General features: G+C 73.3%; 50 protein-coding genes and 2 pseudogenes (2 of these 52 cut by a window edge). 23 read left to right on the top strand and 29 right to left on the bottom strand.

The genetic code is table 11. The annotated features are described in order from the left end of the window. On the bottom strand, positions 1-2492 hold the 5' portion of the coding sequence (locus tag AB0M16_RS28640) for a tetratricopeptide repeat protein (RefSeq protein ID WP_365347910.1). The gene continues 679 nt to the left of window position 1, outside the view; the window shows 2492 of its 3171 coding nt (coding positions 1-2492); its start codon is at positions 2490-2492; the stop codon falls past the left edge of the window. Between the two features lie 329 nt (positions 2493-2821). Between AB0M16_RS28640 and AB0M16_RS28635 the strand changes: the two genes are divergently transcribed. Continuing rightward, the gene (locus AB0M16_RS28635; protein ID WP_365347908.1) at positions 2822-3217 is read left to right on the top strand and encodes a rodlin; all 396 of its coding nucleotides are present in this window, start codon (positions 2822-2824) and stop codon (positions 3215-3217) included. A gap of 239 nt (positions 3218-3456) precedes the next feature. Here the strand turns inward: AB0M16_RS28635 and AB0M16_RS28630 are convergent. Next, a pseudogene (locus AB0M16_RS28630) lies at positions 3457-3615 on the bottom strand (Uma2 family endonuclease); the annotation flags it as partial. Positions 3616-3805: 190 nt separating this feature from the next. On the opposite strand from AB0M16_RS28630, the gene AB0M16_RS28625 reads away from it, so the two are divergent. Continuing rightward, entirely contained in the window at positions 3806-5830 is a 2025-nt protein-coding gene (locus AB0M16_RS28625) for a thioredoxin domain-containing protein (protein WP_365347906.1), read from the top strand. Positions 5831-5852: 22 nt separating this feature from the next. Here the strand turns inward: AB0M16_RS28625 and AB0M16_RS28620 are convergent, their stop codons facing one another. Continuing rightward, the gene (locus AB0M16_RS28620; protein ID WP_365347904.1) at positions 5853-6893 is read right to left on the bottom strand and encodes an LCP family protein; all 1041 of its coding nucleotides are present in this window, start codon (positions 6891-6893) and stop codon (positions 5853-5855) included. A 490-nt stretch (positions 6894-7383) separates the two neighbouring features. On the opposite strand from AB0M16_RS28620, the gene AB0M16_RS28615 reads away from it, so the two are divergent. Then, positions 7384-7617 (top strand): chaplin, encoded by a 234-nt coding sequence (locus AB0M16_RS28615; protein ID WP_365347902.1) that lies wholly within the window; start codon positions 7384-7386, stop codon positions 7615-7617. A gap of 81 nt (positions 7618-7698) precedes the next feature. Here the strand turns inward: AB0M16_RS28615 and AB0M16_RS28610 are convergent, their stop codons facing one another. Together AB0M16_RS28610 and AB0M16_RS28605 are read right to left on the bottom strand one after the other, a co-directional pair. Beyond that, positions 7699-8964, bottom strand: a complete 1266-nt coding sequence (locus AB0M16_RS28610; protein WP_365347900.1) for an FAD-dependent oxidoreductase — start codon at positions 8962-8964, stop codon at positions 7699-7701. 61 nt (positions 8965-9025) lie between these two features. Further along, complete coding sequence (locus AB0M16_RS28605; protein ID WP_365347898.1) at positions 9026-10237, bottom strand: ATP-grasp domain-containing protein; 1212 nt, start codon at positions 10235-10237, stop codon at positions 9026-9028. 413 nt (positions 10238-10650) lie between these two features. On the opposite strand from AB0M16_RS28605, the pseudogene AB0M16_RS28600 reads away from it, so the two are divergent. Further along, positions 10651-11493 (top strand): annotated as a pseudogene (locus tag AB0M16_RS28600) (glycosyl hydrolase); the annotation flags it as partial. Positions 11494-12219: 726 nt separating this feature from the next. Here the strand turns inward: AB0M16_RS28600 and AB0M16_RS28595 are convergent. The 9 genes from AB0M16_RS28595 to AB0M16_RS28555 form a co-directional block, all read right to left on the bottom strand. Continuing rightward, complete coding sequence (locus tag AB0M16_RS28595; RefSeq protein WP_365348000.1) at positions 12220-13359, bottom strand: GNAT family N-acetyltransferase; 1140 nt, start codon at positions 13357-13359, stop codon at positions 12220-12222. Between the two features lie 47 nt (positions 13360-13406). After that, the gene (locus tag AB0M16_RS28590; protein WP_365347897.1) at positions 13407-14051 is read right to left on the bottom strand and encodes a lipopolysaccharide biosynthesis protein; all 645 of its coding nucleotides are present in this window, start codon (positions 14049-14051) and stop codon (positions 13407-13409) included. A gap of 10 nt (positions 14052-14061) precedes the next feature. Then, positions 14062-15264, bottom strand: a complete 1203-nt coding sequence (locus AB0M16_RS28585; protein WP_365347895.1) for a glycosyltransferase — start codon at positions 15262-15264, stop codon at positions 14062-14064. Continuing rightward, the gene (locus tag AB0M16_RS28580; RefSeq protein ID WP_365347893.1) at positions 15261-16046 is read right to left on the bottom strand and encodes a polysaccharide deacetylase family protein; all 786 of its coding nucleotides are present in this window, start codon (positions 16044-16046) and stop codon (positions 15261-15263) included. The genes AB0M16_RS28585 and AB0M16_RS28580 overlap by 4 nt, the downstream gene beginning before the upstream one ends. Next, the gene (locus tag AB0M16_RS28575) at positions 15958-17688 is read right to left on the bottom strand and encodes a lipid II flippase MurJ (protein ID WP_365347998.1); all 1731 of its coding nucleotides are present in this window, start codon (positions 17686-17688) and stop codon (positions 15958-15960) included. Before AB0M16_RS28575 ends, AB0M16_RS28580 begins: the two co-directional genes overlap by 89 nt. Positions 17689-18790: 1102 nt before the next feature. Beyond that, positions 18791-20116 carry an O-antigen ligase family protein gene (locus tag AB0M16_RS28570; RefSeq protein ID WP_365347891.1) on the bottom strand — a complete coding sequence of 442 codons (1326 nt, stop codon included), beginning with the start codon at positions 20114-20116 and terminating at the stop codon, positions 18791-18793. Between the two features lie 2 nt (positions 20117-20118). Beyond that, positions 20119-21552, bottom strand: coding sequence for a sugar transferase (locus AB0M16_RS28565; protein WP_365347889.1), 1434 nt, complete (start codon positions 21550-21552; stop codon positions 20119-20121). Then, complete coding sequence (locus AB0M16_RS28560) at positions 21549-22688, bottom strand: glycosyltransferase (RefSeq protein ID WP_365347887.1); 1140 nt, start codon at positions 22686-22688, stop codon at positions 21549-21551. The genes AB0M16_RS28565 and AB0M16_RS28560 overlap by 4 nt, the downstream gene beginning before the upstream one ends. 13 nt (positions 22689-22701) lie before the next feature. Next, positions 22702-23802 carry a DUF3344 domain-containing protein gene (locus AB0M16_RS28555; RefSeq protein ID WP_365347885.1) on the bottom strand — a complete coding sequence of 367 codons (1101 nt, stop codon included), beginning with the start codon at positions 23800-23802 and terminating at the stop codon, positions 22702-22704. A 379-nt stretch (positions 23803-24181) separates the two neighbouring features. Between AB0M16_RS28555 and AB0M16_RS28550 the strand changes: the two genes are divergently transcribed. The 6 genes from AB0M16_RS28550 (at position 24182) to AB0M16_RS28525 (ending at position 28373) form a co-directional block, all read left to right on the top strand. Beyond that, on the top strand, positions 24182-24421 hold the full coding sequence (locus AB0M16_RS28550) for a chaplin (RefSeq protein ID WP_365347883.1): 240 nt from the start codon (positions 24182-24184) through the stop codon (positions 24419-24421). 277 nt (positions 24422-24698) lie between these two features. Beyond that, positions 24699-25421, top strand: coding sequence for a hypothetical protein (locus AB0M16_RS28545; RefSeq protein ID WP_365347881.1), 723 nt, complete (start codon positions 24699-24701; stop codon positions 25419-25421). Between the two features lie 282 nt (positions 25422-25703). Next, positions 25704-25982 (top strand): hypothetical protein, encoded by a 279-nt coding sequence (locus tag AB0M16_RS28540; protein WP_365347879.1) that lies wholly within the window; start codon positions 25704-25706, stop codon positions 25980-25982. Positions 25983-26233: 251 nt separating this feature from the next. After that, the gene (locus tag AB0M16_RS28535; protein WP_365347877.1) at positions 26234-27166 is read left to right on the top strand and encodes a chaplin family protein; all 933 of its coding nucleotides are present in this window, start codon (positions 26234-26236) and stop codon (positions 27164-27166) included. 139 nt (positions 27167-27305) lie between these two features. Continuing rightward, complete coding sequence (locus AB0M16_RS28530; protein ID WP_365347875.1) at positions 27306-27803, top strand: hypothetical protein; 498 nt, start codon at positions 27306-27308, stop codon at positions 27801-27803. Positions 27804-28103: 300 nt separating this feature from the next. Further along, a complete protein-coding gene (locus tag AB0M16_RS28525; protein WP_365347873.1) occupies positions 28104-28373 on the top strand; it encodes a chaplin in 270 nt (89 codons plus the stop codon). A 59-nt stretch (positions 28374-28432) separates the two neighbouring features. Here AB0M16_RS28525 and AB0M16_RS28520 read toward each other — a convergent pair whose 3' ends face one another. Beyond that, positions 28433-29299, bottom strand: coding sequence for a tyrosinase family protein (locus AB0M16_RS28520; RefSeq protein ID WP_365347871.1), 867 nt, complete (start codon positions 29297-29299; stop codon positions 28433-28435). Next, positions 29283-29669, bottom strand: coding sequence for a tyrosinase family oxidase copper chaperone (locus AB0M16_RS28515; RefSeq protein WP_365347869.1), 387 nt, complete (start codon positions 29667-29669; stop codon positions 29283-29285). The genes AB0M16_RS28520 and AB0M16_RS28515 overlap by 17 nt, the downstream gene beginning before the upstream one ends. A gap of 149 nt (positions 29670-29818) precedes the next feature. Between AB0M16_RS28515 and AB0M16_RS28510 the strand changes: the two genes are divergently transcribed. Genes AB0M16_RS28510 through AB0M16_RS28500 form a run of 3 tightly spaced genes read left to right on the top strand, consistent with a single transcriptional unit; the run spans position 29819 to position 32029 of the window. Continuing rightward, positions 29819-30322: a DUF5949 family protein gene (locus tag AB0M16_RS28510; RefSeq protein WP_365347867.1), complete on the top strand. Its 504-nt coding sequence runs from the start codon at positions 29819-29821 to the stop codon at positions 30320-30322. A gap of 17 nt (positions 30323-30339) precedes the next feature. Beyond that, on the top strand, positions 30340-30987 hold the full coding sequence (locus AB0M16_RS28505) for a vitamin K epoxide reductase family protein (protein ID WP_365347865.1): 648 nt from the start codon (positions 30340-30342) through the stop codon (positions 30985-30987). A gap of 1 nt (position 30988) precedes the next feature. Next, a complete protein-coding gene (locus AB0M16_RS28500; protein WP_365347863.1) occupies positions 30989-32029 on the top strand; it encodes a glycosyl hydrolase in 1041 nt (346 codons plus the stop codon). Here the strand turns inward: AB0M16_RS28500 and AB0M16_RS28495 are convergent. Both AB0M16_RS28495 and AB0M16_RS28490 read right to left on the bottom strand, forming a co-directional pair. Then, positions 31983-32618, bottom strand: coding sequence for a TetR family transcriptional regulator (locus AB0M16_RS28495; protein WP_365347861.1), 636 nt, complete (start codon positions 32616-32618; stop codon positions 31983-31985). The genes AB0M16_RS28500 and AB0M16_RS28495 overlap by 47 nt on opposite strands. Before the next feature lie 18 nt (positions 32619-32636). Beyond that, a complete protein-coding gene (locus AB0M16_RS28490; RefSeq protein WP_365347859.1) occupies positions 32637-33329 on the bottom strand; it encodes a hemolysin III family protein in 693 nt (230 codons plus the stop codon). 197 nt (positions 33330-33526) lie between these two features. Here AB0M16_RS28490 and AB0M16_RS28485 point away from each other — a divergent pair, with 197 nt between their 5' ends. After that, positions 33527-35350: a phosphoenolpyruvate carboxykinase (GTP) gene (locus tag AB0M16_RS28485; protein WP_365347857.1), complete on the top strand. Its 1824-nt coding sequence runs from the start codon at positions 33527-33529 to the stop codon at positions 35348-35350. A gap of 143 nt (positions 35351-35493) precedes the next feature. Here the strand turns inward: AB0M16_RS28485 and AB0M16_RS28480 are convergent, their stop codons facing one another. The 7 genes from AB0M16_RS28480 to AB0M16_RS28450 form a co-directional block, all read right to left on the bottom strand. Beyond that, a complete protein-coding gene (locus AB0M16_RS28480) occupies positions 35494-36417 on the bottom strand; it encodes a poly-gamma-glutamate hydrolase family protein (protein ID WP_365347855.1) in 924 nt (307 codons plus the stop codon). Between the two features lie 62 nt (positions 36418-36479). Beyond that, positions 36480-37070 (bottom strand): hypothetical protein, encoded by a 591-nt coding sequence (locus AB0M16_RS28475; protein ID WP_365347853.1) that lies wholly within the window; start codon positions 37068-37070, stop codon positions 36480-36482. After that, positions 37057-38676 (bottom strand): VWA domain-containing protein, encoded by a 1620-nt coding sequence (locus tag AB0M16_RS28470; protein ID WP_365347851.1) that lies wholly within the window; start codon positions 38674-38676, stop codon positions 37057-37059. The genes AB0M16_RS28475 and AB0M16_RS28470 overlap by 14 nt, the downstream gene beginning before the upstream one ends. After that, positions 38673-39902: a toxic anion resistance protein gene (locus AB0M16_RS28465; RefSeq protein ID WP_365347849.1), complete on the bottom strand. Its 1230-nt coding sequence runs from the start codon at positions 39900-39902 to the stop codon at positions 38673-38675. Before AB0M16_RS28465 ends, AB0M16_RS28470 begins: the two co-directional genes overlap by 4 nt. Then, positions 39899-41020: a hypothetical protein gene (locus AB0M16_RS28460; RefSeq protein ID WP_365347847.1), complete on the bottom strand. Its 1122-nt coding sequence runs from the start codon at positions 41018-41020 to the stop codon at positions 39899-39901. The genes AB0M16_RS28465 and AB0M16_RS28460 overlap by 4 nt, the downstream gene beginning before the upstream one ends. A gap of 186 nt (positions 41021-41206) precedes the next feature. After that, the gene (locus AB0M16_RS28455; RefSeq protein ID WP_365347845.1) at positions 41207-41599 is read right to left on the bottom strand and encodes a hypothetical protein; all 393 of its coding nucleotides are present in this window, start codon (positions 41597-41599) and stop codon (positions 41207-41209) included. Between the two features lie 161 nt (positions 41600-41760). Beyond that, the gene (locus AB0M16_RS28450; RefSeq protein WP_365347843.1) at positions 41761-42972 is read right to left on the bottom strand and encodes a pyridoxal phosphate-dependent aminotransferase; all 1212 of its coding nucleotides are present in this window, start codon (positions 42970-42972) and stop codon (positions 41761-41763) included. Positions 42973-43089: 117 nt separating this feature from the next. Here AB0M16_RS28450 and AB0M16_RS28445 point away from each other — a divergent pair, with 117 nt between their 5' ends. Together AB0M16_RS28445 and mptB are read left to right on the top strand one after the other, a co-directional pair. After that, positions 43090-43536, top strand: a complete 447-nt coding sequence (locus tag AB0M16_RS28445) for a hypothetical protein (protein ID WP_365347841.1) — start codon at positions 43090-43092, stop codon at positions 43534-43536. A 44-nt stretch (positions 43537-43580) separates the two neighbouring features. After that, a complete protein-coding gene (gene mptB / locus AB0M16_RS28440) occupies positions 43581-45023 on the top strand; it encodes a polyprenol phosphomannose-dependent alpha 1,6 mannosyltransferase MptB (protein WP_365347839.1) in 1443 nt (480 codons plus the stop codon). Between the two features lie 96 nt (positions 45024-45119). On the opposite strand, the gene AB0M16_RS28435 is transcribed toward mptB, so the two are convergent. Both AB0M16_RS28435 and AB0M16_RS28430 read right to left on the bottom strand, forming a co-directional pair. After that, on the bottom strand, positions 45120-46727 hold the full coding sequence (locus AB0M16_RS28435; RefSeq protein ID WP_365347837.1) for a D-aminoacylase: 1608 nt from the start codon (positions 46725-46727) through the stop codon (positions 45120-45122). 16 nt (positions 46728-46743) lie between these two features. Continuing rightward, entirely contained in the window at positions 46744-48030 is a 1287-nt protein-coding gene (locus tag AB0M16_RS28430) for an amino acid deaminase (protein ID WP_365347835.1), read from the bottom strand. Between the two features lie 156 nt (positions 48031-48186). Here AB0M16_RS28430 and AB0M16_RS28425 point away from each other — a divergent pair, with 156 nt between their 5' ends. From AB0M16_RS28425 to AB0M16_RS28410, 4 genes are all read left to right on the top strand, one after another. Beyond that, on the top strand, positions 48187-49302 hold the full coding sequence (locus tag AB0M16_RS28425; RefSeq protein WP_365347833.1) for a sugar kinase: 1116 nt from the start codon (positions 48187-48189) through the stop codon (positions 49300-49302). Beyond that, positions 49299-50078 carry an IclR family transcriptional regulator gene (locus AB0M16_RS28420; protein WP_365347831.1) on the top strand — a complete coding sequence of 260 codons (780 nt, stop codon included), beginning with the start codon at positions 49299-49301 and terminating at the stop codon, positions 50076-50078. The genes AB0M16_RS28425 and AB0M16_RS28420 overlap by 4 nt, the downstream gene beginning before the upstream one ends. Further along, complete coding sequence (locus tag AB0M16_RS28415; RefSeq protein ID WP_365347829.1) at positions 50075-50485, top strand: RidA family protein; 411 nt, start codon at positions 50075-50077, stop codon at positions 50483-50485. Before AB0M16_RS28420 ends, AB0M16_RS28415 begins: the two co-directional genes overlap by 4 nt. Positions 50486-50577: 92 nt before the next feature. Further along, positions 50578-51108 (top strand): hypothetical protein, encoded by a 531-nt coding sequence (locus tag AB0M16_RS28410; protein ID WP_365347827.1) that lies wholly within the window; start codon positions 50578-50580, stop codon positions 51106-51108. A 4-nt stretch (positions 51109-51112) separates the two neighbouring features. Here the strand turns inward: AB0M16_RS28410 and AB0M16_RS28405 are convergent, their stop codons facing one another. Together AB0M16_RS28405 and AB0M16_RS28400 are read right to left on the bottom strand one after the other, a co-directional pair. Next, complete coding sequence (locus tag AB0M16_RS28405; protein ID WP_365347825.1) at positions 51113-52498, bottom strand: M14 family metallopeptidase; 1386 nt, start codon at positions 52496-52498, stop codon at positions 51113-51115. A gap of 206 nt (positions 52499-52704) precedes the next feature. Next, positions 52705-54597, bottom strand: a complete 1893-nt coding sequence (locus AB0M16_RS28400; RefSeq protein WP_365347823.1) for a glycoside hydrolase family 18 protein — start codon at positions 54595-54597, stop codon at positions 52705-52707. 117 nt (positions 54598-54714) lie between these two features. On the opposite strand from AB0M16_RS28400, the gene AB0M16_RS28395 reads away from it, so the two are divergent. From AB0M16_RS28395 to AB0M16_RS28385, 3 genes are all read left to right on the top strand, one after another. Further along, on the top strand, positions 54715-55581 hold the full coding sequence (locus tag AB0M16_RS28395; RefSeq protein ID WP_365347821.1) for a hypothetical protein: 867 nt from the start codon (positions 54715-54717) through the stop codon (positions 55579-55581). Between the two features lie 140 nt (positions 55582-55721). Further along, the gene (gene cpaB, locus AB0M16_RS28390; RefSeq protein ID WP_365347819.1) at positions 55722-56426 is read left to right on the top strand and encodes a Flp pilus assembly protein CpaB; all 705 of its coding nucleotides are present in this window, start codon (positions 55722-55724) and stop codon (positions 56424-56426) included. 6 nt (positions 56427-56432) lie between these two features. Beyond that, positions 56433-56813: the 5' portion of a P-loop NTPase gene (locus AB0M16_RS28385; protein WP_365347817.1), read on the top strand. 873 nt of this gene lie beyond the right edge of the window; only the first 381 of its 1254 coding nucleotides appear in the window; it begins with the start codon at positions 56433-56435; its stop codon lies beyond the right edge, outside the window.

The raw sequence follows: 56813 nt of genomic DNA, 5'->3' as shown, positions 1-56813 counted from the left end.
AGCCCGTCCACCGCGGCCACCGCGTCCCCGTCGACCAGCCGCGCCCGGGCCAGCTGGGTCAGCGCCCACGCCTCGCCGCGGCCGTCGTGCGTGCGCCCGTACTGCTCGAGCGCCTGCCGCAGGTCCTCCTCCGCCCGCGCCACCTCGCCCGTCCGCAGCGACACCTGGCCGCGCTGGAAGTGCGCCCAGGCCTCGCCGTGCAGCGACTCGTGCTCCCGGTGCAGCGCCAGCGCCCGGTCGAGCAGCGCCAGCGCCTCCGCCAGATGCGACCGGTCCCGCTCGACCGCCGCCAGCGCGTGCAGGGTCCAGCCGCGGTCGGCCGCGAGCGACTCCGGCTCCTGCAGCGCCAGCGCCTCCCGCAGCCGGGCCGCCGCCTCCGCCAGATTGCCCTGGTGGTGCAGGGTGATCCCGAGCGAACAGAGCGCGAGCGCCGCGCCCGCGTCCTGGTGGGCCTCCTGGTAGAGCGAGACCACCGAGGTCAGCGTCGTCCGCGCCTTGTCCAGCTCGCCCAGTTGCCGGGCCGCGATACCCGTCCGCCACTGCACGGACCGGGACAGCAGGCCCTGCCCCACCGCGTCCGTCAGCTCGTTGATCTCGCCCAGCCGGTACAGGTCGCCGCGCAGCAGGCAGTAGTCGCAGAGCGCGCCGAGCAGATCGAGCACCGTCTGCTGGTCCACGCCCTCCGCGTGCCGCAGCGCCGCCGTGATGAAGCTGGACTCCTCGTCGAGCCAGCGCAGCGCCGCCTCCAGCGAACCGAAGCCGTGCCCGTCGAAGCGGGCGGCGCGGTTGACGCGGGTCGACATCTTGCCGTCCACCATCCGGATCACCGCGTCGGCGAGCTCCGCGTAGTTACGGATCAGGCGCTCCTGCGCCGCCGCCACCTCCGCGGTGTCCTCCTCCGCCAGCCGCGCCGCCGCGAAGCCCCGCACCGCGTCGTGCAGCCGGTACCGCTTCCCGCGCACGTGGTCGAGCAGCCCCGCCCGGGCCAGCTCCTCCAGCAGCCGCGCACCTTCGGCGCCCGGGCCGCCGAGCAGCGCCGCCGCCGCGGCCGCGCCCAGCGAGGCCCGCCCCGCGAGCGCGAGCCGGCGCAGCAGCCGCCGCTCGTCCTCGCCGAGCACCTGCGCGTAGCCGACCGCGAGCGCCCGCTCGACCGGACCGGCCTGCGCCCCGGCCGCCTCCAGGGACGCGCCGACCTCGGCCACGGTCCGCCCGCCGAGCAGCGCGCCCGCCGCGCGCAGCGCCAGCGGCAGACCCCCGCACAGCTCGCGCACCCGGTCGAGGCCCGCGCCGCCGGACACCCCCTCGACGCCCCTCACCGCGCCGAGCAGTTCCTCCGCCCCCGCGGCGTCCAACGCCGTCACCGGCAGCACGTGCACCGAGGCCGGCACGTCCGCGCCCAGGTCGAGCGGCTCCCGGCAGGTCACCAGGACCAGGCTGTCGGAACGTTCCGGCAGCAGCGTCCGCACCTGCTCCGCGTCCACCGCGTCGTCCAGGACCAGCGTCACCGCGAGCCCCGTCACATGCCGGTGGTACAGCTCGGAGAGACGCCGCACCTGCTGCTCCGCCGAGGCGCGCTCCCGGAACAGCAGCTGGTCGCGCGGCGCGCCCAGCCGGTTCAGCAGGTGCAGCAGCGCCTCCCGCGTCGTCAGCGGCTTCTCGCCCCGCGTGGCGCCGCCCCGCAGGTCCACCACGCACGCCCCGCGGAACTGGTCCCGCAGCGCGTGCGCCGCCCGTACCGCGAGCGTCGTGCGCCCCGAGCCGGCCGCTCCGGGCAGGAAGACCACCGTCGGCCGGGTCGTCGTCGCCGCCCGGCCCGCCTGCACCCACTGCGTGATCTGCGCCAGCTCCGCCCGCCGCCCCGCGAACGGGCCGTCCGGCTCCGGCAGATGCCCGAAGGACTGCTCCAGGACCGTACGCCGCCGGGCCGCCGCACTGCGGTCCATGCCCCGCAGCCGCTCCACCACCTTCTGCGGCGACTGCCCCGCCGTGCCGAGCAGCACCCGCTGCTGCTCCAGGAACGGGCGCACGCCCCGCACCTCCAGGGCCGTCAGCCAGCCCAGCCGCAACTGCTCGACCCCGCCGGGCCGGCCCGCCGCCCCGGCCCTGCGGTGCGCGGCCACCCGGCGTCCCGCCCCGGCCTTCAGTGCGGCCGCCGCGGCGCCGGCCACCGCGACGACGGCGCCCGCGCCGAACGCCGTGCCCGCCGCCGTACCGAGGGCCAGGTCGCCGCCGACCGCCGCGGCGGCCGCGACGGCGGTCACCACGGCGGGCGTCGTCAGATCGGCCGGCGCGTCCGGGCCGGCCTCCGCCGCCTCCACCGCCCGCAGGTAGGCCGCGTACTCCTCCGCCGCCGATTCCGCGATCGTGTCGAGCGCGGCCCGGCCGCGCGACAGGAGCGCCGCCGCGTCGAGGCGGCCCTCCGAGCGCCGTCCCTCTTCCTCGACGGCCCGTGCCAACAGCCGCTCGGCCTCAGCCCGGTGGCTGTCCCGCATCCGCGTTCCCCCTCCGCTCGCCGGCCGCTCCCCGGGACGCGCCTGGGGCGCGCTCCGGCTCGCTCCCGGCTCGAACAGTCCGGCCCCAAGTGTGCTGCGGGACGCGCGCCGACGCGAGGGATCGGCACCACGGGCCGGTGATCCCAAGGGATCCCGCCCGACCGGGCAACGCACCGAACGGCTGCCCGTCGACCGCCCGTCCGATGGCGTTCATGTGCCGAATACCGCGTCCGGGTGACGCCCCGGAACCAATCCTTCCCCGGGCAGTTGATCAGGACGCTTCGGTCAACGGAGCAGTTCCGGGCCATCGAGCTCAAGAAGGAAGACTCGTGATCAAGAAGGTTCTTGCTACCGCTGCTGTTGCGGCCACCGTCGCCGGCATGTCCGCGACCACGGCGATGGCGGCCGGTAACGACGGCGGCAGCGCCAACATCATCGGCAACCAGTCGAAGCAGTCCATCGGCAGCAACTCCACCGGTGGCTACATGAGCCCGAACTTCGGTCTCGTCAACGGTGGCGTCCTGCACTGCTTCGACGTCCAGAAGGTCGAGGCCCAGGTTCCGATCGGCGCCCTCATCGGTGTCCCGATCGCCGTCCAGGACGTCCTCGGCAACCCGATGTCGAACCAGACCTGCACCCAGAACTCCGTGCAGCAGAAGGGCGACGACGCGCTGTCGCACATCCTGGGCGAGGTCCTCTCCCAGAACGGCAACGTCGGCGGCTGATCTCCCCAGCCCCTCGGGCGGCCCCGTTCCTCGCAGAGCCAGTGCGAGGAACGGGGCCTTCCCCGTATCCGTGCCCCGTTCCCGCCCGGTCCACCCGTGGCGTACGGGCGGTGTTTCCCCCGACGCGACGATCCCGCGTGCGCGAGGGTGGAAGCATGCCGAACAGTCGTTCCGTAGTGCGGGCCGGTGCGTGGGGGCGGGGCATGCCCCGCCGACTCGCGCATGCCAGGCCCCCGCACCTCCGACCCCGGGGACACGACCTCGACGACCAGGAGCACGTGCTCGGGGCGGGTGGGCATGAGGTCGATGGTCTCTGCCCGGTGGACGATGACGTCCGGACGGCGGTTGGTGAGCGGAACGTCTTGCAAGCGGACGTCGAAGTCCGTGTCCGCGTTCCACCTCCTTAGAGGAGCCAAGGCAGGTCCCGTTCTGCTGCGCCCAGCCCACTGTTCCGAGATGCCGGGTCGCCCGACACTCAAGCAGGAGGAGTCGCCCACCACGTGATGGCTCACACGTGCAATTCGGCCACGTGAGGCGGGCGGGTCAGGGTTTCGCCGGTCGCGCGAGGCGCTGTGAGAGGGTGGGCGTATGAACCGGTTGGCTGGTACGACCTCGCCTTATCTGCTTCAGCACGCCGACAATCCGGTCGACTGGTGGCCGTGGGGACCCGACGCGTTCGAGGAAGCGAAACGGCGCGATGTACCCGTTCTGTTGTCGGTCGGATACTCCGCGTGTCATTGGTGCCACGTGATGGCCCACGAGTCCTTCGAGGACGAGACCACCGCGGCCCTGGTCAACGAGCACTTCGTGGCCGTCAAGGTCGACCGCGAGGAGCGCCCCGACGTCGACGCCGTCTACATGGAGGCCGTGCAGGCGGCCACCGGTCAGGGCGGCTGGCCGATGACCGTGTTCCTCACCCCGGACGCCGAGCCCTTCTACTTCGGCACGTACTTCCCGCCCGAGGCGAAGCACGGCATGCCGTCCTTCTCCGACGTCCTCGACGGCGTCTCCCGCGCCTGGACCGAGCGCCGCGACGAGGTCGGCGAGGTCGCCGGGAAGATCGTCAAGGATCTGTCGGCCCGCTCCCTCGCCTTCGGCGGCGACGGCGTCCCCGGCGAGGCCGAGCTCGCCCAGGCCCTGCTCGGCCTCACCCGCGAGTACGACGCCACCAGCGGCGGCTTCGGCGGCGCGCCCAAGTTCCCGCCGTCGATGGCACTGGAGTTCCTGCTGCGCCACCACGCCCGTACGGGGGCCGAGGGCGCGCTGCAGATGGCTGCCGACACCTGCGAGGCGATGGCCCGCGGCGGCATCTACGACCAGCTCGGCGGCGGCTTCGCCCGCTACGCGGTGGACCGCGCGTGGGTCGTGCCGCACTTCGAGAAGATGCTGTACGACAACGCCCTGCTGTGCCGGGTGTACGCGCACCTGTGGCGGGCCACCGGCAGCGACCTGGCCCGCCGGGTCGCCCTGGAGACCGCCGACTTCATGGTCCGCGAACTGCGCACCCCCGAGGGCGGGTTCGCCTCCGCGCTCGACGCCGACAGCGACGACGGAAGTGGCCGGCACGCCGAGGGCGCCTACTACGTGTGGACCCCCGCGCAGCTGGCCGCGGTCCTCGGCGAGGACGAGGCCCGCTACGCCGCCCGGTACTTCGGCGTCACCGAGGACGGCACCTTCGAGCACGGCTCCTCCGTGCTCCAGCTCCCGCAGGACGCCGGCGTCGCCGACGCCGAGAGGATCGCCTCGATCAAGCGGCGCCTGCTGGCCGCCCGGGACGAGCGCGAGCGCCCCGGCCGCGACGACAAGATCGTCGCCGCCTGGAACGGCCTCGCGATCGCCGCCCTCGCCGAGACCGGCGCCCTCCTCGACCGTCCCGACCTCGTCGACCGCGCCACCGAGGCGGCCGACCTGCTGGTCCGGCTCCACCTCGACGACTCCGCCCGGCTCACCCGTACCTCCAAGGACGGCCACGCGGGCGCCAACGCCGGGGTCCTGGAGGACTACGCCGACGTCGCCGAAGGCTTCCTCGCCCTCGCGTCCGTCACCGGCGAGGGCGTGTGGCTGGAGTTCGCCGGCTTCCTCCTCGACATCGTCCTCGACCAGTTCACCGCCGAGGGCGGCGCCCTCTACGACACCGCCCACGACGCCGAGCCGCTGATCCGCCGCCCCCAGGACCCCACCGACAACGCCACTCCCTCCGGCTGGACCGCCGCCGCCGGAGCGCTCCTCTCCTACGCGGCGCACACCGGTTCCGCACCGCACCGCAACGCCGCCGAGGCGGCCCTCGGCGTGGTCAAGGCGCTCGGGCCGCGCGCGCCCCGGTTCATCGGCTGGGGCCTCGCCGTCGCCGAGGCCCTGCTCGACGGGCCGCGCGAGGTCGCCGTGGTCGGCGCCCCCGACGACGAGGGCTTCCGCACCCTGCGCCGTACCGCCCTGCGGGCCGGCAGCCCGGGCGCGGTCCTCGCCGCCGGGCTGCCCGGCGGCGAGGAGTTCCCACTGCTCCGGGACCGTCCGCTGGTCGACGGCATGGCCACCGCCTACGTCTGCCGGCACTTCGTCTGCGACGCGCCGACGACGGACCCGGAACTGCTCGCCCGCAAGCTCGGCCGCTGACCGGCGGCGGGCGGGGAGGGGACTACGGGCACAGGGCCGAGTCCCCTCCGTAGGGTGCGTACTCGCCCAGCGGGGTGTGGCTCTGCGGGACGGGGCGGGCCTTCGGCAGGCCCTTGTCCTCCCGCAGGTGTGCGAAGACCTCGTCGGCGTACTCCTCGTCCCACGAGATCGTCGCGCCGACGCCGGGGATGAGCGGGTTGATGGTCTTGATCGGCACGGTGGCGAACTCCGTCTGCTCGGGCGTGAGGTTCCGCAGCCGTGCCGCGAGCTCCAGCAGCTCCGTCGTGCTGATGCCCCGCTCGACGTCCGCCGTCCCGCGCAGGGTCTCGATGAACCCGCCGAGCCGGTCCGTGCCCTCGAACAGGTCGGTGCGGATCGTGCGCATGGTGTTGACGATGAACCGTTGCTGCTTCTTGATCCGCCCGAAGTCCGCCTGTCCGTCCGCCTTCCGCGAGCGGACGTACTGGAGTGCCTCGCCGCCCGCGACCGTGCGGGTGCCCGGCGCGAGGTCGAGGCCGGTGCTGGGGTCCTTGAGGTGCCTCGTCGTGCAGATCGGCACGCCGTCGACGACGTTCACCGTGTCCATGAACCGGCGGAAGTCGATCTCGAGATAGCGGTCGACGGGAACCTTGGTCATCGCTTCCACCATCTCGATGGCGAAGGACGGCCCGCCCTCCTTCCAGGCCGCGTTGAGCTTCGCCTGGTGCGGGGGGAGCGTCTCGCCGGTGTGCCGGTCGAGGTGCTCGGGGAAGTCGCTGAGCGAGTCCCGGGGCAGGCTCACCACGCTCACCCGGTCGTTCCCGGCGGAGACGTGAACGAGCATCATCACGTCGGTGCAGCCGCAGTCCTTGTGGCCGAGGTGGTACTTCGTCCGTTCTTCCGGGGTGACCCCGGCCCGGGAGTCGATGCCGACGAGCAGGATGTTGAGGCCGCTCTGGGGCGAGGGCAGCGGATCCGGCGCCGCGGCGACCGCACCCGAGCCGAGGGCCACGAGCGCGGTGGTCAGAAGCAGCAGGCGACCTCTGCGGGAGCGGGGTCGGGGGACCGGTCGGGAGGAATTCATGCCGGAACGTTAATTCGGCCCATCTCGCACACAGGTACGCGACGCGACATGGACAGGCCGAATCACTCTCCTGCTGGCGCTGTGCCATGATGCCGGAACCCAGAGGAAGGAGCGAATATGGCGCCCGATCCCGGGAAATGGGAGCGGATGGCCTTCATTCCGAAGAGCCGATATGTGCCCGACCCGCCGCCCGCCGACAGGGAACCGTTTCCGGTCTATTCCCTGCTGGCCCATCAGTGGTTGCAGGCGGGACGGGCCGTTCCCGGCGTGCCGGACCGCGAGTGGGAGCGGCTCATGAGAACACCTATCTGGCCCCGTTGACCGGTGCGGGGCAATCCAATGGAGTGAAGAACGCCGTTGGCCAGATCGACCGGTTTCCTTTTCGTGGCAGGGTCGTTGTGAACTGTGCAGCGGAAGGCGGGGGCCCTGGCGCACCCGTGCATCACGAAAGCCGTGAATTCTCCTCCGCCGCAGAAAGGATCCAGACGAAATGAAGTGCAAGAAGGCTGCGGTCGCCGTCGCCGGTCTGTTCATGGCCCTGGGTGCCGCCGCCCCCGCGATGGCCGACTCGTACGCCGACGGTTTCGCCATCGGCTCGCCCGGCGTGCTCTCCGGCAACGTGGTCCAGGTTCCGATCCACGCCCCGATCAACGTCTGCGGCAACTCCGTGAACATCATCGGCATTCTGAACCCGACCGCGTTCAACACCTGCGTCAACGCCTGACGCTCCGGTGCTCCGACATCCGTCGGAAGGGGCCGGCCCCGGGAAGTGACCACCACGCTCCCGGGGCCGGCCTCCGCCGTGTCAGGGGGCCGCGGCGGTCACCCGCTCCTCGCCCGACCGCGGACGGACGGGCGCCGCCCCGCGCCCGGGGGCCCGCAGCCGTTGCCGCACCCCCTTCACCAGCCTCCCGGCCGTGTAGCCCGCGCCGAACACGAAGCGCATCGAGGGCCCGTACGAGGGCGCCGTGAGCAGTCCGGCGAGGAAGAGCCCCGGCCACGAGGACTCGAACAGGGCCCCGACCTCCGGCGCCCCGCCCGCACCCACCCGGCGCAGCCCGTCCCGCAACACGGGCGCGAGCACGTCCGCCCGGTCCAGGCTCGGTACGAAGCCGGTGGCCGCGACTACATGGTCGGTCTCCACGACGCCCGTCGTCCCGTCCGTCCCCGCCACCGCCAGCCTCAGCCGCTCGTCGGCGGTCACCGTGGCCGCCGCCACCCGCTGCCCCAGGCGCACGTCGTCGACCGCGGCGAACCGCTCGCGCAGCCACCAGGCGCCGGCCGGGCCGAGCGCCGAGTCGAAGAGCCGCTCCCGGGTCGCGGCCGGCAGCCTCCGGAAGATCCCCGGAGTGTCCGCGTACAGCCGGTTCTGCCAGCCGCAGCCGAGGCCCGTGTGCGGGGCGCGCAGCGACTGCCAGGGGCCCCGGTCGAGCGCCGGCGGCACGGTGTTCCAGTTCAACCGGTCGGCCCGGGCCAGGATCCGCACCGTCGCACCCTTCTCGGCGAGGATGGCGGCGGTCTCCAGGGCCGCCTGGCCCGCGCCGATCACCGTGACGTCGCGGCCGGCGAAGCCGTCGAGCTCGCCGTGGTGGCTGGAGTGGGTGACGTGACGGCGGGGCAGTCCGCGCAGCGGCCCGGGGATCTCCATGAACGGCAGCACCCCCACGGCGAGCGCGACGGTGCGGCAGCGGACGGTCTCGCCGTCCTCCGCGGTGACCGTGAAACCGCCGCCGTCGGCGGGCGCGACGGTGCTGACGAGCCGCTCGTCGAGCGGGGGCACCGCCTGGCGGGCGAACCAGTCGCCGTACCCGGCGAAGAAGCCGACGGGCAGCGGTACGCCGTGCTCGGCGCGGACGCCCTGCGTGGCCGCGTAGGAGTCGAGCCCGTACGCCCCCTCCGGGTCCGAGAGGTGCGAGGCCCACGGCTCCGACTTGAGGAACATCGCCGACGGCATGGCGTGCCAGGACTCCATGGGCCGGCCGAAGGTGCGCAGGGAGAGGCCCTGCGCCGCCGCGTGGGCGGCGACGGACAGGCCGTAGGGGCCCGCTCCCACAATCACCAGGTCGTACATCGTGCGTTCCGCCTTCTCAGGTCTCGGAGGCCCGGACGGGGGTCCGGGGGGACTCGGGGTCTCACCGTCGGGTCATGCGGTCGTGGGGGCTGCGGGCCGGCGGCGGCGCCGTGGGGGCGGGCCGGCGTGCCGGGCGCCCGGCACGGAGCAGCCGGCGGAGCGCCGACAGGCCCTTGCGCAGGGCGTGCGCGCACCAGGAGCGCAGCATCGCGAGTGCCGGGCCGAGGTCGTCGGCGGCGAACCAAGCCGCCTCGCCGCCGCCCCGCGCTGCCGCGTACCGACGGCGCGGCGAGGACAGGAACGACAGGGCCGCGTAGTTCTCCACGACGAAGCGACGCCCGTACGCGGGGCGATGTGTGGGCACCGGGCGGCCGGTGAGGTCCAGGTGCATGGCCCGGACCACGTCGAGCCCGGCCCGGTCGGCGAAGAGCCGGAACTGGGCGCCGGGCCGCGGATTGAAGTCGAGCAGGTGGTAGGCGCCGGTCGCCCGGTCGAGCCGGAAGTCCAGGTCGCACACGCCCCGGTAGCCGAGCGCCGAGAGCAGCTCCCGGGCCAGGGCGTCCACCACCGGGTTGGCGGTCCAGCGGCCCACCGCGGTGAGCCCGGCCCCGTCGGGCCAGGAGCGCTCCTTGCGGCCGGTGGCCCCCGTCGAGCAGCGTCCGCCGGAGTCCACGTAGCCGTGGAAGAACCAGTCGAGCCCGCGCCCGGCGGGCAGCAGCTCCTGGAGCAGCAGCCGGCTGCCGGCCTGCGGGGTGCGCCGGTACAGCTCGCGGACCTCGGTGAGCGAGCCGACGATCGCGGTGCTGCGCAGCCCGCCACCGGTCGGCAGCAGCCAGGGTCGGCTCCACTTGGCGATCACCGGGAGGCCGAGCGCCCAGGCCATCGAGGCGGCCTCGTCGGCGCTGGTGGGGAGTTCGGTACGGGGGTGGGGCAGGCCCAGCGCCCGGCAGGTCGCGGCGAGCTGGGCCTTGTCGGCGACCCGCGCGAGCTGCTCCGGGGACTGGTCGGTCAGCAGGAAGCGCCCGGTGAGCTCGGGTCGGCACTCGGCCAGGGACAGGGCCGTGATGTCGTCGAGGGGGACGAGCAGCGCGGGATGTGACGTGGTGTCGGACAGCTCGTCGGCGACGCGCAGCAGCAGCCGGGTGAGCTCGGCGGGCGAGGGCACGGCGGGACGTGGGTGGGCGCCGCGGAGGTAGCGGGAGCGGACGACCGGACTGGAGAGCGATTCGACCACCGCGTGCACCGCGATGCCCGCCCGCCCGAGGGATCGCACGGCGCCGAGCGTGCCGTGGTGGAAAGGGTTGTGGTCGAGCCGCACAAGGACCGCTGGGACGCGGGTGTCAAAACTCGGCACGGCATGTCCTTCGTCTCGGGTGCCCCAACTGGGCGATGAAGAATCCTCTAATGGACGATTGATCAGATCCAAGCCGAGTTCTCGGTCGGCTCATTAGGAATACTTTCGGAACATCGGATTGACGGACCATCACGCGGCACGAGAGAGAAGGAGCTGCCATGGTCAACCGAAAGAAGAGAACTTCGAGAAGATGGCTGGGGGTGATCACCGCCGGTCTCCTCGCCTCAGGTTCTGTCGTGCTGTCGTCTCCCGCTCACGCGCAGACTCGGCCTCACGTCGCCGAATCCGAATCCGTAACGACCAAGGACCCCCAACCGACTCTGTCCAGTGCGATGGGGGCCTTCCTGGAATCCGGACCGCTCGGGGTGGCCCGGATCAGTCAGCTGGAGCGGTGGCTCGGCGGCCGTGAGCTGCGGGTCGGTCACACGTACCTGCCGGGCGACCTCTGGTCGAACATCGAGAGTCCGCCCGGCTTCCTGGACGCCTGGGCGGCCTGGCGGAACGAGCGGACCGACCGCCTGTTCGTCCTGAACGTGCCGATGCTGGAGCGGAACGAGGCCGGGGTCTCCGACTACGAGGTCCGCCGCCAGCTCCAGCTGGGCGCCGCCGGCTACTACGACCACCACTTCCAGCGGCTCGCCCGGCGCCTGGTCGACCTCGACGCCACCGACACCGTGATCGTCCTCGGCTGGGAGATGAACGGCACGACGTACACGCACCGGTGTGCGCCCGATCCGACGGCGTGGAAGAAGTACTGGACGCGCATCGTGACCGCGATGCGTTCCGTGCCGGGGCAGAAGTTCCGTTTCGACTTCAATCCGAGCCGGGGCCGGGACGCCGTTCCGTGGACGGAGTGCTATCCCGGCGACGACGTCGTCGACATCATCGGCATGGATTCCTACGACCAGCCGCCGGGATCCAGTTTCGACGAACACGTGCGCGAGCCGTACGGGCTGCAGGCGCAGGTCGATTTCGCGGCCGAGCACAAGAAGCAGATCTCCTATCCGGAATGGGGCCTGTTCCGGAACGGAGACAACCCCGTCTACATGCGGCGCATGATCGAATGGATGCAGCAGCACAAACCGCTGTACCACACGATCACCGACTACTGCCCGCACGGCGTCTGGCAGTGCGACGACAACCCGAAGTCGTCGGAAGTCTTCCGCCAGATGCTGTACGGCGCGGAGCCGCAGGTCCCGACCGACCCTGTCGACCCGGTGGACCCGACGGACCCGGTGGACCCGACCGAGCCGACGGACCCGACCGACCCCGTCGACCCGACCGACCCCGTCGACCCGACGGACCCGGTGGACCCGGTGGACCCGACGGATCCGACCGACCCGGTGGACCCGACGGACCCGGTGGACCCGACCGACCCGACAGTCCCGGTGCCGAAGCCTGAGCCGAAGCCTGAGCCCAAGCCGGAACCGAAGCCTGAGCCCAAGCCCGAGCCGAAGCCTGAGCCGAAGCCCGAGCCCAAGCCCGAGCCGAAGCCGGAACCGAAGCCGGAACCGAAGCCGGAACCGAAGCCCGAGCCGAAGCCGGAACCGAAGCCCGAGCCGAAGCCGGAACCGAAGCCCGAGCCGAAGCCGGAACCCAAGCCGGAACCCAAGCCGGAACCCAAGCCTGAGCCCAAGCCCGAGCCCGTCTGCTGGACCCTGAACCTCGGTTCATGGGTCGAGAGCTGGATCGGCGGTCCGGTCTGCGTCCCCAAGGACGACTCCTGGAACGACTCCTGGAAGGACTCGGTGAAGGAGTCCGTGGAGCAGTCCGTCAAGGAACCCGCCAAGGAGACCGGCAGCAGCTGGAAGGAGAGCCTGGACCTCGACTGGAAGGGTGCGCTGAAGGGAGTCTGGCCGTTCTGACCGGCCCCTGACGGCCCCCCACGGCGGCGGAGGAGCTCATCCTCCGCCGCCGTTCGGCGTCCCTTGCGTCCCTTGCCTCCCCTGCGTCCCCCGCCTCCGGCCGAGCGCCCGGCCCAGCCACTCCCGTTCCCGCACCTGCCGGGCCGCCCAGCGCCGCCCGTCCGCCGCGCCCGCCCTCAGCCACAGCAGCGGGGCCGTGGCCGGTCCCGCGAGCATCAGGCGCTGGTTGGGCACGGTCTCGGGCCGCCAGTGGTGCTTGTACGGCTCGGTGCCGCGCAGCATGCTCAGCGTCGCCCGACCGCTCGCGCTGGTCTCCCGCGCCCCGTGGCGCAGCAGCATCGCCGCCACGTCCACCTTGCGGGCCCGCAGCGCCGGATCGGCGCCGTACAGATAGCCGCCCGCGAGCCGCGGGGACATCAGGGTGAGGTCCGCGCACACCACGTCCCCGTCGAGGCGGAACTCGGTGACCATCGCGTCGCCGCGCTCCACCATCGGCCGTACCGCCCGCGCCAGGTGCTGGGCGAACCGCTCGCTGGTGTGCTCGACGGTCACCCCCCGCCCCCGCCACTGCAGTTGATGGAGGGCGAGCAGGCGCTCCAGGGCGGCCGGCACCTCGGGTCCGGTGACGACGCGCTCGTCGATGCCGAGCGCGTCGAGCTTGCGCAGCTTCGCCCGGACCCGCTGGGCCTTGCCCGACGGGATGCGTTGGAGCAGGGCCTCCATCGGTACGGCGGGCAGCTCCAGGCACAGCGAGTCCGCGAGCCGTCGCCGCGGACCCCGCCAGGCCTCGTAGACCCGCTCGACGGCCGCCCCGGGCCGTACCTCGCGCAGATCGACCACCGCGCCGTGCGCCGCCCGGGCCATGGCCGCGGCCAGCGCGGGCGCCGCCTCGGGGCAGCCGTCGTCGAGCAGCACGTCGGTGAAGTCGGTGATGGCACCGCCGAGCTGGGTGAGCACCGGCAGCGGGCCGGACGCCCGCAGCAGCGGCGCCGCCGCGACGAGCGTGCCGTCCGCCCGCCGCACGAGCACCACCCGCAGGGCGCCAGGCCGCCCGTACGACAGCCACCACGAGTGCAGCCACGCGTGGGACTGGAACGGCGTGGCCGAGGAGCAACGGGCGTACAGCCGCGTCCACTCGGCGCCGAGCCGCCCGAACTCCGCGCCGTCCCGGCACACCTCGGCGCGCAGCGCGGCGGCCGGCCCGGTGAGCGGCGGTCTGCCGGTCACACCGCCTCCGGTTCCGGCTGCGCCGCCGTCGACGGAGCCGGCACCGCCGCCTGCCGGGAGTGCCGGGCCTCGGTCCGCACGGCGCGCTTCGGCCGGACGAGCAGTGCGAGACCGCCGAGCAGCCCGCCGCCGCACGCGCCGACCAGGGCCGACAGGGTCGCCGACGGCGAGACCGGGGCGACCGGCTTGGTCGCCCGCGAGAACTGGACGACCTTCACACCCGTGTTCCCGGCGACGTGCGAGCTGTTGGTGACCAGGGCGCGGGCCACCCCGTCGGCCATCGACACCGCGGTCGACGGCTTCGCCGACCGCGCGGTGATCGAGATCATCGGTGCGTCCGGCGAGGTCGCGGCCTGCACGCTGGAGCGCAGCGTGGCGGCCGAGACCCCGGCCCACACCTGGGCGTCGCCGGTCACCGCGATGTCCGTGGCGACCCGGCCGTACGCCTGGGCGAAGCCGAGCGCGGCGGCCGGGTCGGACTTCTCGGCGGGCACGACGATGACGTAGCTGGTCGCCGCGTACTGCGGGGTCTTCACGGCGCCGTAGCCGCCGCCGAGGGCCGCGCCGGCCAGCACGGCGGCCGGCAGCACCATCCAGCGGGCGGGGGTGGGGAGGAAATGACGTGGCGGTGTCGTGGTCATGGTGCAGCTCTCACTTCACGGAAAGGTGGGGGCCGTGGACGGCCTGGTGGTAGAGGGTCAGCAACTGCCGGGCGCTGTGCGCGATGTCGTAGCGGCGGACGGCCTCGGGCGGCGGCAGCCGGTCCGGCCGGGCGGGGTTCCCGGCGTCCCACGTGCCTCCCGCGTTCCCGGAGCCCCGGGCGCCCCGGGTGTCACGCTCCGCGAGGAGCTCGCGCAGGGCGCCGATCAGCTCGGGCACGGACGGGCCGATCCGGCGCGCGCCGGGCGCCGCGCCGGCCGGCAGGTCGTCGATCGCTGGGCAGGCCACGTACAGCGCCGGCAGACCCGCGGCCAGCGCCTCGACGACCGCCAGACCGAAGGTCTCGTCGGGGGAGGTGGACACGAAGACGTCCATCGCGGCGAGCAGCGACGGCAGGTCGGGCCGGCCGCCCGCCGGGCCCGTCGGCGGATCCGGCACGGCGCCCGCGAGCAGCACCCGGTCGGCCGCGCCGCACTCCCCGGCCAACCGCAGCAGCTCCGCCCGCCGGTCGCCCTCGCCGACGAGCAGCAGCCGTGCCTCCGGTACCGACGCCACCGCCCGGACCAGCCGGTCGAACCGCTTCCCGGCGGCGAGCCGCCCCACCCCGCCGACCACGAACGCGTCCGCGGGCAGCCCGAGCGCCGCCCGGGTCGTCGCGCGAGCCAGCGGGTCGAAGGCGAAGCGATCCGTCTCGATGCCGTTCGGCACCACCCGGATACGGGCCGGGGCAACGCCCCAGGCCGCCAGCCGGCGTGCCACGCTCGGTGACACGGCCACGGTGGAGGTGCCGAGGCGCTCGGTCGCCAGATACAGCGCCCGGGTGCCCGCCGACAGCGGCCGGCCCTCGATCTGGACGTCCCCGAGGGAGTGCTCGGTCGCGATGACGGACCGCACCCCGGCGAGCCGGGCGGCGGGCCTGCCGTACACGCAGGCCCGGTACAGGTGGGTGTGGACCAGGTCGTAACCGCCCTGCCGGATCAGCCGGGTGAGCCGGGGCAGCGCACCCACGTCCCGGTTCCCGGTCATGCCGAGGTGGGCGACCGGGACGCCGTCCGCCTCGATGCCGTCGGCGACCGCGCCCGGGTTGGTCAGGGTCACCACCCGGCTCTGCACCGGGAGGTGCCGGAGCAGCAGCCGCAGCTGCTGCTCGGCGCCGCCGATCCCGAGGCCCGTGATGACATGCAGCACCTTCACGACAGCACCGACCGGGCCGGGCCGCTCCGCGCGGGAACCAGATCGGCGGGGCGGCGGCGCCGCAGCGGATGGAGCACCCGCTTCGCGGTGAGCCGCCAGGAGGTGTCCTCCTCGCCGACGTGGATGCGGGGCAGCGCGTAAGCGCCGGACAGCGGGCCCGGGTCGATCGCGCAGGCGTACGCGTAACCGGCCTTGCGCACGGCCCGTACGGCCCGCGCGTCGACCGCACCGTACGGGTAGCAGAAGCCGTCCACCGGGCCGCCGGTGATCTCCTCGATCATCTCCCGGCTCTGCCGGGTCTCGGCAGTGAGCGTGGTGTCGTCGGCGCCCACGAGGGAGACGTGGTCCAGGCCGTGCGAGCCGATCTCCATGCCCGCGGCGGCCGCCCGCCGGATGCCGTCCTCGTCGAGGAGCGGCTTGCGCGGGCCTTCCACGTCCCAGGCGTTGGCGCCGCCGAGCCGCCCCGGCAGCACGTACACCGTCGCCGTGAAGCCGTGCCGGCGCAGCAGCGGCATCGCCGACTCCAGGAAGTCGGCGTAGCCGTCGTCGAAGGTCAGCCCGACCAGGCCGCGTTCCCGCCCCTCGGCGGCCGCCGCGAGCAGCTCCCGTACGGACACCCCGCGCAGCCCGCGGTCGCCCAGCCAGTGCAGCTGCCGGGCGAAGCGCACGGGGGAGACGGTCACCTTGTACGGGTCATCGGAGGCGTCCGCGATCGAGTGGTACATCGCGACCCACAGGGGTGGCTTCGGCAGCAGACGACGCAGCGCGGCTGGGGCGGGCATGGGGGGTCCTTCGGCGGGAGGAGCGGGGCAGGGGCGGGATCTCGGGCGCCTTGGCGGCGCACGCGACGAACAGCAGGAAGACGCCCATCACCACCACGGCGGCGACGGCGAGGGCGAGCACGGGCGGCCCGACCAGGACCGAGCACAGCCAGCCCGCGCCGGTGGCCCAGGCGCCGGCGGTGGCCAGCCGCAGCAGGCCCTCGCCGAGCCTGCGGACGTCGACCGGGACGGACTGGCGGTGCGCGCCGAGCAGCAGCATCACCGCGGTCAGGGTGATGCCCAGCGCGTTGGCGCCCGCGATGCCGGCGGCGCCCCACAGACGGGCGCCGACCGCCCCCGTGACGGCGGTCACGGCGAGCCCGGCGCCCATCGCGGCGGCCGGGTACCAGAGCGGGCGGGCGGCGGAGAAGTAGCAGCGGACCAGGGCGCCCACCATCGTCTGGCCGAGCAGCCCCAGCGCGTACACCCGCATGACGGCGGCCGTGGCGGCCGTGTCGGAGCGGTCGAACGCGCCGCGCTGGAAGAGGATCTCGACGATCTGCGGCGCGGCGGCGATCACCGTCGACGCGCCGACCAGGACCACGACCGCCGCCAGCAGCAGGTCCCGTTCCACCCGGCGGCGGGCCGCCTCCGCCTCGCCGGCCGCGAGGGCGCGGGCGACGACGGGGAAGCTGACCGTGCACAGCATCAGGGAGAGGATCATCGGCATCTGCGCGACCTTCTGCGCGTAGTTCAGATGCGAGATGGCGCCGGCCGGCAGCGGCGAGGCGAGGAACCGCTCGACGAGGATCTGCGACTGCCGGGACAGCGCGAACACGACGACCGGCGCGATCATCCCGAGCACGAGCAGCCGCCCGTCGCTCGGCGGCGCGGGCCGCGGCTCCTCCTTCGGCACGGGCCGGGTCCGCAGCTCCCGCAGCAGCGACGGCGCCTGGACGAGCACCATCAGGATCCCGCCGACCGCGACGCCGGCGGCGGCGGACCGCACCCCGAGCGGCTCGCGCAGCACCAGGGTCGTTCCGATGATGCCGACGTTGTACGCCACGTAGATCGCGGCCGGCGGCAGGAACGAGCCGTGCGCGCGCAGCGCCGCCGAGCAGTACCCGGCGAGCGCGAACGACAGCACGCAGGTGGCCGTGAGCCGCGTGCAGTCCACCGCGAGCTGCGGATCGGGCAGGCCGGGCGCGAGCGCCGACACGAGGAGCGGCGCGAGGGCGACGAGGAGCGCGGCGACGGCCGCGACGGTCAGCACCAGCCGGGGCAGCGTCGTCCGGACGAGTGCACGGACCGGGTCCCCGAACAGCGTCCCGGCCCGCCGCGCGAGGGCCCGTGAGAACGCCGGTACGAGGATCAGCGCCATCGCGTCCTCGATGAGCAGCGTCGACGCGAACTCCGGCACCGTCCACGCCACGAGGAAGGCGTCGGTCTCGGCCCCCGCCCCGAAGTACCCGGCGAGGATCTGGTCCCGGACCAGCCCCAGCACCGCACCGACAGCGGTCAGTACCGCCGTCACCACGGCCGCCCGCAGCAGGAACCGCCCCGACGGCGACCGGCCCCCCTTGGGGCGTGCGTGCCGCGCCCGCCCGACCGCGGCGCCGCCGGCCGGCGGCGACGGCGGGTACGGCCGTGGCGGCGCACCCAGGGTGCCGAGCAAGGGCGCCCGGGTGTCGGCACCCGCGACGGGCCGCGCCCCGAGCCCGAGCGGCCGCCCGCCGAGCAGCGGGGGCCGTGGTCCGGTCGTCGCGTCGAGCAGCGCGTGCCTCTCGGGCTCGTCGAGGCGCGGCGCCCGCTCGTGCGCGACCCGCCGCACGGCCCGCGCCCCGGCCGGTGGCCGGCCCGCCCGCGCCGCGCGCCGCACGGCGGGACCGCTCCCGTCGCACCGCGTGTCCGTCGGCACGCCGCCCGCCCACGGATCGGCGACGAGCAGGTCCACGGGCACGTCCGCGGGCCCGGACCCGCCCTCCCGCCGCCTGTCCGCGGCGGAGGCGCGCGCGGCGGCGGGACCCTCCGCCCGCGGGCCCGCCCCGGCGGGCGGCAGCCCGCAGAGGGCGTCCGCCGCGGCGAGGGAGGACCACGGGTCGGCGGCTCCGGCGGAGGCGTGCGCGCCGACGCCCCCTCCCGGCCTCCCGCCCGCCGCCGTCGGCGGGGGACCGCCCAGGGCGTCCGCCGGAGGAACGTCGGACCACGGGTCGGCCGGGGACGCGGGCGGGTGCGGTGCGTGAGGGTGAAGGGACCGTTCGGTCGCCTCGGGGGACGGGGCGGGGCGGGCGTCAGGGTGCGGAGGGAGGCCGCAGAGGGCGTCCGCCGGTGCGAGGGGCGACCAGGGGGTGCCGTGGCCGGCGGGGGTGGCCGCCCGCGAGGGGCCGGTGAAGCGGAGGTCGCCGTCGGCCCCGGGGTCCGGTGCGTCCGTCGCCCGGGGGGCGGGCCGGTGGGACGCCGGGGGTTCGCCGGGTACGAAGGGCGCGGCACCGTCCCACCCGCCCGGGCGCGCGGCGGGCGGGACGGCGCTCTCGGTGGGTGCCGGCGCCCGGGCGACGCCGGCCGCCGGGACGTCGAACGGCACGGAACCCCGTGACGCCCCGTCGCCCGGCGGGGCGTCACGGACGTACTGCCCGTGGCCGGCCCGCCCGTGCGGGGGTGCGGCGGCCCCACCGTCGCGCCTCCCGCCCTGCGCCGCGACGCGCTCGGCCGACGCCCCCGGCGGGCCGGGGGCGTCCGTCGGGGGCTGGAGGGGGGACCAGGGGTCACGCACGCCGCACCTCCGCCAGCGACCACCAGGCCGCCAGGCCGAGGACGACGGACATCAGGACCGTCGAGGGGCCCCCGATGTCCGCGTAGAAGAAGTCGATGAGCTGCCAGGACAGCAGGCCGATCGCGACGAGCGCGCAGTCTCCGCCGAGCCGGCGCCGGCGCACGGCGGCGACCAGCAGGGCGGCCCAGCTGCCGGCCAGGGCCAGGAGGCCGACGAGGCCCTGCTCGCTGAGGACGAGGAGGTACATGTTGTGCGGGGACAGCAGTGGCTGCCGAGCGAAGGCCGCTCCCGCGCCGGCCGTGTCGCTGCCCGAGGAGAGCGCCAGCGAGGCGTTGGAGTCGCGGTACGCGGGAAAGCCCTTCAGGCCCACACCGGTGAGCGGCTCGCCGCTCCACATCCGGCCCGCCGCCGCCCACATCGTGTACCGGTCCGTGACGGACTGGTCCGGCGCGGCCGTGACCTGCGTGATGCTGGTGACGCGTTCCTTCACCATCTCCGAGCCGATGCCGAGACCACCGACCAGGACGACGCCGAGCGCCGCCGTGGCGAGCACCACCCGGCCGGCCCGGCGCAGACCGGACAGGAGCAGCTGGAGCCCGCAGGTCAGGGCCGTGGCGATCCACGCGCCGCGGCTGAAGGACAGCACCAGCGGGACGAACAGCGCGCACGCGCAGGCCAGCGCCGCCGTCCTGGCGCGGCCCGCGGTGCCGCCGAGTGCCAGACCGGCCGCGATGACGAGGCCGTACGCGACGACCGTCGCCATGCCCATCACGTCGGTCGCCCCGAAGGTGCCGACCGCCCGGATGTCCTCGCCCTGGTACGAGGCGCCCGTCCCGGTCAGGAACTGCACCACGCCCACCGCGCCCTGCAGCAGCGCGAGGCCGACGAGGGCCCAGGCCACCACGGCGAAGTCCCGCCGGTCCCGGACCGACAGCAGCACCGCCGCCGGGACCAGCACGAAGATCTGCAGGTAGCGGGCGACACCCGGCAGGCTCGCGCCCGGGTCGTTGGAGGTGATCGCGGCCAGGCACACGCCGAGCACGGGCAGGCCGAGCACGACGGCCGCCGCGCGGCTCAGCGGGCGCGCCCCGCTCCACACCAGCCGCACGAGGCAGATGACGACCAGCAGACCCGAGGCGGCGTCAGCGAGGGTGCCGGTACCGCCCGTTCCGCCCTGCGCGCCGCCCCCGCCACCCGGTACGAGCAGCAGCGCGACCACGGCGAGGACCGGCGAGAGCGCCGCCACCCTGCGCGCCCACTCCCGCACCTCCGGGCCGGAGCCCGGTACGGCCACCGCCGCTGTCGGCATCGTCGCCATCGTCAGCTTCCCGTCGGTCGCACGAGGCCGGCCGCCGTGCGCAGCAGGATGCAGACGTCCTGCCAGAGCGACCAGTGGTCGATGTAGTGGTTGTCGAAGCGGCAGCGGTCCTCGATCGAGGTGTCGCCGCGCAGGCCGTGCACCTGGGCGAGCCCGGTGAGCCCCACCGGCATCCGGTGCCGGGCCGCGTACCCGGCGTGCACCCGGCTGAACTGGGCGACGAAGTACGGGCGTTCGGGCCGCGGGCCGACCAGGCTCATGTCCCCGCGCAGCACGTTCCACAGCTGCGGCAGCTCGTCCAGCGAGGTCTTCCGCAGGAAGTGCCCGGCGGCGCTCATCCGGTGGTCGTCGGCGACGCTCCACCGGGTCGCCGACTCCGTCTCGTCGACCGGCTTGAGCGTACGGAACTTCAGCAGCGTGAACAGGCGCCCGTTCTGCCCCACCCGCTCCTGCCGGAACAGCACCCCGGGCCCGTCCGAGAGCCGAACGGCCAGCCCGCACAGCAGCAGCACCGGCAGCGCGCACGCCAGCGCGGGCGCGGCGAGCGCCACGTCCAGGACCCGCTTCGCGGTCAGACCGCGCCGCTCACCGAGCGGTACCAGGCGCCGGCAGTGGTAGCCCCACAGGTGCTCGCCCATCGGCCCGTCGGCGGGCTCGCCGCCGATCCGCCACGTCGTGCAGCCGTAGTGCTGGAAGAGCGTCACGAGCCCGTCGTCCTCGGTCAGGAAGATCGCGTCGCGGACCGTGTTCTGGATGACGGCCCGGTGGATCTCCTCGGTCGTCGTCAGCACCGGGAGGCCCGGCTCGCGGTCCGGGCGCGGGCCGACGAGGCCGACCGGCCGGATGCCGTACTCCGGACGCTGCCCCAGCGCGGCCGCGAAGCGGCGGGCCGGGCCCGGCGCGCCGATCACCAGCGCCGACCGGGGGTGCGCCCGCGCCGCGCGCCGGCGGCGCCCGTGCACGAGACCGCGCAGGACGGTCACCACCACCACGTGGGTCGCGTACGCGCCGCACAGCCGCAGCGGTCCGATCGCGAGCGCCGGGGCGTACGCGGCGGCCGCGGCGGCCGTCACGCACCAGGCGACCCCGGCGCGGGCGGCGAGCGCGGGCAGTTCGTCGAGGACGCCCGCGGGCACCCCGGCCGGACGGTACAGACCGGCCCGGCCGTCGAGCAGCACGACGAGACCGGCCACGAGCAGCACCGGCTCCCAGCGCCGGTGCTGCTCGGACAGCAGGAGGACCGCGACCAGTACGGCGAGCGCGTCGGCCGTGACCAGCGGCAGCGCGGCGAGCCGCTGCCGGCCCGGCCTGCGCGGCGGCAGCGCGAGGCGGTCGGAACCGCGTCGCGGCGACGCGAGGGAGGCGAGGCCCTGAAGAGGTCCCGCGGCGGGCCAGGGGCCCTGTGTGGGAGGGACGCTGGTGCTTTCCGTAGTCACTGTGCGATCGGCTCTCTGTGCTCCGTGCACCGCACTCCGGCCAGTTCGCGGTAGAGCTCCGCGACGGCCGCGCCGGTGCGCCGCACATCGAATCTGCTGAGTACGTGCTCGCGGGCCTCCCGGCCCAGCGAGTGCCGCAGCTCGGGCCGGGCCAGAAGGCGGCCGAGCGCTGCGGCGAGGGCGGCCGGGTCCCCGGGCGGGACCAGGCACAGCTCCTCGTGGCCGGGCGGCAGGCTCTCGCGCGCCCCGTCCACGTCGCCGACCACCACCGGCCGGCCGCTCGCCATCGCCTCCAGCGGGGCGAGCGCCATGCCCTCCCAGCGGGAGGGGAGGACGACGACATCGGCGGCCCGGTACCAGGGCGCGGTGTCGGGCACCGCCCCGGCGAACGTCACCGCGTCCCCGGCGGCGGCCCGCAACCGCTCGGCGTCGGGTCCGTCCCCGACCAGAACGAGCCGCGCCCCGGGCACCCGCGCGACCACCTCGGGCCACGCGGCGAGCAACACGTCCTGCCCCTTCTGCCGGCAGAGCCGCCCGACGCAGACGACGACGGGGCCGTGGGACCCGGCCGGCCCGGCCGGCTCGCCGGCTGGTGCGGGGAAGGGGACCGTCCCCGGTGCCGGGGTGAAGCGGGCCGTGTCCACACCGTTGTGGATCACCGACCACGGCGCCCGGACCCCGGCCGCCTCGCCGGTGCGCCGTTCCGCCTCGCTGACGCAGACGACACGGGCCGTCCAGCGGGCGGCCGCGCGCTCCCAGCGGCGGGCGAGGGCGGCCGTCGTGCCCTCGACCGCCTCGAAGGACCAGGCGTGCGGCTGGTACACCGTCGGGATACGGCCGCGCAGCGCGAGTCGGGCGCACAGCCCGGCCTTGGCGCTGTGGGCGTGTACCAGGGCGGGGCGCACCGCGCGGATCAGCCGGGCGAGGTCACGGGTCTCGTGGAACAGGCCCGGGCCGGGCTCGCGGCCGGCCCGCCAGTCGTACGCGTCGGCGCCCTCGTCCCGTACCGCCGCGGCGAGTTCCGTGCCGGGCGGGCAGGCCACGGCCACCCGCAGGCCCGTCGCGAGCTGCGCGCGGACCAGGTCGGTGACGACCCGGGCGACCCCGCCGTCACCCGGCTGGACCGCGTGCAGCACGTCCGGGCGCTCGTCACCGCCGGGCGGCCGCCGGGCGGGCGACGTCGGCCTGGAGGAAGAGCGCGCCGAGCCAGACGGCGTCCTTCCGGCTCCCGAGGCGGATGTGGAAACGATCGGCCCCATGGCGCAGCGCCCCCCGCAGATCGAAGACGTCGGAGTCGTACCCCAGGGTGTTCTGATGAACGGGCAGTCGTTCCATCCGACTTGCTCCCGAATCCGTGATGCTGGAGTTCATCACGTCGTCCGCGGAATTCGCGGAATCGGAGATCACGCTGCGCGTGACGCGCTCCGCCAGGCCGGTTTCCACGGCGAGGTAATCCCCGGAAGTCCCCCGGTCGCCGTCGTAGGCGACGAGCCCGAGCCGGCCGGCCGCGTCCCGCGGAATGCGGTCGGTGCCGAGCGCGAGCGGGATTCCGAGCTCCTCGTTCTTCGGGCCGAGGGTCTCGAAACCGTCCCAGACGGCCAGTCGGCGCAGCGGCTCGTCCGCCTTCTCGTACGCGGCGACCAGCGTCCAGCCGCCCCAGCCGCCGACCGCCGAACGGCCCATCGCCACGTTCACCTGGGCGACGGTCCACAGTCCCGGCCGGGCCGAACGGACCAGCTCCGTGACGTCGGCGGAGGCCTGGAAGGCGTCCGCGCCGTCCGCGGTGCGGTGGCCGATCGTGGTGTCGGCGAGCAGGGCCTTGTACTGGCCGCCGGGCTCGGCGATCAGCACCCGCCCGTTGTCCTTGGGCGGCTTCTGCTCGCCGACGCGCAGGTTGCCGCCCCAGTACAGGCGGGCCCAGCTGACCCGGGCCCCGGCGGGCACCCGCAGTTCGGCCCGGCTGGAGTTGTACGTGTTGGGGTCGCTGTCGACGTCGACGTACGCGATCGTGGCGCCGTCGTTGACCGTCTCGGTGCCCTTGGCACCGGTCGCCGAGGTGTTGGCGGCCCGCGCGATCCCCCCGTGCAGGACCGCCTCGTACCGCGGCGCGAAGGGGACTCGGGCGGCCTCCTCGGCCCGGGGCGCGACGGCCGAGGCGGCCGGGAGCGCGGCGGACAGCGCCGCGCACGACAAGGCACACACCAGGCCCCGACGCACGGCATGAACGGCATCAACCGCTGAATTCCGCATACAGGTTCTCCGCTTTGATGAGAGAAGGAGAGGAAGACCCGTGGAGACCGGGGGCGAGGAAGGAGTCGTCCGCGCGAAATGGATGAACGCGCGACGGGACCGGAAGCAACGTTCGGGAACGTTATAACCCCCACGGCGGGCGATAGTAAGCATTAGATGCTCACAAACGCTAACTTCCGTACCCGACGGGCAGGTTCCTCGTTGAGCGTGTTGCGCCTTTCTGGGCCCAGTCACTCGAATGACGCTCTTATGGCCCAAAGATCGGTTGAACGTCACCCGTTCGGGAGAGCAACCGATGAAATCCCCAGGCGTTGTTGAAGCAGCGGGACGAAATCGTCCGCGCCGTCCGAGTAGTAAATCGATCGAGGAGACGTTCTCCATGTCCCGTATCGCCAAGGCTGTCGCTCTGTCCGTCGGTGCCGCCGCCACCGTCGCCGGTGCCGCCGGTGTCGCCGCCGCCGACGCCGGCGCCGAGGGTGCGGCCGTGCACTCCCCGGGCGTCCTGTCCGGCAACGTGGTCCAGGTTCCGGTGCACATCCCGGTCAACGTCTGCGGCAACACCGTCAGCGTCATCGGCGCGCTGAACCCGGCCTTCGGCAACACCTGCGTCAACGCCTGATCTCGCACGCCGGATCGTGGTCCTTCCGAGGCCGGCGCGTCGCCCCGTAGGGGGCGACGCGCCGGCCTTCGCCGTCTGTTCGCTGTGTGGTGACTCGTTCGGGCGCACCCCTGCGCGCCGTCCGGTGCAACGGCGTACGCCCCTGGGAGAAGCAGGCCAGAGGGGTGGATTCACTCGAACGGAGACGTGGCGCTCAGTAGTTCTGCGGTTGCGGAGCGCTATACCCGCAGGCACGGTGGCGGAGAAGTTGTCCGACGCATAAGGAAAAGGAACACATATGCGTCCCCTGGGATCACGCCGCCTCACTGCCCTGGCGATATCCGCCGCCATCACCCTCGGTACGGCGGGACCCGCCTTCGCCGACGAACACCGATCGTCCCGTCCGGCCGCTCTGGCCGGCCCCCTCGCCCCGGCGGCCGATCCGCTCTCCGCACCCCCCGAGGCCGACGACGGGCAGCTGCCCGCGGCCGACGCGGACGCGCTGAGGGCACGGCTCGAAGCCGCCGTCGACGCGGCGAAGGGCGCGACCCCCGCGCCCCCGAAGGCCGCGCCCGCACCCACCGATGTCGTCGACGACGTGCTCGCCACCGTGCAGAAGGCGGTCGCCGACCTGCTCGCCGCCGTCACCTCGGGCGGTCTGACCGGTGTCGTCCCCCAGGTCGCCTCGACCGTGACCTCGCTCGTCGGGCAAGTCGTGTCGACCGTGCTCGGCGGTGGACTGCCGGTCCCGGCCCTTCCGGGCCTTCCGGACCTGACCTCCCTGCCCGGCGTCCCGGCCGTGCCGGACCTCCAGGTCACCCCGCCGTCGACGGACGACCTCCCGGTCGCGCCGCCCTCCACGGACGGCCTGCCGGTCGCGCCGCCTTCGACGGACGGCCTGCCGATCGCGCCGCCCTCCACGGACGACCTGCCGATCGCGCCGCCCTCCACGGACGACCTGCCGATCGCGCCGCCGTCGACGGGCGGCCTGCCGGTCACTCTGCCGCTGCCGGCTCGCTGACCGGCCGCCCCCTCGGGCCGTGCCCGTCCAGGACTCCTGGGCGGGCACGGCCCTGTTCCGCGCCCTTTCCCGCGCTCTTTCCGCGCCCCTCACGCGCCGTTGCCGGGCATTCGATCGGGAAATAGCACCGGCCCTCATCGTTCGGGTGCAGTGTCGAGAAAACCCCGCTCCCGGAGTTTCCGGGGGCCGCACCTCTCGTTACAGAAAGTGGAACGGCGTACGGGGAATCCTCAACATCCCTGTGCAGCAAGAGAGTTGTTCACCGATGGAAGGAACCTCTTCATGAAGCCCACCAAGGTTGCCGCGGCCCTCGCCGGTTCTGTGATGGCCCTGGGCGTCGCCGCGCCCGCGATGGCCGCGGGATCGATGGTGCCCACCAGCCTGGACGGTGGACTCGGCGCGCTCACCAGCGGCGGGCTGACGACGGAAGCGCTCAGCAGCACCACGGACGGCTCGCCCGTCAAGACCGTCACCGACACCGCGACCCAGCTGAACAAGACCGGCGGGGAGGGCTCGCTCCTCGGCGGCCTCCCGCTCGGCGCCGGACCGCTGGGCGGCTGACGGCCAATCACACCACCGTGCTGTGACAGGCCCTGGCGGACACCCTTTGCCAGGGCCACACTTTTACCCCTCACCAACGTCCGATTGAATGATTTTCGGATTGTCTGCCGTGTTGCCTCGATCCTCCGGCCTTTCCCTCTCCCTACGCTCACGCCATCCTCACGCACTTGGACGGCGTGAGGGGAAACGGCCGGTCGTCGGAGCGAGGGGGGATCCTCGCCGGTCTCTCCCTGTCCCAGAGGAAGAGCGGTATGCGATCCATCATCAGCAGGAAAGTGCTCACCACCGCTGCGGCGACCGGCATCCTGTCGCTCACCGGCGGCATCGCCCTGACCGTGAACTCCGTGGCCGCCACGGAGGATTCGCCCGGACCCGACAGCGGGCAGCACCTGCAGGTGCCCGTACCGGCCAACGTGTGCGGGGACCACGGCCAGCTGGGGGACCTCGTCGCCGCCGCGGTCGCCGACATCTGTCACCAGGCGGCGCAGTCCGCCGGCGGCGAGGACGACGGGCCCGACGGCTACGGCGACGACCAGCCCGGCGGCCACCCGACCCACCCGGGCTGCGAGGAGGGCGGCTACGGCGAGGACTGCGAGACGACGCCCCCCACGACGCAGCCCCCCACCACGCAGCCTCCGACGACGCAGCCGCCGACGACGCAGCCTCCGACGACGCAGCCCCCCACCACGCAGCCTCCGACGACGCAGCCTCCGACGACGCAGCCCCCCACCACGCAGCCGCCGACGACGCAGCCTCCGACGACGCAGCCTCCGACGACGCAGCCTCCGACGACGCAGCCTCCGACGACGCAGCCCCCCACCACCCACCCGCCGACGACGCAGCCGCCGACCACGCAGCCTCCGACCACCCACCCGCCCACCACGCAGCCCCCCACCACCCACCCGCCGACGACGCAGCCTCCGACCACGCAGCCCCCGACCACCCACCCGCCCACCACCCAGCCGCCCTGCGACGAGGAGGAGTCCGGTTACGGGTGTGAGGGGCATGGGCCCGGCGGACATCCCAGCCACCCCGGTCACCCCAGCGACCACCCGCACCTCCCCGACACCGGTAGTGACTCGGCCGCTCTGATGGGGGCCGCCGCGATCAGCGCCGCGCTCCTCATCGGCGGTTCCGTGATGTACCTGCGCGGCGGGCGACTGGTCCGCAACCGCAACCACTGACGCCCCGCACCGACGCCCCACGGACGTTCCGCACTGACGTCCCGTCAACCGAGGCCCCCGCCCTCACCGGTGGGGGCCTCGCGTTGCTGCACTCAGGGGAAACCCGTCACGAAACCGGGCCGCAACTCGTTTGCAGGACATGAATCTGCGATCTCACGCCGGCCTGGGACTCCTCGCCGCCGCCCTCGCCTCCGCGGCCCTGGCGCCCTCCGCCGCCGCGGACGCCCCGGTGGTCGTTCCGCTGCAGGGTCTCGAGCCGGTCCTCCCGATGGACGCCCCGTCGGTCGCGACCGGCGTCCCCACGCCGATCCCCGGCGCGCCCACCGGCTTCCACGAGGGCGTCGGCGCGCTGCCCGACCTCACCCTGCCCCGGGTGCCGCTCGACAGCACCCTGTCGGAGACCGACATCGCGGCCCCGCTGCCCGAGCTCCTGAAGGGCAGCGAGCCCGGCACCGCCGAGGTCACCAGCCCCCGCTCCGAGATGAAGGCCCTCACCCCGGGCGCCACCGTGGGCAACGCGCTGCTCGCGCCGCAGGGCGACGGGCTCGGCCTCCCCGGGCTCGGTGTGCCGGAGGTCGGCGTCCTCACCCCGGCGGTGACCGGCGCGCTGGACCCCCAGTTGGGCCTGGCCCCGTAACGCACGCCCTTTTGTACGACCAATGATCCGGCGGGTGAAGACACGATTCTTCCCGCCACTCACGGGGTCGATGCTCGTTGCAGGAGAAGGCTTGTCGCATGGCCGCGGCCCGCGGATCCCCGGACCGCTCCGTCGTATCCGACGGCGGAGGGAACGGGCGGTCCGCGGGCCATCTCCTCCGATTTCTCATTTCCTCCGTCCCGTTCGGCGCAATGCCCGTGACCCCTGGGGCGTCACGCCGTTGAAGGACACATGTGGCCGTGATTCTCGCGGTCGCTTTCCACGTTCAAGGAGTTCCTGATGTCTCGCATCGCGAAGGCTGCCGCTGTCATCGCCGGCACCGGTGCCGTTGCCCTCAGCGGAGCCGGCCTGGCCGTCGCCGACTCGGGCGCCGAGGCCGTCGCCGCCCACTCGCCCGGCGTCGGTTCCGGCAACGTCGTGCAGGTCCCGGTCCACGTTCCGGTCAACCTCTGCGGCAACACCGTCAACGTCATCGGCCTGATCAACCCGGCCTTCGGCAACCAGTGCGCGAACGTCGACGGCCACGACGACGGCGGCTACGGCGGCTGATCCTCGGCCCCCCGCTGTACGGAGCGTCCCCCCGGCCCACGCGGGCCGGGGGGACGCTGTCATGCGTAGCGGTAGATGCCGCTGTGGTCGAGCAGCTCCGCCGGGGTCATGTTCCACGGGCCCATCCGCTCGTGCAGCGCGGCGACCTTGCGGTACTGCGGATCGCCGAGCGGCGGCGGATCCTTGGGGAGGTAGCCGGCGCCCGGGTTGCGGGCCTGCCAGCGGGACCACAGCAGGTCGACGTAGGCGTGGTGGAGCCAGAAGACGGGGTCGTTGACCGAACCGCCGCCGAGCATCAGTCCGCCCACCCAGCGGTGCACCCGGTTGTGCAGCTGGAAGCGGTCGTTGCCCTGGCCCTGGGCCCAGCCCTCCAGGCGGTTGCGGAATCCGGAGCGACTGGTGGAGTTCCAGGGCGCCGTGTCGTACGCGCGCTCCTGCAGCGCCGCGTCGACCTGGGCGGCCGTGGGCAGTCCGAGCGGATCGCGCGGACGCCCGAAGTCCCTGCTCAGGAAACGCTGTTCGGTCATGCCGTAGCGCACGGTCCAGCGGCCGCCGGCATACGCGAAGGGGCCGGTCATGACCTGGGAGTCGCCGCTGCGGCCGTTGCCGCCCATGAAGTCCTCGCCCCACAGCGAGGCGGCCGGGGTGCTGTCCCGGGTCCAGTCCCAGTACGGCACGGTCACCGACGGGTCGATCCGGCGCAGCGCCCGCTCGAACTCCAGCAGGAACTTGCGGTGCCAGGGCAGGAAGCTGGGGCACATGTGGGCCACCCGCAGCTTCCCCTCGCCGTCGGCGACGTAGTAGTCGATGTGGGTGCGGACGAACTCGTCGTACTTCCCGGTCCGTTTGAGTTCGAGGACGGCGGAGACGAAGCGCTTCTTCTCCGCGCTGGTCAGATCGCGCTGGTTCTTACGCGTGTACGCCACGCGGACTCCCTCCCGGGTGGACGCCGTGGGCGGCGGCGAAGCGGCTCAGCGGGGCGGGCCCCATCTCGTCCACGGCCGCGCGGGTGGCCGCCAGCGGCGTCGGAGAGGACCCGTAGTGGTCGATCGGGCTGACCCAGCCGCCGTCGGCGCAGCGCATGAGGTGCAGCGGCCGGCCGTCGACGAGGGCCACGGGCTCGCCGGACGGTCCACGCAGGCCCCGGACGTGTCGCCCGCCGTACATCTCGTCGAAGACCAGCGGGTCGTCGGGCGACGGCGGCGTGGCCGCGATGCGCGTCAGCGCGCCGCCCGTCAACGCGGTGACGGCGGCGGCGAAAAGGGACCGCAAGGCCACGCGGCGTGGGACGATCATGAGTGATCTCCTGGGGTCGACTGATGCCCTCCGGGCACAACGATGTAAACCGCGCTTCGTTGCGGGGGAAATGCCGACGGATGGAATGTCGGCCGAATGAGTGAATTCGGCGGAGGGTGCCGGGTGTTCGTCCCCTAGCATCCGGATCCATGACCACTTCCAACGTCGTTTCCGCGGCGCACAGTGCCCATTCGATGGGAACGCTCACCGTCATCTCGTGGACCCTCGGGCCCACCGACGACATGCCCGCCACCCCCTTTCTGATGGTGTATTCCCTCGGGGACGGCCTGCACGGCCCCGAGGCCGGCGAGGCGGAGCTGCGGCAGACCCTGGAGGGCATGGGCGTGCCGATCGGCGGCATCGTCGTCGACGCCGGCCAGGACCGCGGGATCGGCGCGCACCTGCTCGTCGAGGCGCAGCGGGCCGTGCTGACCCTGCCGTTCATGAACGCGCAGTGCCAGGTGCCGGTGGAGTGGCAGGAGGCCGCGTACGAGACCGGTCACGTCATCGTGAAGATCCCGGTCGTCCCGTGGCCGGACGCGGCGCCGGGCGTGCCGGTCGACGAGGACCGCCTCAAGGCGTTCATCAGTGCCGACGACGTCGTGCGGAACTCGGGCCACATCGCGGTGCCGGTGAGCCGGATCCAGGGCTGACGGACGGGGGCGGCCTCATGGCGACGGTGAACGTACGGGGCGGGGTGCCGGGTCAGCGGCAGCAGGAGGACGAGCGTGCGGGCGGAGCGGGGATCGGCGCGAGCCGGGCCTTCGCCTGGATGCTGGTCGTGACGGGCGCGGCCGGTGTGCTGGCCGGCTGGGTCATCACGATCGACAAGTTCAAGCTCCTGGAGGATCCGGGCTTCCAGCCGGGGTGCAGCCTCAACCCGGTGGTCTCCTGCGGCAACATCATGAAGAGCGAGCAGGCCGCGGTGTTCGGCTTCCCGAACCCGATGCTCGGTCTCGTGACGTACGCCGTCGTCGTCGCCGTGGGCGCCGGGATCCTGGCGGGTGCCCGCTACCGGGGCTGGTTCTGGCTCGGGCTCAACGCCGGAATGCTGTTCGGCGTGGGCTTCTGCACCTGGCTGATGCAGCAGTCGCTGTACGAGATCAACGCGCTGTGCCTGTGGTGCTGCCTGGCCTGGTGCGCCACGATCACCATGTTCTGGTACGTCACCGCGCACAACGTGCGGCACGGGCTGCTGCCCGCGCCGACCGGCGTGCGGAACTTCCTCGGCGACTTCACGTTCGCCCTGCCGGTGCTGCACATCGGGATCATCGGGATGCTCGTCCTGACCCGCTGGTGGGAGTTCTGGACCAGTTGACGTGCGCTCCTTCCTGACCTGGCCGCGGGTGGCACTGGCCGTGCTGCTCGCGGCCGTTCTCGCGTTGCTGCTGTGGTACGAGCGGCCGGCGCCGGGCGGCGGGTCGGCCGGGCAGCGCGCGGTGCCCCAGCCGCCGCTCCGGCCCGTACCGCTGCAGGGGGTCCCGTCGGGGTTCTTCACCGGTTCCGACGAGGCCGGGGTGCGGCGGATCGCCGAGGTGGAGACATGGCTGGGCGGGGAGCCGCTGACCGTCGGGCACACCTATCTGCCGGGCGACCGCTGGTCCAACATCGAGGGGCATCCCGCGCTGTTCGAGCCGTGGGCGCGGTGGAAGGAGGAGCGGCCGGGCCGCCTCTTCGTGCTCAACGTGCCGCTGCTCGACCGCAACGAGGAGGGCCTGGACGACGCCCGGGTGCGGGCGGGGCTGCGGCGCGGGGCGGCCGGGGGCCACGACCGGCATTTCCGGACGCTGGGTGAGCGGCTGGTGGAGCACCGGCTCGCGGACGCGGTCCTGGTGCTCGGCTGGGAGATGAACGGCACCACGTACAGCCATCGGTGCGGGCCGGACCCGGAGAGCTGGAAGGCGTACTGGCGGCGGGTGGTGTCGGTGCTGCGGGCGGTGCCGGGGCAGCGCTTCCGCTTCGACTTCACGCCGAGCCGCGGTCCCGACGCCGTCGCCTGGCCGCGCTGCTACCCGGGCGACGACGTGGTGGACATCATCGGCCTGGACGCCTACGACCAGCCCGCGGGCGTCTCGTTCGAGGAGCAGGTGACGGAGGAGTACGGGCTCGCCTTCCACGCCCGGTTCGCGGCGGCACACGGCAAGCCGCTGTCGTTCCCCGAGTGGGGGCTGTTCCGCAACGGGGACAACCCGGCGTACGTCCGGGGGATGCTGGACTGGTTCGCGCGGCACCGGCCGGTGTACCAGACCTTCACCGACTACTGCCCGCACGGGGTGTGGGGGTGCGCGGACAACCCGCGGTCGGGCGAGGTGGTCAGGGGCGCGCTGGGCCGGGGGAGCGGAGCGTCAGGCCGGTCTTGAGGGCGTCGACGGTCCGGTCGAGCAGCGGGACCAGGTCGGCGTCGTCGCCACCGTGCTCGGCCCAGTACACGGTGGCCTCGCGCAGCGCGCCGAGGACCGCGGCGGTGAAGACCCGTACCTCCAGGTCGTCGGGGGAGCGGCCGGTGCGTTCGGCGACGGCGGCGGAGAGCAGCCGGCCGGTCTCGGCCGTGGTCTCGGTGAGCCGGGCCCGGACGGCGGGGGTCTCCACGACGAGCCGGGCGCGCAGCCGGGTCTCCTCCGGTTCGCGGGCGAGGGCGGCGGTGACCGCGTCGAGGACGACGGTCCGCAGCGATTCGAGCGGCTCCTCGCCGGCGGGGCGGGCGCGCAGCCGCGCGAGCATGAGTTCGTCCTGGTCGTCGGTGAGGAGGATGTCCTCCTTGGCCGGGAAGTAGCGCACGACGGTGGACGGGGAGACCTCGGCCGCGGCGGCGATCTGCTCGATCGTGGTCGCCTCGTAGCCCTGCTCGGCCACGAGCCGGTAGGTGGCCTTCCGGATCGCGGCGCGGGTCTTGAGCTTCTTGCGCTCGCGCAGGCCTGGACGCTCGGGTGTGACGGGCATGGCCGTCATTGTGCCTGGTCAGACCCCTCAGGCGTGCTGGTACGCGACGAGCGAGATGCCGACGTAGTGGACGATGAACGCGGCCAGGGTGAAGGAGTGGAAGACCTCGTGGAAGCCGAACCAGTGCGGTGAGGGGTTGGGGCGCTTGATCCCGTAGATGACCCCGCCCGCGCTGTAGAGCAGTCCGCCGACGATCACGAGGACGAGGACCGCGATGCCGCCGGCCCGCATGAAGTCGGGCAGGAAGAAGACGGCGGCCCAGCCCATCGCGATGTAGCAGGGCGTGTACAGCCAGCGAGGGGCGCCGACCCAGAAGACCCGGAAGGCGATGCCGGCGACGGCCGCCGCCCACACCGCCCACATGAGCGGCCGGCCGGTGGAGTCGGGGAGGAGCAGCAGGGTCAGCGGCGTGTACGTGCCCGCGATGATCAGGAAGATGTTGGCGTGGTCGAGGCGCCGCAGCACCGCCTCGCCGCGGGGTCCCCAGTTGCCGCGGTGGTACAGGGCGCTGATGCCGAAGAGCAGGCAGGCGGTGAGGGCGTAGACCCCGCAGGCGATCCGGGCCCGGGGCGAGTCCGAGAGGGCGACCAGAACGAACCCCGCGACGATCACCGCGGGGAACATTCCGGCGTGCAGCCATCCTCTGAGTCTCGGCTTCCCGGGGAGCGGCAGCGCCGGGCGCTGTTCCGTGGCGGTGAGGTCCGGCGTGGCTGCAGTCATGGACCCGCATGCTACCTACGCGATCGTAAGTACCGGATATGAGTGGCGATGCTCACGTGTGAGGCCCTCTGGACATATGGGCGGTAGCATCGGATGATCAAATGAGTGCGGTCGGCACCGGATGAGCGCCTACGACGCATCCGGGTCGCAGCCCCCAAGGGGCATACATCTAAAAAACCCCTCTTCAAGGAGCAATCGTGGCGCGCGACAACGCGGCTCCCTCCACCGTCCCCACCCAGCACCAGGAACTCGTGTCCTGGGTCAACGAGATCGCCGAGATCACCCAGCCCGACCGCATCGTCTGGTGCGACGGGTCCGAGGCCGAGTACGAGCGCCTCTGCGAGGAGCTCGTCGCCAAGGGGACCTTCAAGAAGCTCGACCCGGTCAAGCGCCCGAACTCCTACTACGCCGCCTCCGACCCGACCGACGTCGCGCGCGTCGAGGACCGGACCTTCATCTGCTCCGAGAAGGAGGAGGACGCGGGCCCGACCAACCACTGGAAGGCCCCCGCGGAGATGAAGGAGATCTTCGCCGGCGAGAAGGGCATCTTCCGCGGCTCCATGAAGGGCCGCACGATGTACGTCGTGCCCTTCTGCATGGGCCCGGTCGGCTCCCCGCTCTCCGCCATCGGCGTCGAGATCACCGACTCCGCGTACGTCGCCGTCTCCATGCGCACCATGACCCGCATGGGACAGGCCGTCCTCGACGAGCTGGGCACCGACGGCTTCTTCGTCAAGGCCGTCCACACCCTCGGCGCCCCCCTGGAGGAGGGCCAGGAGGACGTGCCGTGGCCGTGCAACTCCACCAAGTACATCTCGCACTTCCCCGAGACGCGTGAGATCTGGTCCTTCGGCTCGGGCTACGGCGGCAACGCCCTGCTCGGCAAGAAGTGCTACGCGCTGCGCATCGCCTCCGTCATGGCGCGTGACGAGGGCTGGCTCGCCGAGCACATGCTCATCCTCAAGCTCACCCCGCCGCAGGGCGAGGCGAAGTACGTCGCCGCCGCCTTCCCGTCCGCCTGCGGCAAGACGAACCTCGCCATGCTGGAGCCCACGATCCCCGGCTGGACGGTCGAGACCATCGGCGACGACATCGCCTGGATGCGCTTCGGCGAGGACGGCCGCCTCTACGCGATCAACCCCGAGGCCGGCTTCTTCGGCGTCGCGCCCGGCACCGGCGAGCACACCAACGCCAACGCCATGAAGACCCTCTGGGGCAACTCGGTCTTCACCAACGTCGCGCTCACCGACGACGGCGACGTGTGGTGGGAGGGCATGACCGAGGAGGAGCCCGAGCACCTCGTCGACTGGAAGGGCAACGACTGGACGCCGGCGTCCGAGACCCCGGCCGCCCACCCCAACGCCCGCTTCACCGTGCCGGCCGCGCAGTGCCCGACGATCGCCCCGGAGTGGGAGGACACCAAGGGCGTCCCGATCTCCGCGATCCTCTTCGGCGGCCGCCGCGCCTCCGCCGTTCCGCTGGTCACCGAGTCCTTCGACTGGAACCACGGCGTCTTCCTCGGCGCCAACGTGGCCTCCGAGAAGACCGCCGCGGCCGAGGGCAAGGTCGGCGAGCTGCGCCGCGACCCGTTCGCGATGCTGCCGTTCTGCGGCTACAACATGGGCGACTACATGGCCCACTGGGTCAAGGTCGGCGCCTCCGCGGACGCCGCGAAGCTCCCGAAGATCTACTACGTGAACTGGTTCCGCAAGAACGACGCCGGCAAGTTCGTCTGGCCCGGCTTCGGCGAGAACAGCCGCGTCCTGAAGTGGATCGTCGAGCGCCTCGACGGCAAGGCCGAGGGTGTCGAGACCCCCATCGGCATCCTGCCGACGCGGGAGGCCCTGGACACCGACGGCCTGGAGCTGGCCGAGGCGGACCTGGACTTCCTGCTCACCGTCGACAAGGACGTCTGGCGCGAGGAGGCCGCCCTGGTCCCCGCGCACCTGGAGACCTTCGGCGAGCACACCCCGAAGGAGCTGTGGGACGAGTACCGCGCGCTGGTCGAGCGCCTGGGCTGATCCCCTGACAGCACCACGAACTCGTGGCGGGTTGCCCCGATTTCCGCCCTGACCAGCTGGGGTCACGACGGCCCGCCACGACGCATCCGGCCCCCGGAGCCCCCTCACGGCTCCGGGGGCCGGCGCACGTCAGGCGGCAAGGGTCAGAGGATGACCTGGCCGGTCTCCACCGTCGCGATCGCGCGGCGGCAGGCGTCCCGGAACCCGAGGAAGCGGGGGTTGTTCCAGGTGGCGAGCCGACCGCTCTTCCAGTCGAAGTCCGTCGGCTCGGGGCCGAAGAGGGACCTGCGCATGTCCTCGGTGATCTCCAGCTGGGCGCCCGCGCCGGTCGCCGTCCGGTTGCAGATGTTCTTCGTGAGGCCCCCGGCGTAGTCCTTGAGGTTCTGCGCGTACTCGGGCGCGAAGGCGTCGACCGCGGGGAAGCCGGCCGTGTTCAGCTCCTTCACCAGCGCCTCGCGGAAGACCTGGTTGAGGCCGCCGACGACGACCAGCTTCGGGTCGGCGACCGACGGCCAGATCGCCGGCTCCGGCATGCCGAGCTGGCCGTACTGGCAGCCGTGCAGGCTCAGCACGTTGAGGTGGCTCGCGGCGATCCCCACGGCGACGTGGTCGTCGCAGTTCACCGAGCTGACGTGCAGCGCCCTGTTGTTCTCCGAGCGCATGCCCTCGAACATCCAGTAGTCGTACAGGCCTTCGGTGACGAGCGCCGACTCCACGTCCGCCGGGTTGTAGCCCGCGATCGCCAGACAGAGCTCTGAGGTGCCCCGCTCGATCTGGCCGCCGTGGATCGCCATGACCGCTGTCCTGGGCGGCGAGGAAGGCTTGCTCAGGTACCTGTCGAGCTGCTCGTGACGCCGGTAGCGGCGTCCGTAGTCCGTGCCCTCCTTCACCGGGTCGGCCGTGCTCGTGTAGAGGTCGGTGTTGGAGACGTAGGTGTCGTTCTCGGTGCCGGCGTAGGCCGGTGCGGCGGTGGCGAGTTGGCCGACGAGCGGCGCTCCCGCCGCGGCCGCGGCGGCGAAGGCGGTCAGGACGGTGCGGCGGGAGGCCTTGGGCGGCTCGAGTGTCATGCGCGGAACATAACTGATCATGGTGACGGAGTCCGAGCTTCCTTTTGCGGCTTCCGTTCCCCTCACCGCCCCCGGTCCTCCAGGTACCGCGTGTGCGTCTCCTGGCGGCGCACCTCCGCCTGCCGCAGCGCGTCCGCGATCGCCGCCGCCTCCCCGTGCAACGCCGCCAACTGGCGCTCCAGATGCCGCTCCGGCGGCTCCGAGCCCGGCACCACACGGGTCCACCAGCGGCTCCGCACGAAGGCGTCGACCGCCTCCGGGACGTCCTGGCGCACCGCCCGCGCGAGCACCCGCAGCTGCTCCGGTTCGCTCACCCAGCCCGGTTCGAGCAGCGCCTCCAGCAGCGCGTCCAGCTCCGTCAGCCGGCCGTGCGCGGCCGGTGGCAGCTCCACCCCGGCGAGATAGCCGCGCAGCCTCGCCAGATCGGCGCGCAGCGCGTCCAGTTGCTCGGCCGGGTCCGGGAAGGGCGGTGGCGGGGTGCGCTCGGGAGGGGCGATCAGTGCCCCCGCCCCGTACAGACCGGCGACGACCACCGGCCACAGCGAGCCCGCGGCGCCGGTCAGGGCGAGCCCCACCCCGGCCAGGCCGCAGGCGCAGCCCGCGAGGTTCTTGCGGGATTCGACGTACCTCAGGACCGGGTTACTGGTAGCCACGGATCTCCTCGAAGGCCCCGTCGAGCGAACCCTGGGTCGCGTCGAACAGGCGCCCGCCGGTGAGCTGCGCGATGTGGTCGAGCGCGCCCCGGTCGGAGTCCCCGAACAGGATCGGGAAGACCGGGATGCGCCGCTGGGCCGGGGTCAGCGACCGCCTGTGGAAGTCGTCGAAGGCGGAGGCCGGATCGCCGTCGGTGTTCGCGCCGTCGGTCATCAGCACGATCGACGTGAACGTCGTGCCCGGGGCGTCGTCGCCGAGCCGTGCGTACGCCTCCTCGAGGCTGGAGTAGATCGCGGTGCCGCCCGAGGCCGAGAGCCTGTTCGCGTCGGCACGGATGGCGTCCAGCGCGGCCTTCGGGGAGGCCGGGTCGACGGTGTGGGTGCGCACCTCGCCGCTCTTCACCGAGGAGCCGAACGGCATCAGCGTCACCTCCTCGCGGTCCCGGAAGTCCCCGGTCAGCTGGACGAGCGCCGCCTTCAGCCGGTCGAGCCGTTCGCCCGCCATCGAGCCGGAGGTGTCGAGGACGTAGATCGTGCGGGACGGCCGGCGCAGTGTGTTGTCGTACGAGTCGAGCAGCCCGTCGGCGACGGAACGGCTGCCGGGGAAGGGCAGTTCGCGCCGTTGGTCCGTCGCGAGGCGCGCCTCGGGGGCGACCCCGGGGACCACCGGCCGGCGCAGTGTGGTGGCGGTGATCCGGCGCTGCACGTCCGGCGTGCGCAGATGGGCGGCGAGGCGGCGGGCCGCGTCCTTCGCCTCGGGGCGGGCGGCCGTCAGCGAGGTGAGCGGATAGTCCGCGGTGACCACCCCGTCGGCCGGGCGGATCACGGCCAGCGGGCCCGGCATCGACAGCAGCACCGACTCGTAGTTGACGAGCGCGTCGACGTCGGAGCGGCGCGAGAAGGCGGTGGCGAGCCAGCCGGAGGAGCCGGAGGTCAGCGTCTGGCCGGCGAAGAAGTCCTTCAGCTTCGGGGTCGCGGCCTTCACGTCCTTGTCGGTGAGCGCGGACTGGGCGCCCGAGAGGCCCGAGGCGACCGAGACCAGCGCGGAGAAACCGGAGTGGGAGCGGAGCGGGTCGGTCATTCCGTACTTCAGCCGCTCCGACGCGACGGCCTGGTGGATCTGGGCCCAGGTGACGTGCTTCGGGTCCCAGCCCAGCGCGCTCGCGACGGCGGGCCGGACGCCGAACGCGACCGGCGAGGTCATGATCGGGGTCTCGCCGGTGATCTTCCGGGCGGTGTCCGGGCGGAGCCGCAGGTAGTCGTTGGACGACAGCCAGACCGCGTCGAACTGCTCGTCGGCTTCGCCCGAGGCGATCCGCTCGACGGCGTCCAGGGTCCCCGCGTAGGTGGGCGCCACGGTGACGCCGGTCGCCTTGCGGGCCTCCTCCAGGACGGGAGCCATGTCGGCGAGCTCGGAGGAGGCGAGGATCCGCAGGGTGCCGGGACGGTACTCCTGGCCCTGCGTGCCCCGGTCACCGCCCTTGCCTCCCCCGCCCCCGCCGTCGCCCGAGCTGTCGCACGCCGTGCCCGTGAGGGCCAGCAGGGCGGCGACGGCGGCCGTGGCGAGGCGGGCGGGTACGGAGCGGGTCGCGCGTACGGATCTCATCCCCGGCCCCCTTCGAGGATGCCCCGGGAGCCCTCGCCGCCGGTGCCGGCGGAGCCGCCGCGGTCCTCCCGCGTCCGTTCCAGATAGGTGCTCGCGGTGCGGAGTTCGGCGGTCAGGGAGTCGACCGTCTGCGCCATCGACTCGGTGGCGCGGATCTTGTACGTGTCGATCGCGTCGAGCGTCGTGTAGATCTGCTGGAAGGCGCTGCGCACGGTCTCCAGCCCCACCGCGGGCTCCGCGGCGAGCCGCTGGATGTCCCCGGACTGGCCGGCGAGCGCGGCCGCGTTGCCCTGGACGAGGGTCTCGGTGGTCCCGCGCAGGGCGTTGACCTGCTCGACGACCTTCTTCTGGTGGCCGAGGGCGGAGGCGAGCATCACGGCGATCCGCAGCGCGGTCACGGTCGTCGTGGCGGCCCGGTCGACGCCCCTGATCAGCTCGTCGTTGTTGCGGCGCACCACGTCCATCGCCAGATAGCCCTGCGCGCACACGGCGAGCTGGGTCAGCAGGTCCTGGTGCTTCTGCCGCACCGGGAAGAGCACGTCCGCGCGCAGCGCGTCGGCCTGCGTCGGGTCCGCGGTGCCGGCGAGCCGCTGCTCGACGGCCGCGTCGAGTGCCTCGGCCAGCACGGCGTACTCCTGGAGCTTGCCCATGGTGTCCCACAGCCTGGCCCGCTCGGTCTGCAACGCGGCATTGTCGCGGCGCAGTTCGTCCTGGCCTCCGCGGAGCGCGTCGAGGATCCGGTTGATCGTGTCCTGCGAGGAGGCGTACGTGGCGATGTGGTCGCGCAGCTTGTTGCCGCCCGGCAGTTTCGACAGCAGGCCGCGCACGCCCTTGGCGGGTGTGTCGCGCGGGTCGAGGTCCTCGACCGTGCGGCGCAGCTCGACGAGCGAGCTGCCCACCCGGGTCGTCGCGTCGCCGCCCGCGTCGCCGAGCGAGCGGACGGTGCGGTCCAGCATCCGGTTGGACTGCTGGGCGGCGGTGCGCATCTCACCCTCGCCGAGCCCGGTGATCTCGCCGATGCGGCCGGTGAACTCCGGGGAGCGGGCGTCGAGTCCGGCGAGCGAGCCGACGTACTCGGCGGCCCGCCGGGCCATCTCCGTACGGACGGAGTCGTCGAGCGGGACGAGCGTGGCGGCCTGCTCGGCGCGGATCGGCGCGACCGGCTCGGGCGGGGTCAGCACGAGCGCGTCGTCCTGGCCGTTCGGCCTGTTCGTGGGTGTGGTCATGCGGTGCCCCCCTGGTCGCGGGCCTTCAGCGCCATGATGTGCAGCACCTTCGAGGTGGGCACGGGCGCCTGGCGGACCCCGCCGAGCGTCTGGTTGAGGTAGCCGGTGTGGCCGGCGGTGGCGGCGGTGAACTCGGCGGCTGCGCCCTGCGGGCGGAAGCCGTGCCGGACCGCGAGCTTGCGCAGCTCCGGGTCGGAGGACAGGAGTTCCCCGAGCGTGCGACCGCCCTCGGTGAGCGGCACGAGGGTGTGGTCGCTGTTGACCGTGGTGTCCGGGTAGAGGACGACCAGGTCGCCCATGTTCTGTTCGGCCAGTAGCTGGGCCGCCACCTGCGACTCGTACACCAGGACCAGAGGGTTGCCGACGCCGCTGACGAAGTCCCGGAAGGGCGCGTCCGAGCTGGACTGCTGGGCGCCCTGGACCTGGATGAGCTTGCGCAGCAGCGGCGCCGTGCGGTCCACGGCCGCCTGGTCCCCGGCTACCCGGCCGCCGTCGGCGACGTAGCTCGCGGCGGCGAGGTAGAGCGCGCCGGAGTTGGAGGCGACGGGATCGGTCGAGGTGATGAACAGGGTGCCGCTCAGCTCGGGATGCCCCGCTGATCCCTTGAGCTGCTGCCACGTCCGGTCGGCGCGGGCGGCCGCGAGATAGGCCCCCATGTGCAGGGCGCCGGTGTGGCCGCCGGAGCCGAGGGTGGCCAGGCCGTTGTCGGCGAGCACGCGGGCGGCGGCGCTGTGCGCGACGACCACGAGCGGCGAGTAGAAGGGCCGCAGCGGGGCGCCGGTCACCTTCGCCTTGGCCTTCAGCTCGTCGGCGGGCGCCTTGGCGGACGGGAACGCGAAGTCGTAGCCCTTGAGGGGCAGTTCCTCCATGTCCCAGGACCCGGAGGTCTCCGTCCGTACGGTGAGGCCCTTGGCTGCCAGGGCCTTCACGACCTCGGGATCGGCGAAGAACTCCGCCTTCTCCGACCCGATCACTCCTCGCACGGTCTTCGTTGCCGTGCCGCTGTCGTCCTTGTCGCCGCCCACCGCGAGGGCGGCGGCCACGCCGCCCAGGAGCAGGACGGCGAGGACGATTCCCAGAATGCGTCTCACGCGGGCAGAGTGCTCGCGGAAACCCACATTCCAGGGGGAGTTGGGTGTACGGGCGGTGAAGCGACGATCCCGGTAACGAACCGGAGCGCGATGTACCGTCACCTTCGGGTCGACCGGGCGGGAGCCGGTGGCGACGGCCACGCCGCGAAGGGCCGGGTCGGCGGTGGGTGGCACCCGGTCCGCGCGGTGTCGTGGCCGCGCGGACCGGGGCCGTCAGGGGGTGCCGACCAGCGAGTCGCCGGCGAGGGCCGCCGTGTGCGCGTCCATGCGCTCGGCGGCGAGGATCGCGGCGGCCGTGTCGGCCCGGGAGGCGGCGACGAGCAGCGCGCGGCCCGCGAGTGCGTGCGCCTTGTGGTGCAGGGCCTCGGCGGAGGAGCCGCTGAGCCCCGCGTGGCGGGCCGGCGGCGCGCCACGCAGCCGTGCGACCTGCCGGGCGATGAGCTCACCGGCCTCGGTGTCGCCGAGCTCGTCGGTGACGGCGAGCAGGGCGGCGAGGTGACCGGCGAGCTGGATGTCCAGCTCTTCCTCGCGTGAGCGGTGCGGGAACGCGTTCTGGTCGTCGTCGGCCATCCGGTGGACCGACTTGGTGCGGATCGGTTCGTACATGGGGACGGCCTCCTGCGGTAGCTCTGGAGGCATCCTAGCTTGGATTCATTCTAAAGTTGTGCGCCGTCCGAAAAGGGTGGGTCAAGAATTCGGCCGACGGTCCGCCGCGTGCCCCGCGTGCGGCCGGCAGGTGCCCGGAGCGCCGCCTGGAGGGACGCCGCTCAGTGCTGGCTGTAGCCGTCCAGGAAGTTCCCGATCCGGGTCACGGCCTCCGCCAGGTCGAGGGCGTTGGGCAGGGTCACGATCCGGAAGTGGTCCGGCTCGTGCCAGTTGAAGCCCGTCCCGTGCACGACCATGATCTTCTCGGCGCGCAGCAGGTCGAGGACCATCTGCCGGTCGTCCTTGATCTTGTAGACGGCCGGGTCGAGCCGCGGGAAGAGGTACAGCGCCCCCTTCGGCTTCACGCACGTCACGCCCGGGATCTGGGTCAGCAGGTCGTACGCCACGTCCCGCTGCTCCAGGAGCCGGCCGCCGGGCAGGACCAGGTCCTCGATCGACTGCCGCCCCTGCAGTGCCGCGGCCACCGCGTGCTGGGCCGGCATGTTGGCGCACAGGCGCATGTTGGCCAGGATCGTCAGGCCCTCGATGTACGAGGAGGCGTGCGCCTTCGGGCCGCAGACCGCGAGCCAGCCGGAGCGGAAGCCGGCGACCCGGTAGTTCTTGCTCATCCCGTTGAAGGTGAGGACGAGCAGGTCGGGGGCGATGGCGGCGGTGGGGGTGTGGGTCGCGCCGTCGTAGAGGATCTTGTCGTAGATCTCGTCCGAGCAGACCACCAGGTTGTGCCGGCGGGCGATCTCCGTCAGCCCGCGCAGCATCTCGTCGTCGTAGACGGCGCCGGTGGGGTTGTTCGGGTTGATGATCACGATCGCCTTGGTCCGATCGGTGATCTTCCGCTCGATGTCGGCCAGGTCCGGCATCCAGTCCGCCTGCTCGTCGCAGCGGTAGTGGACGGCCGTACCGCCCGCGAGCGACACCGACGCCGTCCACAGCGGATAGTCGGGAGCCGGTACGAGGACCTCGTCGCCGTCGTCGAGCAGCGCCTGCATCGCCATCTGGATCAGCTCGGAGACGCCGTTGCCGAGGTAGATGTCCTCGACCGACAGGGGGATGCCCTTGGTCTCGTAGTGGCTCATCACCGCGCGGCGGGCCGACAGCAGGCCCTTCGCGTCGCCGTAGCCGTGGGCCTCGGCGAGATTGCGCAGCATGTCCTCGAGGATGGCCGGCGGGCACTCGAAGCCGAAGGCGGCCGGGTTGCCGGTGTTGAGCTTGAGGATGCGGTGACCGGCAGCCTCCAGCCGCATCGCCTCCTCGAGCACCGGACCCCGGATTTCGTAACAGACGTTGGCGAGCTTCGTGGACTGGATCACCTGCATGACGAGAGCTTACGGCGGTGCCGGACGCGACGCTCCGTGTTTTGGGACACGTCGGGCGGTCGTGCCGGTGTGACCCAGGTCGCTCGCCCGCTGTCGTGCTCCCTACAATCACGGCTCGTGAGCCAGTACGACACTGGGGGCGCGGAGCTCCCGAGATCCCACCGTCGGCACGCGTCGAAGCGGCGCGGGCCCGGCCCGCTCTGGATGGTCGGCAGCGGTGCCGTCGTCGTGATCGGCGTCCTCGCCGCCGTGGCGGGACTCGACTCCGGGCCGGCCGGGCGGTCCCCGGCCGTGGACGACGGGCATCCGGGGATGCCGGCGCTGATCCAGCGGGACGAGGGGGCGACGGACGGAGCCTCCGAGGAGGCCTCGGGCGGGGGAGGGGATTCCGGCGGGCCGGCGCCCTCGACCCACCCGGCCGGTCCCTCGGGCTCCGCGACGGCTCCCACGGCCCCGGCGACGACCGGCACCGCGACCCCCGGGGGTGAGCCCACCGCCACCTCGGAGGGGCAGCACCCGGGGAGGTCGGGCTCGGCGCCCGGCAACCAGAAGAAGCCGAGGTAAGCGGGCGGGGACGCGGGCGGGGCCGCAGGATAGGTTGTCCCGTCATGTGGGTTCTCAGCACCGCCGGATGCCGGTGGCTCGGCGCGATCGGATCGCTCGCCGTCACCGTCGGCGGCTGGGCCGCCGGGTCCCTGCCCGAACGCGGTGGCTGGGGCCTGTGGGAGCCGCGCGGCTCGGCCGTGACGGTGGCCGGCGCGGTGCTCGCCTACCTCGGCCTCACCCTGCTGATCGCGGCCTGGTGGCAGTACGGGCGCCTGCTGGCGGCCGGCGCCGCGGACCGCGTCGGGGCCACGCTCGGCTGGTGGGCGGCCCCCCTCGTCCTGGCCCCGCCGCTGCACAGCGCCGACGTCTACAGCTACATCGCCCAGGGCGCGATGGTCCTCGAAGGCCACGACGTGTACGGGGCCGGGCCGGCCGTCCTCGGCCCCGGCGATCTCGGTGCCGACGCGGCCGCGAGCGTCGGCGGGCACTGGACGCACACCCCCGCGCCCTACGGGCCGGTCTTCCTCGTCCTGGCCCAGGCGGTCGTCAAGCTCACCGGAGGCGCGGTCGTCCCGGCCGTCCTGGGCATGCGGCTGCTCGCGCTCCTCGCCCTCGCGCTGATCGTGTGGGCGGTCCGGGGCCTCAGCGGCGCCCGCGGGCCCGGAGCGCTGTGGCTCGCGGCGCTCAACCCGCTGCTCCTCGTCCACGTCGTCGGCGGCATGCACAACGACGGCCTCATGGTCGGCCTCCTCCTCGCGGGCGTGCTGCTCGCCGTGCGGGGGCGGTGGGTGGCCGGGAGCGTGCTCGTCGGCCTCGCGGTCATGGTCAAGTCGCCGGCGGCGGTGGCGCTGCTCTTCGTCGGCGTCCTGGTCGCACGGCGGACGGGCGGGGCGCGCGGGCTGCTCAAGGGCATGCTGCCGGGGGCCGTCGCGGCGGCCGTCGCCACGGCCGCGACGCTCGTCGCGGGCACCGGCTTCGGCTGGCTCCGCACGCAGAGCGTGGCCGGGACCATCCACACGGCGCTGTCGCTCACCAGCGACCTGGGTCTCGGCCTCGGGCTGCTGGTCGGGGACGACCCGGAGCCGGTGAAGGGCGCGGTCGGGAAACTGGGCCTGCTGATCGCCCTGGGGATCATCGCGCTCCTGGCCCGGCGTGCCTGGACGGGGCGCACGGACGTGGTCCTGGCCCTGGGGCTGGCGCTCCTCGCGCTCGTCGCGCTGTCCCCGATGGTGCAGCCCTGGTACGTGCTGTGGGGCACGTGCGCGGTCGCCGCGGTCGCCTGGGACACCCGCGCGGGGCAGTTCCTCGCCGTCCTGTCCGCCGCCCTGACCTACGAGACGGCTCCTTCCGGCCACACGCCCTGGTACGGCTTCGCGCTGATGGGGGCGGCGCTGGCGGCGGGCGCGCTGTGGCTGCGCCGCGAGCCCTGGCCGCCGCGGCTCGGGGCCGCCCCGTCCCAGGACCTGCGCCCGACGCCGGCGCAACGGACGCGGCGCACGGGCTGACGGCCCGGCGCCCGCGGTGGCCGAACTCCCCGGTTGCCGATGCCCCCGGTGGCCGATGCCCCGGTTGTCGCGGGAGCCGGGGGGCGGAGGGTCGCGTCAGTGGGGCGGGGTGCGGCGCAGGGCCCGGCCCGGGAGGGACGCGGTGCGACGGCCGTCCTCGATGACGAAGCGGCCGTCGACCAGGACGTGGGGGATGCCGACGGGGAGGGTCCTCGGGCTCGCGTACGTCGCCGCCGAGGCGACCGTCAGCGGGTCGAACAGGACCAGGTCCGCCACGTGGCCCTCGCGGATCAGGCCCCGGTCCGGGAGGCGGAGGCGGCGGGCGGGGCGGGACGTGAGGTGGGCGACGCAGTCCTCCAGGGTGAGGACGGACTCCTCGCGGACGTAGCGGCCCAGGAACTCCGGGAAGGTGCCGTACGCCCGGGGATGGGGCTTGGCACCCTGGAGGATGCCGTCCGAGCCGCCCGTGTGGACCGGGTGGCGCATGATCGCCCGGACGTTCTCCTCGTGGCCCACGTGCTGGAGGATCGTCGGTCCGAGGCCGTCCTCCAGCAGCAGGCGGCGGGCCGCCGGCCAGTCGGGGAGCCGCCGGCCGACCCAGGACGCGAGGGCGGGGTCCGTCACGCCGGAGATCTCGATCGTGTCCCACTCGACCGGCACCCCGTGGCAGCCGTCCGAGCCGATCTCCTCCAGGTGGTGCCGGATCCGCTCCGCCGTCCCCTCGTCCCTCAGCCGGGCCAGGAGCGCCTCCGGGCCGCCCTCGTGCGCCCAGCTGGGCAGCACCGCGACGAGGGTGGTGCAGCCGGGGGTGTACGGGTACGTGTCCAGGGTGATGTCGGAGCCCTCGGCCAGCGCCGCGTCCAGGAGCGACAGGAGCTCCGGAGCCCTTCCCTCGTTCACGCCGAAGTTCAGCGTCGCGTGCGCCAGGTGCAGCGCGCAGCCGGCGTCCCGGGTGAGCCGGACCATCTCCTCGTACGCCTCCAGCGCCCCCGCCCCGTACGAGCGGTGGTGCGGGCAGTAGTAGCCGCCGTAGCGTGCCACCACCCGGCACAGCTCGGTGAGTTCCGCGTCGGGGGCGTACATGCCGGGGGTGTAGGTCAGGCCCGAGGACATGCCGAACGCGCCCTGCTCCAGGCCCTCGGCGACGAGCTGCCGCATGCGGTTCAGCTCCGGCTCCGTCGCGGGGCGGTCCGCCCAGCCCATCGCGTACATCCGGACCGTGCCCTGCGGGACGAGGTAGGCCGCGTTGACCGCGATGCCGCGCCCGCCGTGCGCGCCGTCCAGGCGGTCCAGGTACTCGCCGACCGTCCGCCAGTCGAGGTCGAGGGTCGTGTCCCCGGGCGCAGCGCCGTTCCAGCCGGAGATCGCCCGGCGCACCTCGTCGAGGGTGCGGTCGTCGACCGGCGCGTACGACAGGCCGTCCTGGCCCAGGACCTCGAGCGTGACGCCCTGCGCGGCCTTCGCGCTGTGGTCCGGGTCGCGGAGCAGCGCGAGGTCGCTGTGGGCGTGCATGTCGATGAATCCGGGGGACAGGGCCAGGCCCTCGACGTCCACGACGCGCCGGGCGGTGGGGCGTTGGCAGCCGGCCGCCGCGCCCTCCTTGACGATCGCGGCGATCCGGCCGCCGTCGACGGCGACGTCGGCCCGGTAGGACGGGCCGCCGCTGCCGTCGACGACCTCCGCGTCGCGGAAGACGAGGTCCATGGGTGTCCTGCCTCTCCTAGAAGAAGGTGCGGATGTAGTCGACGACCGTGCCGTCCGCCTCGACCAGCGGGATCAGCTGCCACTTGTCGAAGGACGTGCACGGGTGGGACAGGCCCATGCCGAGCCAGTCGCCGACCTCCAGGTCGGCGCCCTCCGCGGTGCGTACCCAGGCGTGCTGGTCGGACAGGGCGGTCACGGTGAGGCCGTCGGCCGGGCGGATCTCGCCGCTGCGGGCGTCGCGCACGACCTGCGCCTCGGGCAGGTGGAGGTCGTAGGCGGCATCGCGCTTGCCCGCGTTGGTGAAGGCCTGCTCGGGGGTGGGGCGGGAGACGACCTGGGACCAGAGCCGGAACGCGGGCTGGAGCGCGCCCTCCTCGGGGATCCGGTTGAAGGGGGTCCGCTCGCGGTACTGGCCGTCGTCGTGGGAGACGTACGCGCCCGAGCGCAGCAGCTTCAGGACGGGACGGGAGAGCTCCGGCACCTCGGCGAAGACCTCGGCGACCGTGTCGAACCACTCGCTGCCGCCGGCGCTGACCACGATCTCCGGCAGGTCGGTCGCGAACCTGCCCGCCTTGTCGAAGGCGATCGCGAGCCCGACGAGCCGGTGCAGCCATGCCCGCACCCGGGTGGCGTCGGCCTGCGGCATCGTGGCCTCGTAGCCCGCCACGCCCACCAGCCGCAGCCGGTCCGTGGAGGCGACGGCGTCGGCGACGGCCTCGCACTCGGCCTCGGTCCGCACCCCCGTCCGCCCGGCGTCGGCCGCGCCCAGTTCGACGACGACGTCGACGGCGCGGCGGGCGCCGGCCTCGGTCAGGGCCGCGTCCATCAGCTCGACCCCGCGGACGGAGTCGACGTAGCAGACGAGGTGGAAGTCCGGGTCGGCGTCGAGCTCGGCGGCGAGCCAGCGCAGGGCGACGGCGTCGACGAGTTCGTTGGCCAGGAAGATCCGGGCGATGCCGTGGGCGCGGTAGACGCGGGCCTGGTGGGGGACGGCGGCCGTGATGCCCCAGGCGCCGTGCTCGATCTGGCGGTCGAAGAGCTGCGGGGCCATGGAGGTCTTGCCGTGCGGCGCGAAGGCGAGGCCGTGGCGCTCGGCGTAGGTCTCCAGGAGGCGGAGGTTGTGCTCGACGGACTCGGCGGAGAGGGCGAGGACGGGGGTGGTGAAGCCGCCGGTGAAGAGGTTGCGGCGCTGCGCGGCGAGCTCGCCGACGGTGAGGCCCTCGGCGTCCGGGGGGAGCGCCTTGAAACGGTGGTCGACGCGCTCCTGGGCCAGGTCGGGGGCGGTACCGGTGGCGGCGGACATGGTTCCTCCTCGTCGAGGTCGTCGCACTGCTGCGTGCTCCTACGTTGTTGCAGCATGTGCAACGGTCATTGCGTATAACGCTTGCGGCTGTCTAGCATCCGGGCCGGAGCCGGGTCAACGGACCCGTGCTCCAGGACGCCGCGAAGGAGCCCGAAGGTGACCGGAACCCCGCCGGACGTCGTGTGCCTCGGCGAGTCCATGGTCACCTTCCTGCCCACCCGGCCGGGCCGCCTCGCCGACGTTCCCTCCTTCGACCGTGCCATCGGCGGCGCCGAGTCGAACGTCGCGTGCGCGCTCGCCGCGGCGGGGTACCGGGCGAAGTGGGTGGGGCGGGTGGGCGACGACGGCTTCGGGGACCACCTGACGGAGGCCATCGGGGCTTACGGCGTCGACGTGTCCGCGGTCGTCCGCGACCCGGCGCGGCCGACCGGCGTCTACTTCCGCACGGCGACCGACCGGGCCGCCCACGGGCACGAGACCGCGTACTACCGGGCCGGGTCGGCGGCCTCGGCCATGTCGCCCCGGACCGTGCCGTACGGGACGCTCGCCGACGCCCGCATCCTCCACCTGTCGGGCATCACGGCCGCCCTCTCCGACTCGTGCCTGGCCCTGATGCGCGCCCTGACCGCGCGGTGCGGGTGGCCCGGGCGGCGTCCTCCGGTCTCGTTCGACGTCAACTTCCGCCCCGGGCTGTGGGCGGACGCGGCGGCCGGGGGCCGGGTCCTGCTCGACCTCGCCCGGGGCGCCGACCTCGTCTTCGTCGGCGCCGACGAGGCGGAGTCGGCGTGGGGCATCGGCGATCCCTCCGCGATCCGGGCGGCCCTGCCGGAACCGGCGGTGCTGGTCGTGAAGCGGGCCGGGGACGGCGCGACGGTCTACGCACGCCGCGCCGACGCCCCGGCGACGGTCTACGCACGCCGCGCCGACGCCCCGGCTCCCGGCGGTGCGGGCCGGGGCACGGACGGGGCGGCGGCCCGTGACACCGTCACGCACGTCCCCGCCCCCCGCGTCGACGTCGTCGCCCCCGTCGGCGCCGGCGACGCCTTCGCCGCCGGGTTCCTCGCAGGGACCCTGCGCGGGCTCGGCGTCGCGGCACGGGCGCGGCACGGGCACCTGATGGCCGCCGCCGCCCTGACCGTGCCCGGGGACATCGCCGCGCCGGCCGGACGCGCCCGCCTCGACCGCCTCGTCGCCCTCGACGACGAGGCCTGGGGGACACTTCACCTCGGCCCCGGCTGGACGGGGGAGGACCAGGAGGTACGTACGCCATGAGCCAGACCGTCGACCGTGCGCTCAGCATCCTGCCGCTGCTCGCACAGGGCCCCGCCGACCTCGGGCAGGTCGCCGAGCGGCTCGGCGTGCACAAGTCCACCGCGCTGCGCCTCCTCCGTACGCTCCACGAGCACGGCCTCGTCCACCGCCAGCAGGACCAGCGCTACCGCCTCGGCGCCCGCCTCTTCGCCCTCGCGCAGGAGGCCGTCGAGAACCTCGACGTCCGCGAGATCGCCCACCCCCACCTCGCCGCCCTCAACGAGCGGATCGGCCACACCGTCCACCTCGCCGTGCACGAGGAGGGCGAGGTCCTCTACATCGACAAGGTCGAGAGCCGATACCCGGTCCGCATGTACTCCCGGATCGGCAAGCCCGTCGCGATCACCGTCGCCGCCGTCGCCAAGTTGCTCCTCGCCGACCTGCCCGAGCCCGAACGCCGCGCCCTCGCCGCCAAGCTCGACTACCCCATGTACACGCCCCGTTCGACCCCGAACGCCGCCGCCTTCCTCAAGGAGCTGGCGACCGTACGCGAACAGGGCTGGGCCACGGACCTCGGCGGCCACGAGGAGTCCATCAACTGCGTGGCCGCGCCCGTCCGAGGCGCCGACGGCCGGGTCGTCGCCGCCATGTCGGTGTCCGCGCCCAACGTCGTCGTCACCGCCGAGGAACTCCTCGCCCTGCTTCCGTTGGTGCGTCGCACCGCCGACGACATCAGTCGTGAGTACTCCGGCTCCGCAAGCAACCGCCCGAACACCGAGGACCAGGACCGCACATGACCGAGAAGATCGCCCTCACGCCCGCCACCCACACCGCCCCGCCCGCCCAGTTCTCCCACGGCGTGAAGAAGGGCAACATCCTCCAGGTCGCCGGCCAGGTCGGCTTCCTGCCCGCCGCCGAGGGCCGGCCCCCGACACCGGCCGGCCCGACCCTGCGCGAGCAGACCCTCCAGACCTTCGCCAACGTCAAGGCGATCCTGGAGGAGGGCGGTGCCACCTGGGACGACGTCATGATGATGCGCGTCTACCTCACCGACGTCGACCACTTCGCCGAGATGAACGAGATCTACAACGCGTACTTCGAGGAGCAGGGCCTCAAGGCGCCCGCCTCGGCCCGTACGACGGTCTACGTCGGCCTGCCCGAGGGGCTCCTCATCGAGATCGACGCCCTCGCCGTCCTCGACTGACCGGCCGGGCGTCGAAACCGCGGCTCCGCCCCGGCCGTTCCACCGGCCGGGGCGGCTGCCGCCCTCACAGGATCGTCGGCCATACTCGCGGTGTGGAGCAGCGCACAGGACCCAGCATCCAGACCGTGCCCGGTGTCGCGACCGACCCGGCGTCCGTCCCCGGCATCACGGCCCCCCGCCCTGCCGGACCGCGGGAGGGGGCGACGCCGCCGGAGGACGTCGCCGTCGGGCCCGCCGACGCGGCCCCGGTCTCCGGGACGGCGGACGCCACGGCACCGGCCCCCGAGGACGCCGTCGAGGACGCCGCCGTCGAGGACGGCGTGGCGGACGCGGTGCCCGACGGCCCCGTGTTCGAGGCGGCCGACCGGCGCGCCCGGATCGTCGCCGACGCGGCGGGGGTGCGGCTGAGCCTCGACGAGGAGAGCTGTGAGTTCCGCTGGGACGAGATCGGCGCGGTCGAGACCACGACGGCCCGCTTCGGCAAGCGGTTCACGGTGACCGTGCACACCCCCGACCGGCGCTGGTACCCGATCGAGATCGACGCACCGGCCAGGGACCGCGTCAAGGAGTGGGAGTCCCTCCTCGACGCGGTCCTGGACGCGTACTTCGACGAGAACGCCTAGCGGATCAGCAGTACTGCGCGGCCTTGCCGATCGAGCGGTACATGCAGTCCGCGTTCTCCAGGAGCTGGAGGACGGCGTCCCGGTTGCGGCTGGTCTCCCGTTCGATCACCTCGTCGGGCGGGTAGAAGCCGCCGTTCCAGGACGAGGTCGGGTACATCTCGAAGGTGTACGCGAAGATCTTCTGCGCGCCCCAGAGGTAGTCGTCGATCGACCCGTCCGTGATGTAGAGGTCGCTGGACTGCTCGGGGGTGTAGCCGTTGCTCGACGCCATCTTCTGGCCGACCGTGGCGAAGGCGTCCCGGTCGTCCTGGGTCATGCCCGGGGCGGTGTCCGCGTTGGTCCAGCCGAAGGGCCACAGGACCAGTTCGCTGTACGTGTGGAAGTCGATGCCGGCCTTGATCTGCTGCTTGCCGCCCACGACGCGGGAGCGGACGAAGTCGGCGACGACCCTCACCTCGGGGGCGGACTCGGCGGCCGTGCCGCGGTAGGTCTCGGAGCTCTTGGAGCCGGAGGAGCCGCCGCAGCAGCCCCACTTGTAGTCCCAGTTGCGGTTGAGGTCCGTGCCGACGTACGAGGAGCCGGAGTTGGGCTGGCGGTTCTTGCGCCAGCTGCGGTAGGAGCCGCTGGCGATGTCGTACTCGCCGCCGTCCGGGTTGAGGTCCGGCACGATCCAGATCTCGCGGTTGTTCACCATGTTGGTGATCCGGGAGTCCGTGCCGTAGCCGGCGCCGAGCTCGCGCAGCAGGTAGAGCGCCATCTCGACGGTGAGGTGCTCGCGGGCGTGCTGGTGGTGGGTGAAGAGGACCTCGGGCTCGTTCTCGTCGGTGCCGACGTTGTCGCTGATCTTGATCGCGACGATGTCGCGGCCCTGGTACGTCTTGCCGATGACCCGCTTGTTCATGATGGACGGGTAGGCGGCGAGGCGCTGGTCGATCTCGGAGTTCATCTCCGCGTGGTTGTGGTATTTCGCGTCCGCGGAGGGGAAGTCGAGCGGGCCCGCGGCGAGGCCGGGGGTGTTCCGCTGCGGCGGGCCGGGCAGGGCGACCGGCTCGTAGCCGAGCGCCTTGAGGTGCTTGAGCTGGGTCGCGTTGGCGCTGACGACCACCGTGCGGGCGTCCACCTCGTCGATGGAGACGCCGGTGGCGGTCAGGGCGGAGCGTTCGGCGGCCGTGGCGGGTCCGGCGATCTCGTACTGCCGGATCACCTCGTCCGCGGCGGCGGTCGGCGCCGGGTCGGCCCCGGCGGGTGTGGTGAGGGCGGTGATCGGCGCCGCGAGGGTGAGCGCCAGGAGGGCCGCCAGGACGGCGGACCTCCGTCCTCGGGATCCGGGGGAGCCGGCAGATCCGGGGGATCCGGGGGATCCGGGGGTACCTCGGGTACGAAGTCGCATGCTGTCTCCTGGGTGGGGAGTGTGGGGAGTGCGACAGACGATCGTCGTTCGTCGGACGTCGTACGGGTGCTGACATGGTGAGCGCATGACATGAACCGGTCAAGCAGTCAAGTTCGGCCATATTCTCCCGCTCCCGCTCCCCGGAAACGGCGCAGCGCCGCCGGGGGAGCGGCGGCGCTGCGTACGGATTCCCCCGAAGGGCGCAGTTACGGCAGGTTGTGGACGTGCGGGCCGACCGCGTTGGACCAGGCGTTGCCGGCCGTCGCGTCCCAGTTGGTCGACCAGGTCATCGCGCCGCGGATGTTCGGGTACGTCTGCGCGGGCTTGAAGGTGCCGCAGCCGGTGCCCTTGGCGAGGCAGTCGAGCGCGTTCTTCACGATCTGCGGGTCGACGTAGCCGCTGCCCGCACCCCGGGTCGAGGCGGGCACGCCCAGGCCGATCTGGGAGGCGTCGAGGCCGCCCTGCAGCTGGATGCAGGCGAGCGCGGTGAGGAAGTCCACCGAGCCCTGGCTGTAGACCTTGCCGTCGCAGCCGAGCATCGAACCGCTGTTGTAGTACTGCATGTTGACCACCGTGAGGATGTCCTTCACGGCGAGCGCGGTCTTGAAGTACTCGGTCCCGGTGGACTGCATGTCGATGGTCTGCGGGGCCATCGTCAGCACCATCGATGACCCGGCCTTGGCGGACAGCTGGCGCAGCGCCTTGGTCAGGTACGTGGAGTTGATGCCGTGCTCCAGGTCGATGTCGACGCCGTTGAAGCCGTACTCCTGCATCAGGGCGTACGCGCTGTCGGCGAAGGCGGTGGCGGAGGCGTCACTGTTGATGGTGACGTTCCCCTTCTCGCCGCCGACCGAGAGGATCACGGACTTGCCGGCCGCCTTCTTGGCCGCGACGTCGGCCTTGAAGTCGGCGACGGAGGCGTAGCCGACGGCCGGGTCGAGGTTGAAGGTGAGCTGGCCGGGCGTGGTGGTGGCGTCGGCGAAGGAGACGGCGATGATGTCGTACTGCGACTGCACGTCCCGCAGCTTCTGCACGGTGGCGCCGTTGTCGAAGTTCTGCCAGTAGCCCGTCAGCGCGTGCTTGGGCACGGCGGGGCCGGGGCCCGGGTTGGTGACCTCGGCGGTCCTCGCCGGGACGGCGGCCGACTTGGGGGACTCGCCGGCGGCGTTGGTCGCCGCCACCTGGAACTGGTAGGTGGTGTTGGCGGACAGTCCGGTGACGGTGGCCGAGGTGCCGCTGACCGTGGCCGCGAGGGCGCCGTCGCGGTAGACCTTGTAGCCGGTCGCGTTGGAGACCGCGCCCCAGCTGAGGGAGGCCGAGGACGAGGTCACGGTGCCCGCGGCGAGACCGGTCGGCGCGGCCGGGATCGTCGGGGCCGGGTCGGTGCCGCCGCCCCCGTCGGGGCCGAAGACGTTCACGTCGTCGACGGAGTACGCGGCCGTGCCGTACCACCCGTGCGTGTAGATCTGCACCGAGGTGGTGCCGGCGCCGGTGGTGAAGGTGGTCGTCAGCTGCTTCCAGCTCGCGCTGTCCGGCGTCCAGGTGGAGACGTCGGTGGTGCCGGTGCCGCTCGCGCCGAGGTACGCGTAGCCGCCCTGCACCCAGGCGCTCAGGGTGTACGTGGAGCTCGGCTTCACGGCCACGGTCTGCACGCACTTGGCGTTGTCGAGGCCGGCCGGGGTGGCCCGCAGGGCGCCCGCTCCGGTGCGTACCGGCGAGGAGACGACGGCGCCGCTGCCGGCGGAACAGGACCAGTTGGCGAGCCCGTTCTCGAAGCCCGCGTTCTTGGCGACGTTGACGTCCGCGGCCTGGGCGGTGCCGGCGCCGCCGACGAGGACGAGTCCCGTGCTCAGGGCGAGCGCGAGCGCCGCTCTCGTGGTCGCGGCTCTGGTGGTGGTGCGGTCCACGTGGTGCCTCCGGGGGAGTGGGGGAAGGGGAGGCCGTACGCCTTCGTACGGGGGTGCGCCTTCGTACGGGGATGGTGGTGCGGAGGTGGGGAAGGGCGGGGGCCACCGCTGGGGGAACAAGTTGGTCCAGACCAATTGGCTTGTCAAGACCTCTGACAGGAACCGCAGTTCAGAGCCGACCGGGTCCGTCATGAATATGACGGAGCTTGAAGGATTGTGTGTTCACCACTCCAGTGGCCTGGATAAGGTGCAGTCGCGGTAACGCTGCGAACGCAGCTAGTGATCAGTGAGGGATCGGGGGAGCCCGACGTGCCGACAGCCATTGCGGTCACCAGCGCCGACCTGGTGCTGCCGCCGACCGACCCGCAGACGCCCCCCGCCGCCGTCCTGCCCGGCCCCGACGCCCGGCCGCTCGACGCCACCCTCGCCGACGTACGCCGACTGCTCGACCAGCAGGGGCATTTGATCGTCGTCTGCCCGAGCTCCGTACCGGCCGCGACCGCCCAACGCCTGCACGCCGTACGGTCCCTGCTCGAATCCGACCGGATCGCGATCGTCCGCACCGCCCTGCCACCCCTCGGGGCCGCCGTCCTCGTCCGGCAGCTGCGTCAGCTCTCCGCCTGCGACTTCAGCCCCGGCGTCCTCGCCTCCGCCGCCCGGCTGCTCACCCACTACGTGTACGCCGGAGCCGTCCTCGGCTCCGTGGCCAAGCTCGACCACGTCCCCGTCGGACTCACCTCCCACGTCAAGGGCTGGCTCCCCGGCGCCCACTTCGCCGTGCTCGCGGGACCCGCGCCCCAGCTCGTACGGATCGGATCGGGCGGGTCCGGCGGGTCCGGCGGCGCGGAGGAACTGGCCGGGCCCGAGTTCACCACCGACCTCGTCCTCGCCCGGGGCCAGCTCCAGACCGACTGGCCCACCGCCGCCCTCGCCCCCCGCTGGCAGGTCCGTGCCGTCCAGGAGGCCGCCCTGCCCGAGTCCTCGGCCCGCTGGTGGGGCACGGGCAGGCTCGTCGAGTTCGCCGCGTACCTGCCGGACCTGCCCGTCCTGCACCACCTGGTCTCCTCCGTGCGGCGCGAGTCCTGCCACTGGTGCCGGATGGAACTCATCGGCGACCGCTGCGGCTTCTGCGCCGCACCCCTGCCGACGGCCCAGCCCGCCACGGCGGCCGGCTAGCGCCGACCGTCACCGGCCCCACCGGCCCCGTCCGCCCCGCCCGAAAACCCGCCCCGCCCGACCACCCGCCCCGTTTGCCCAGCCCCGTCCGCCCCGCCCCGTCCGTCGCGTCACCCGTCCACGATCGAGGTAGTACGGCCATGAACTCCCGCCAGCGCCGTGGCGTCATCCTGCTGCTGCTCTCCGTCCTGTGCGCACTCGGCGCCTTCGCCGGCGTGCTCTCGGTGATCAGCGACGTGAACTCCAAGGTCGGGCCCGAAGTGACGGCGTACCGGGTCAAGGAGGACGTCGCGCCCTACAAGACGCTCGGTCCCGGCCAGTTCGAGAAGGTCACGATGCCCGAGCGCTGGCTGCCGGCCACCGCCGTCACCGACCTCGCCCAGACCGAGGGCAAGATCGCGGTCACCACCCTCAAGAAGGGGTCGCTCCTGCAGCGGGACATGATCGTCGACCGCCCCGCGCTCGCCGCCGGGCAGCAGGAGATCGCCATCATGATCGACGCCGCCACCGGCGTCGCCGGCAAGATCACCCCCGGCTCCAGCGTCAACATCTACGCCACCTTCGCCGGCGAACGCGGCGGCCAGGCCGCCCAGTCCAAGCTGATCGTCGCCGGCGCCCGCGTCCTCGACGTCGGCCCCCTCACCCCGATCGGCGCCGGCCGCGAGGAGCGCAGCAGCCGCGCCACCGAGGCCGTCCCGATCACCTTCGCGCTGTCCACGGCCGACGCCCAGCGCGTCGCCTACGCCGAGTCCTTCGCCGAGCACGTCCGCCTCGCCCTCGTCGCCCCCGGCAGCACCCCGCCCGACCCGCGCGACCGCACCTACACGCTCGACAAGGACAAGTGAGGCCGTATGACCACGAGGATCCTGCCGGCGGTCGGCGACCCGGACGCGGCCCGCGCCGTCACCACCCTCATCGGCCAGCTGCCCGACGCCGAACCCGCCGGGCCCGTCACCGACTCCACCCAGCTCGTCGACACCCTCGCCCGGCTCGCCGCCGAGTCCCTCGACGAACTCCCCGAGGTCGTCCTCGTCCACGAGCGGATCGGACCCGTACCGGCCCTCGAACTCGTCCGCGAGGTCGCCCTCCGCTTCCCCGCCGTCGGCGTCGTCCTCATCACCGCCGACGCCAGCCCCGTGCTGTTCTCCGCCGCCATGGACGCCGGCGCCCGCGGCCTCGTCACCCTCCCGCTCGGCTACGAGGAGCTCGCCAGCCGCGTCCAGGCCGCCGCC

The sequence above is a fragment of the Streptomyces sp. NPDC051921 genome, assembly GCF_040680975.1.
Classification (GTDB): Bacteria; Actinomycetota; Actinomycetes; order Streptomycetales; family Streptomycetaceae; genus Streptomyces.
Note: the sequence above shows the minus strand (reverse complement) of the source record. Positions and strands in the feature narration are given on the sequence as shown.

Coding starts and splice junctions, on each gene's coding strand:
- AB0M16_RS28625 (WP_365347906.1), top strand. CDS start 3,806: ATGAACCGGTTGGCTGGTACGACCTCGCCTTATCTGCTTCAGCACGCC.
- AB0M16_RS28620 (WP_365347904.1), bottom strand. CDS start 6,893: ATGAATTCCTCCCGACCGGTCCCCCGACCCCGCTCCCGCAGAGGTCGC.
- AB0M16_RS28615 (WP_365347902.1), top strand. CDS start 7,384: ATGAAGTGCAAGAAGGCTGCGGTCGCCGTCGCCGGTCTGTTCATGGCC.
- AB0M16_RS28610 (WP_365347900.1), bottom strand. CDS start 8,964: ATGTACGACCTGGTGATTGTGGGAGCGGGCCCCTACGGCCTGTCCGTC.
- AB0M16_RS28590 (WP_365347897.1), bottom strand. CDS start 14,051: ATGACCACGACACCGCCACGTCATTTCCTCCCCACCCCCGCCCGCTGG.
- AB0M16_RS28580 (WP_365347893.1), bottom strand. CDS start 16,046: ATGCCCGCCCCAGCCGCGCTGCGTCGTCTGCTGCCGAAGCCACCCCTG.
- AB0M16_RS28570 (WP_365347891.1), bottom strand. CDS start 20,116: ATGGCGACGATGCCGACAGCGGCGGTGGCCGTACCGGGCTCCGGCCCG.
- AB0M16_RS28555 (WP_365347885.1), bottom strand. CDS start 23,802: ATGCGGAATTCAGCGGTTGATGCCGTTCATGCCGTGCGTCGGGGCCTG.
- AB0M16_RS28550 (WP_365347883.1), top strand. CDS start 24,182: ATGTCCCGTATCGCCAAGGCTGTCGCTCTGTCCGTCGGTGCCGCCGCC.
- AB0M16_RS28545 (WP_365347881.1), top strand. CDS start 24,699: ATGCGTCCCCTGGGATCACGCCGCCTCACTGCCCTGGCGATATCCGCC.
- AB0M16_RS28540 (WP_365347879.1), top strand. CDS start 25,704: ATGAAGCCCACCAAGGTTGCCGCGGCCCTCGCCGGTTCTGTGATGGCC.
- AB0M16_RS28535 (WP_365347877.1), top strand. CDS start 26,234: ATGCGATCCATCATCAGCAGGAAAGTGCTCACCACCGCTGCGGCGACC.
- AB0M16_RS28530 (WP_365347875.1), top strand. CDS start 27,306: ATGAATCTGCGATCTCACGCCGGCCTGGGACTCCTCGCCGCCGCCCTC.
- AB0M16_RS28525 (WP_365347873.1), top strand. CDS start 28,104: ATGTCTCGCATCGCGAAGGCTGCCGCTGTCATCGCCGGCACCGGTGCC.
- AB0M16_RS28515 (WP_365347869.1), bottom strand. CDS start 29,669: ATGATCGTCCCACGCCGCGTGGCCTTGCGGTCCCTTTTCGCCGCCGCC.
- AB0M16_RS28510 (WP_365347867.1), top strand. CDS start 29,819: ATGACCACTTCCAACGTCGTTTCCGCGGCGCACAGTGCCCATTCGATG.
- AB0M16_RS28505 (WP_365347865.1), top strand. CDS start 30,340: ATGGCGACGGTGAACGTACGGGGCGGGGTGCCGGGTCAGCGGCAGCAG.
- AB0M16_RS28495 (WP_365347861.1), bottom strand. CDS start 32,618: ATGACGGCCATGCCCGTCACACCCGAGCGTCCAGGCCTGCGCGAGCGC.
- AB0M16_RS28490 (WP_365347859.1), bottom strand. CDS start 33,329: ATGACTGCAGCCACGCCGGACCTCACCGCCACGGAACAGCGCCCGGCG.
- AB0M16_RS28480 (WP_365347855.1), bottom strand. CDS start 36,417: ATGACACTCGAGCCGCCCAAGGCCTCCCGCCGCACCGTCCTGACCGCC.
- AB0M16_RS28470 (WP_365347851.1), bottom strand. CDS start 38,676: ATGAGATCCGTACGCGCGACCCGCTCCGTACCCGCCCGCCTCGCCACG.
- AB0M16_RS28465 (WP_365347849.1), bottom strand. CDS start 39,902: ATGACCACACCCACGAACAGGCCGAACGGCCAGGACGACGCGCTCGTG.
- AB0M16_RS28455 (WP_365347845.1), bottom strand. CDS start 41,599: ATGTACGAACCGATCCGCACCAAGTCGGTCCACCGGATGGCCGACGAC.
- AB0M16_RS28450 (WP_365347843.1), bottom strand. CDS start 42,972: ATGCAGGTGATCCAGTCCACGAAGCTCGCCAACGTCTGTTACGAAATC.
- mptB (WP_365347839.1), top strand. CDS start 43,581: ATGTGGGTTCTCAGCACCGCCGGATGCCGGTGGCTCGGCGCGATCGGA.
- AB0M16_RS28435 (WP_365347837.1), bottom strand. CDS start 46,727: ATGGACCTCGTCTTCCGCGACGCGGAGGTCGTCGACGGCAGCGGCGGC.
- AB0M16_RS28430 (WP_365347835.1), bottom strand. CDS start 48,030: ATGTCCGCCGCCACCGGTACCGCCCCCGACCTGGCCCAGGAGCGCGTC.
- AB0M16_RS28420 (WP_365347831.1), top strand. CDS start 49,299: ATGAGCCAGACCGTCGACCGTGCGCTCAGCATCCTGCCGCTGCTCGCA.
- AB0M16_RS28415 (WP_365347829.1), top strand. CDS start 50,075: ATGACCGAGAAGATCGCCCTCACGCCCGCCACCCACACCGCCCCGCCC.
- AB0M16_RS28405 (WP_365347825.1), bottom strand. CDS start 52,498: ATGCGACTTCGTACCCGAGGTACCCCCGGATCCCCCGGATCCCCCGGA.
- AB0M16_RS28400 (WP_365347823.1), bottom strand. CDS start 54,597: ATGACGGACCCGGTCGGCTCTGAACTGCGGTTCCTGTCAGAGGTCTTG.
- cpaB (WP_365347819.1), top strand. CDS start 55,722: ATGAACTCCCGCCAGCGCCGTGGCGTCATCCTGCTGCTGCTCTCCGTC.